This window comes from Prosthecobacter fusiformis, from assembly GCF_004364345.1.
Lineage (GTDB): Bacteria > Verrucomicrobiota > Verrucomicrobiia > Verrucomicrobiales > Verrucomicrobiaceae > Prosthecobacter > Prosthecobacter fusiformis.
In genome coordinates, this window is the sequence record NZ_SOCA01000003.1 from 692,060 (window position 1) to 749,730 (window position 57,671).

Annotated in this window: 54 protein-coding genes (2 of these 54 running past the window's edge); 37 read left to right on the forward strand and 17 right to left on the reverse strand. The window is 51.0% G+C overall.

The window, feature by feature from the left end:
- From EI77_RS12100 to EI77_RS12115, 4 genes are all read right to left on the reverse strand, one after another.
- Positions 1-230: the beginning of an L-threonylcarbamoyladenylate synthase gene (locus EI77_RS12100; protein ID WP_243838820.1), read on the reverse strand. It extends 805 nt beyond the left edge of the window; 230 of the gene's 1,035 nt are visible here — the first part of the coding sequence; the start codon lies at positions 228-230; the stop codon falls past the left edge of the window.
- A 363-nt stretch (positions 231-593) separates the two neighbouring features.
- Positions 594-1,157 carry a transposase gene (locus tag EI77_RS12105; protein ID WP_133795515.1) on the reverse strand — a complete coding sequence of 188 codons (564 nt, stop codon included), beginning with the start codon at positions 1,155-1,157 and terminating at the stop codon, positions 594-596.
- A 211-nt stretch (positions 1,158-1,368) separates the two neighbouring features.
- Complete coding sequence (gene recN, locus EI77_RS12110; RefSeq protein WP_133795516.1) at positions 1,369-3,057, reverse strand: DNA repair protein RecN; 1,689 nt, start codon at positions 3,055-3,057, stop codon at positions 1,369-1,371.
- Between the two features lie 144 nt (positions 3,058-3,201).
- Positions 3,202-4,155: a PstS family phosphate ABC transporter substrate-binding protein gene (locus EI77_RS12115; protein WP_133795517.1), complete on the reverse strand. Its 954-nt coding sequence runs from the start codon at positions 4,153-4,155 to the stop codon at positions 3,202-3,204.
- A 171-nt stretch (positions 4,156-4,326) separates the two neighbouring features.
- On the opposite strand from EI77_RS12115, the gene pstB reads away from it, so the two are divergent.
- Positions 4,327-5,118 carry a phosphate ABC transporter ATP-binding protein PstB gene (gene pstB, locus EI77_RS12120; RefSeq protein WP_243838822.1) on the forward strand — a complete coding sequence of 264 codons (792 nt, stop codon included), beginning with the start codon at positions 4,327-4,329 and terminating at the stop codon, positions 5,116-5,118.
- 78 nt (positions 5,119-5,196) lie between these two features.
- Positions 5,197-9,594: a methionine synthase gene (gene metH / locus EI77_RS12125; RefSeq protein WP_133795519.1), complete on the forward strand. Its 4,398-nt coding sequence runs from the start codon at positions 5,197-5,199 to the stop codon at positions 9,592-9,594.
- A gap of 18 nt (positions 9,595-9,612) precedes the next feature.
- Here the strand turns inward: metH and EI77_RS12130 are convergent, their stop codons facing one another.
- Positions 9,613-10,014, reverse strand: a complete 402-nt coding sequence (locus EI77_RS12130; protein WP_133795520.1) for a type IV pilin protein — start codon at positions 10,012-10,014, stop codon at positions 9,613-9,615.
- 276 nt (positions 10,015-10,290) lie between these two features.
- On the opposite strand from EI77_RS12130, the gene EI77_RS12135 reads away from it, so the two are divergent.
- The gene (locus EI77_RS12135; RefSeq protein WP_133795521.1) at positions 10,291-11,916 is read left to right on the forward strand and encodes a sodium:solute symporter; all 1,626 of its coding nucleotides are present in this window, start codon (positions 10,291-10,293) and stop codon (positions 11,914-11,916) included.
- 5 nt (positions 11,917-11,921) lie between these two features.
- Here the strand turns inward: EI77_RS12135 and EI77_RS12140 are convergent, their stop codons facing one another.
- The 6 genes from EI77_RS12140 to EI77_RS12165 all read right to left on the reverse strand — a co-directional run bounded on the left by EI77_RS12140 (position 11,922) and on the right by EI77_RS12165 (position 17,631).
- Positions 11,922-12,584 carry a bifunctional nuclease family protein gene (locus EI77_RS12140; protein ID WP_133795522.1) on the reverse strand — a complete coding sequence of 221 codons (663 nt, stop codon included), beginning with the start codon at positions 12,582-12,584 and terminating at the stop codon, positions 11,922-11,924.
- Between the two features lie 91 nt (positions 12,585-12,675).
- Positions 12,676-12,981 carry a hypothetical protein gene (locus EI77_RS12145; RefSeq protein WP_133795523.1) on the reverse strand — a complete coding sequence of 102 codons (306 nt, stop codon included), beginning with the start codon at positions 12,979-12,981 and terminating at the stop codon, positions 12,676-12,678.
- 47 nt (positions 12,982-13,028) lie between these two features.
- A complete protein-coding gene (locus EI77_RS12150) occupies positions 13,029-14,468 on the reverse strand; it encodes a DNRLRE domain-containing protein (RefSeq protein ID WP_133795524.1) in 1,440 nt (479 codons plus the stop codon).
- The gene (locus EI77_RS12155; RefSeq protein WP_133795525.1) at positions 14,465-14,983 is read right to left on the reverse strand and encodes a sigma-70 family RNA polymerase sigma factor; all 519 of its coding nucleotides are present in this window, start codon (positions 14,981-14,983) and stop codon (positions 14,465-14,467) included. Before EI77_RS12155 ends, EI77_RS12150 begins: the two co-directional genes overlap by 4 nt.
- A 72-nt stretch (positions 14,984-15,055) precedes the next feature.
- Positions 15,056-17,263 carry a protein kinase family protein gene (locus EI77_RS12160; RefSeq protein ID WP_133795526.1) on the reverse strand — a complete coding sequence of 736 codons (2,208 nt, stop codon included), beginning with the start codon at positions 17,261-17,263 and terminating at the stop codon, positions 15,056-15,058.
- Positions 17,264-17,409: 146 nt separating this feature from the next.
- The gene (locus EI77_RS12165) at positions 17,410-17,631 is read right to left on the reverse strand and encodes a hypothetical protein (RefSeq protein WP_133795527.1); all 222 of its coding nucleotides are present in this window, start codon (positions 17,629-17,631) and stop codon (positions 17,410-17,412) included.
- A gap of 308 nt (positions 17,632-17,939) precedes the next feature.
- Here EI77_RS12165 and EI77_RS12170 point away from each other — a divergent pair, with 308 nt between their 5' ends.
- The 6 genes from EI77_RS12170 (at position 17,940) to ppnP (ending at position 21,578) form a co-directional block, all read left to right on the forward strand.
- Positions 17,940-18,281, forward strand: coding sequence for an ATP dependent DNA ligase (locus EI77_RS12170; RefSeq protein ID WP_166647209.1), 342 nt, complete (start codon positions 17,940-17,942; stop codon positions 18,279-18,281).
- 318 nt (positions 18,282-18,599) lie between these two features.
- Positions 18,600-18,818, forward strand: a complete 219-nt coding sequence (locus EI77_RS12175) for a hypothetical protein (protein ID WP_133795529.1) — start codon at positions 18,600-18,602, stop codon at positions 18,816-18,818.
- A gap of 50 nt (positions 18,819-18,868) precedes the next feature.
- Positions 18,869-19,360, forward strand: a complete 492-nt coding sequence (locus EI77_RS12180; RefSeq protein ID WP_133795530.1) for a YciE/YciF ferroxidase family protein — start codon at positions 18,869-18,871, stop codon at positions 19,358-19,360.
- Between the two features lie 254 nt (positions 19,361-19,614).
- Positions 19,615-20,646, forward strand: coding sequence for a TIM barrel protein (locus EI77_RS12185; RefSeq protein ID WP_133795531.1), 1,032 nt, complete (start codon positions 19,615-19,617; stop codon positions 20,644-20,646).
- A 126-nt stretch (positions 20,647-20,772) separates the two neighbouring features.
- Positions 20,773-21,168: a Minf_1886 family protein gene (locus tag EI77_RS12190; protein WP_133795532.1), complete on the forward strand. Its 396-nt coding sequence runs from the start codon at positions 20,773-20,775 to the stop codon at positions 21,166-21,168.
- A gap of 80 nt (positions 21,169-21,248) precedes the next feature.
- The gene (gene ppnP, locus EI77_RS12195; protein WP_133795533.1) at positions 21,249-21,578 is read left to right on the forward strand and encodes a pyrimidine/purine nucleoside phosphorylase; all 330 of its coding nucleotides are present in this window, start codon (positions 21,249-21,251) and stop codon (positions 21,576-21,578) included.
- 31 nt (positions 21,579-21,609) lie between these two features.
- Here the strand turns inward: ppnP and EI77_RS12200 are convergent, their stop codons facing one another.
- The 6 genes from EI77_RS12200 to EI77_RS12225 form a co-directional block, all read right to left on the reverse strand.
- Complete coding sequence (locus tag EI77_RS12200; protein WP_133795534.1) at positions 21,610-22,332, reverse strand: GDSL-type esterase/lipase family protein; 723 nt, start codon at positions 22,330-22,332, stop codon at positions 21,610-21,612.
- 104 nt (positions 22,333-22,436) lie between these two features.
- The gene (locus EI77_RS12205; RefSeq protein WP_133795535.1) at positions 22,437-24,614 is read right to left on the reverse strand and encodes a GumC family protein; all 2,178 of its coding nucleotides are present in this window, start codon (positions 24,612-24,614) and stop codon (positions 22,437-22,439) included.
- An 18-nt stretch (positions 24,615-24,632) separates the two neighbouring features.
- A complete protein-coding gene (locus EI77_RS12210) occupies positions 24,633-25,289 on the reverse strand; it encodes a polysaccharide biosynthesis/export family protein (protein WP_133795536.1) in 657 nt (218 codons plus the stop codon).
- A gap of 21 nt (positions 25,290-25,310) precedes the next feature.
- Positions 25,311-26,663 (reverse strand): outer membrane beta-barrel protein, encoded by a 1,353-nt coding sequence (locus tag EI77_RS12215; RefSeq protein WP_133795537.1) that lies wholly within the window; start codon positions 26,661-26,663, stop codon positions 25,311-25,313.
- Positions 26,664-26,707: 44 nt separating this feature from the next.
- On the reverse strand, positions 26,708-27,568 hold the full coding sequence (locus EI77_RS12220) for a FecR domain-containing protein (protein ID WP_133795538.1): 861 nt from the start codon (positions 27,566-27,568) through the stop codon (positions 26,708-26,710).
- A gap of 36 nt (positions 27,569-27,604) precedes the next feature.
- Positions 27,605-29,029: an exopolysaccharide biosynthesis polyprenyl glycosylphosphotransferase gene (locus tag EI77_RS12225; protein WP_133795539.1), complete on the reverse strand. Its 1,425-nt coding sequence runs from the start codon at positions 29,027-29,029 to the stop codon at positions 27,605-27,607.
- Positions 29,030-29,225: 196 nt separating this feature from the next.
- On the opposite strand from EI77_RS12225, the gene EI77_RS12230 reads away from it, so the two are divergent.
- The 28 genes from EI77_RS12230 to EI77_RS12360 form a co-directional block, all read left to right on the forward strand.
- Positions 29,226-29,909: a response regulator gene (locus EI77_RS12230; protein WP_133795540.1), complete on the forward strand. Its 684-nt coding sequence runs from the start codon at positions 29,226-29,228 to the stop codon at positions 29,907-29,909.
- Between the two features lie 301 nt (positions 29,910-30,210).
- Complete coding sequence (locus EI77_RS12235; protein WP_133795541.1) at positions 30,211-31,275, forward strand: NAD-dependent epimerase/dehydratase family protein; 1,065 nt, start codon at positions 30,211-30,213, stop codon at positions 31,273-31,275.
- A gap of 38 nt (positions 31,276-31,313) precedes the next feature.
- On the forward strand, positions 31,314-31,499 hold the full coding sequence (locus tag EI77_RS23355) for a hypothetical protein (protein ID WP_166647210.1): 186 nt from the start codon (positions 31,314-31,316) through the stop codon (positions 31,497-31,499).
- Positions 31,500-31,507: 8 nt separating this feature from the next.
- On the forward strand, positions 31,508-32,086 hold the full coding sequence (locus EI77_RS12240; protein WP_166647211.1) for an FkbM family methyltransferase: 579 nt from the start codon (positions 31,508-31,510) through the stop codon (positions 32,084-32,086).
- Between the two features lie 17 nt (positions 32,087-32,103).
- Positions 32,104-33,144 (forward strand): NAD-dependent epimerase/dehydratase family protein, encoded by a 1,041-nt coding sequence (locus tag EI77_RS12245; protein ID WP_133795543.1) that lies wholly within the window; start codon positions 32,104-32,106, stop codon positions 33,142-33,144.
- Between the two features lie 114 nt (positions 33,145-33,258).
- Positions 33,259-34,335, forward strand: coding sequence for a dTDP-glucose 4,6-dehydratase (rfbB, locus tag EI77_RS12250; RefSeq protein WP_133795544.1), 1,077 nt, complete (start codon positions 33,259-33,261; stop codon positions 34,333-34,335).
- A 136-nt stretch (positions 34,336-34,471) separates the two neighbouring features.
- A complete protein-coding gene (gene rfbA / locus EI77_RS12255; protein ID WP_133795545.1) occupies positions 34,472-35,335 on the forward strand; it encodes a glucose-1-phosphate thymidylyltransferase RfbA in 864 nt (287 codons plus the stop codon).
- Positions 35,336-35,374: 39 nt separating this feature from the next.
- The gene (locus tag EI77_RS12260; RefSeq protein ID WP_133795546.1) at positions 35,375-36,253 is read left to right on the forward strand and encodes an ABC transporter permease; all 879 of its coding nucleotides are present in this window, start codon (positions 35,375-35,377) and stop codon (positions 36,251-36,253) included.
- 36 nt (positions 36,254-36,289) lie between these two features.
- Complete coding sequence (locus EI77_RS12265; protein WP_133795547.1) at positions 36,290-37,567, forward strand: ABC transporter ATP-binding protein; 1,278 nt, start codon at positions 36,290-36,292, stop codon at positions 37,565-37,567.
- A gap of 163 nt (positions 37,568-37,730) precedes the next feature.
- The gene (locus EI77_RS12270; RefSeq protein ID WP_133795548.1) at positions 37,731-38,876 is read left to right on the forward strand and encodes a glycosyltransferase family 4 protein; all 1,146 of its coding nucleotides are present in this window, start codon (positions 37,731-37,733) and stop codon (positions 38,874-38,876) included.
- A gap of 50 nt (positions 38,877-38,926) precedes the next feature.
- On the forward strand, positions 38,927-39,898 hold the full coding sequence (locus EI77_RS12275; RefSeq protein WP_133795549.1) for a glycosyltransferase family 2 protein: 972 nt from the start codon (positions 38,927-38,929) through the stop codon (positions 39,896-39,898).
- A 350-nt stretch (positions 39,899-40,248) separates the two neighbouring features.
- A complete protein-coding gene (locus EI77_RS12280) occupies positions 40,249-40,944 on the forward strand; it encodes a class I SAM-dependent methyltransferase (RefSeq protein ID WP_208300341.1) in 696 nt (231 codons plus the stop codon).
- Positions 40,945-41,494: 550 nt separating this feature from the next.
- Positions 41,495-42,436 (forward strand): glycosyltransferase family protein, encoded by a 942-nt coding sequence (locus EI77_RS12285; RefSeq protein ID WP_133795550.1) that lies wholly within the window; start codon positions 41,495-41,497, stop codon positions 42,434-42,436.
- 248 nt (positions 42,437-42,684) lie between these two features.
- The gene (locus EI77_RS12290; protein WP_166647212.1) at positions 42,685-43,617 is read left to right on the forward strand and encodes a glycosyltransferase; all 933 of its coding nucleotides are present in this window, start codon (positions 42,685-42,687) and stop codon (positions 43,615-43,617) included.
- On the forward strand, positions 43,614-44,546 hold the full coding sequence (locus tag EI77_RS12295) for a hypothetical protein (protein WP_208300342.1): 933 nt from the start codon (positions 43,614-43,616) through the stop codon (positions 44,544-44,546). Before EI77_RS12290 ends, EI77_RS12295 begins: the two co-directional genes overlap by 4 nt.
- Before the next feature lie 96 nt (positions 44,547-44,642).
- Positions 44,643-45,749 carry a glycosyltransferase family 61 protein gene (locus EI77_RS12300; RefSeq protein ID WP_133795553.1) on the forward strand — a complete coding sequence of 369 codons (1,107 nt, stop codon included), beginning with the start codon at positions 44,643-44,645 and terminating at the stop codon, positions 45,747-45,749.
- 43 nt (positions 45,750-45,792) lie between these two features.
- Complete coding sequence (locus tag EI77_RS12305; protein WP_133795554.1) at positions 45,793-46,713, forward strand: glycosyltransferase; 921 nt, start codon at positions 45,793-45,795, stop codon at positions 46,711-46,713.
- Entirely contained in the window at positions 46,710-47,474 is a 765-nt protein-coding gene (locus EI77_RS12310) for a class I SAM-dependent methyltransferase (RefSeq protein WP_133795555.1), read from the forward strand. The genes EI77_RS12305 and EI77_RS12310 overlap by 4 nt, the downstream gene beginning before the upstream one ends.
- A 139-nt stretch (positions 47,475-47,613) precedes the next feature.
- Positions 47,614-48,534 carry an NAD-dependent epimerase/dehydratase family protein gene (locus EI77_RS12315; protein ID WP_166647213.1) on the forward strand — a complete coding sequence of 307 codons (921 nt, stop codon included), beginning with the start codon at positions 47,614-47,616 and terminating at the stop codon, positions 48,532-48,534.
- A 4-nt stretch (positions 48,535-48,538) separates the two neighbouring features.
- Complete coding sequence (locus tag EI77_RS12320) at positions 48,539-49,651, forward strand: glycosyltransferase family 4 protein (RefSeq protein ID WP_133795557.1); 1,113 nt, start codon at positions 48,539-48,541, stop codon at positions 49,649-49,651.
- Between the two features lie 144 nt (positions 49,652-49,795).
- On the forward strand, positions 49,796-50,779 hold the full coding sequence (locus tag EI77_RS12325; RefSeq protein WP_166647214.1) for a glycosyltransferase family 2 protein: 984 nt from the start codon (positions 49,796-49,798) through the stop codon (positions 50,777-50,779).
- Positions 50,780-50,805: 26 nt separating this feature from the next.
- Positions 50,806-51,789, forward strand: a complete 984-nt coding sequence (locus tag EI77_RS12330; RefSeq protein ID WP_133795559.1) for a hypothetical protein — start codon at positions 50,806-50,808, stop codon at positions 51,787-51,789.
- A 2-nt stretch (positions 51,790-51,791) separates the two neighbouring features.
- On the forward strand, positions 51,792-52,727 hold the full coding sequence (locus EI77_RS12335; protein WP_133795560.1) for a hypothetical protein: 936 nt from the start codon (positions 51,792-51,794) through the stop codon (positions 52,725-52,727).
- 537 nt (positions 52,728-53,264) lie between these two features.
- Positions 53,265-53,840 (forward strand): hypothetical protein, encoded by a 576-nt coding sequence (locus EI77_RS12340; RefSeq protein ID WP_133795561.1) that lies wholly within the window; start codon positions 53,265-53,267, stop codon positions 53,838-53,840.
- 328 nt (positions 53,841-54,168) lie between these two features.
- Positions 54,169-55,242: an acyltransferase family protein gene (locus EI77_RS12345; RefSeq protein ID WP_133795562.1), complete on the forward strand. Its 1,074-nt coding sequence runs from the start codon at positions 54,169-54,171 to the stop codon at positions 55,240-55,242.
- Positions 55,243-55,244: 2 nt separating this feature from the next.
- Positions 55,245-56,546 (forward strand): glycosyltransferase, encoded by a 1,302-nt coding sequence (locus EI77_RS12350; RefSeq protein ID WP_133795563.1) that lies wholly within the window; start codon positions 55,245-55,247, stop codon positions 56,544-56,546.
- A complete protein-coding gene (locus tag EI77_RS23990; RefSeq protein WP_133795564.1) occupies positions 56,543-57,082 on the forward strand; it encodes an acyltransferase in 540 nt (179 codons plus the stop codon). Before EI77_RS12350 ends, EI77_RS23990 begins: the two co-directional genes overlap by 4 nt.
- Before the next feature lie 32 nt (positions 57,083-57,114).
- On the forward strand, positions 57,115-57,671 hold the 5' portion of the coding sequence (locus EI77_RS12360; RefSeq protein WP_133795565.1) for an FkbM family methyltransferase. It continues 172 nt past the right edge of the window; 557 of the gene's 729 nt are visible here — the first part of the coding sequence; the start codon lies at positions 57,115-57,117; its stop codon lies off the right edge, out of view.

Below are 57,671 nucleotides of genomic sequence, written 5' to 3' on the forward strand. Positions count from 1 at the left end.
TCCAGCATCTTGCGATCCGGCAGGTGGACGATGAGGGGATCAAAAGTGGGGCGTTCCTTGGCCTCAAACACCTTGGCGACAGCGGCCGGGTTGAGGGCATCGGCGGCGAGGCCGTACACGGTTTCCGTGGGCAGGGCGACAATGTCTCCGGCCTGTAGCAGACGCACGGCCTCCTCCACGGCGTGATGCAAAAGCGGCGGCTGATCGGTCGGCAGGATGGTCGTGGACATGAACCGGGATGGTCCGACAAGATTTGGGGGATTGCAAGGGGGGAGGCGGCGGGCTTCGAGTGATGTATCTTGTTTGATGGATTTGTCCGGGCATCTGGGTTGGCCGGGATGGGGTATGCCGTGAAGCCGCAGAGCGTCCTGGAGTGCGGTGGGAAGCGCTCAAGCGCGACCCCGCCTGAGCCGGAGGTGGGGGGACGTAAAGGGGGCTTTTTCACGGGTGCTTATTGATCGCACTATGTGCCATTCACTTTTTTCGCGCGGGCCTAACATCTAGTTTGGGGTGTGATCTCCGCTCGAAAGCGGTGTCGCGCTTTGCGCTTCCCACCGCACTCCAGGACGCTTCGCGCGGTTGGGATGACTCCATTACCATTCTGGGGAGGGTTCATGGTCATCGGGGATCTTCTCGGTCTTGAAACGGTAGATACTTTTAACCAAGGGGCGGCCAGTGTTTTCCTCAAACCAGGCGGCTGAGCACCAGGGATAGTCCGAAGCCACTGCCACGAGGCCGTGTTTCAGTGCATTCCGGTGCGTGTAATTGAGCCGGGCAAAGTAAGACGGTTGGTCGGTGATCTGGGTCTCCCGGTAGTTGTGCCAGACCTTGCGGCCGGGGGCTGCATCGCACCTGTTCACCCATTGAGCAGTTTTCGTGTGCAGCTCGCCTAGCATCGCGGGCAGGGATTCCGCCGTTCCGGGGGATTCCGCTACGAAGTGGTAATGGTTGGAAAAAACGGCCCAAGCCTCCAGCCGCCACCCATACTTTTGGCATTGCTTCAACAGCCCACGCTGCAAGACCTCAAGCCGCTTCGCACCGCGAAAATGATGCGCCTTCAAGTAGGTGCCTGCGGTGACGAAGTAGAGGCCCTTTTCTGTGAGTCGATGAGTGGGAGCATGCGGCCAGGGTAGCGGGGTAGCGGCATCTTCTTTCATGGGTGGGAAGCCTTAACGGAAATCGGACTAGCCTCACAAATGGAAAAATGGAGGGAAAACGGGAACCTTGGGGTTTGTAGGGGCTTTGGCCTACATGCCATCACACTTCCGTCAGAGCGTGGCGACTTCGGTCGTTTGCCCTCCGCTCGAAAGCGGTGTCGCGCTTTGCGCTTCCCACCGCACTCCGGGACGCTTCGCGAGGTTCGGGACGTCAGAGGGCCAGGAAGCCGGGGGCGGTTTGGGGGGCGCCGCTGAGGAGATTTCGGGCGTGTTCGCGGGCGGATTCGAGCTTGCCTCCGAGCATGCGGGCGAGTTCTTCGATGCGTTCCCCATCAGTGACTTCGCGGATGTGGGACTTGGTGCGGTCGCCTTCGATCTCCTTTGTCACGACGAAGTGGCTGGCGGCGAGGGAGGCGACCTGCGGGAAGTGGGTGATGGCGATGACCTGATGGGTGCTGCCCAGAGAGGCCATTTTGTGGCCGACGGCTTCGGCGATGTTGCCACCGACGTTGGCATCGATTTCATCGAAGACGAGGAGGGGCACGGCATCTTGCTTGGCGAGGGCGCTTTTGACAGAGAGCAAGACGCGGGACATTTCGCCGCTGCTGGCTGTGAGGCGGAGGGGTTTCAGGGGTTCGCCGGGGTTGGGGGCGAACTGGAAATCGACTTCCTCCAGACCGTTGCGGGAAGGGGCGCTCAGCGTGGCCAGTTGGGCTTCGAAGATGCTGCGTTTGAAACCGAGGTCGGTGAGGTGGGAGGCGACTTCTTTGGCGAGTTTTGGGGCGGCCTCGGCGCGTTTTTTGGTGAGCTGTTTGCCGAGTTTGTCCACCTCAGATCGGCGGTCTTTGACTAGCTTGGTGAGGCGCTCCAGTTCGTCGCCACGGTTTTCGATTTTGGCGAGTTTTTGTTCGGCATCCTTTTGGAATTCCAAGATGGAGGCGACGGTGGGGCCGTATTTGCGCTTGAGCGTTTGAATGGTGTGGATGCGCTGGTCGAGCTGGGCTAGCTCAGCGGGATCGGTTTCCAGGTCATCGGCGTATTCCTGGACACTGCTTTCCAGCTCGGTGAGTTCGATCTGGGCAGATTTGAAGCCTTCAAACATGGCGGTGGTGCCGGGATCGATTTTCTCCAGTTCATGGATGTGTTTTCCGATCTCGCGGAGGGCGTCTAGGATGCCGCCTTCACCATCGCTAAGGCGGCCGGTGATGGCGGAACATACCTCTGCTAAACGGGCACCGTTGGCGGCAATGCGGTGACGGGCTTCGATCTCCTCTTCCTCGCCAGGTTTGAGATTCGCTGCGGCGATTTCCTGGGCCTGAAAGCGCAGCATGTCCTCCTGCTGGCTGCTGCTGCGCTCGCTATTCTCCAGGTCGTCAAGCTCGGTCAATGCGCTGCGCCATTGCTGCCAGGAGGCCTGATATTTGGCCAGGGTGTCCTCGCTGCCGATGTATTTGTCCAGCATCTCGAGCTGGCGGTCTTGGGAATTGAGAGACTGGTGATCGTGAGGGCCATGGAGGTCCACGAGGTGCTCGCCCAAGGCCTTGAGAACATGGATGGTGACGGGGGAGCAGTTAACGAACTGTTTGTTTGCCCCGCCGGTGCTGATGCTGCGTTTGATCAGCAACTCGCCATCCTGGCAGGGGTCCAGCCCGGCTTCAGCCAGGACGGCATCCACAGCGCGGGTATCGCGGAGATGAAAACTGGCCTCTACAGTGCAGGTATCCTGGCCGTTACGGATGAGGCTGCGGTCTGCACGCTCGCCCAGGATGAGCTTCAGTGCACCGACGATGATGGACTTGCCGGCTCCGGTTTCTCCCGTCACGCCGATTAATCCGGCCCGCAAATCCCAGGTAACATCCTCGACGAGGGCCAAGTGACGGATTTTGATGAAGGAGAGCATGAGCGGAAAAGGAAAGTGGGCCGAGTATGAAAGGTGTACGCTGCATTTCAACTGCAAGTACCATTCATTTGAACATGAAAAGTGCGTCAGAGACGAATCTCTGACGCACCTGAAATGAAGAAGATCAAGAACGAACCGGCAACCTTACTTGGCGAGGGTGGCCTTGGTTTCCTCAAGCACTTCTGCCGGGATGGGATAATAACCGTCTTTTACGACCACCTGCTGGCCGTCCTGGCTCTGGATGAATTTCACGAATTCCGTGGTGAGGGCATCCAGGGGTTCGCCGGGCTTTTTGTTGATGTAGATAAGGAGGAAACGCGCCAGGGGATATTCGCCGCTGAGGCAGTTTTCATAGGTGGCTTCAGCGAAGCTTTCTGGCGTTTCGCCGATGGGCAGGGCGCGGACGCCGGAGGTGATGTAACCGATGCCGGAGTAGCCGAGTGCGAATTCATCGGTACTGATGCCCTGGACCACGGCGGAAGAACCGGGCTGCTCCTTGACGCTGCTTTTGAAGTCGCCTTTGCCGAGGGCGTGTTCCTTGAAGAAGCCGTAGGTGCCGGAGGCGCTGTTACGGCCAAAGAGGGAGATGGCGCGGCCTTTCCAGGCATCCACACCGAGTTGGCCCCAGTCTGTGATGTCTGCCGGAGCGCCGAGTTTACGGGTAGAGGAAAATATACCGTCAATCTGGGCCAGGGTGAGGCCCTTGAGGGTGCTGTCCTTGTGAGCAAATACGGCCAGGGCATCCACGGCCACTTTGATCTCGGTAGGCTTGTAGCCAAATTTCTTTTCGAAGGCGTCGATCTCTTCCTGCTTCATCTCACGGCTCATCGGGCCGAGCTGGCTGGTGCCGCTGATGAGGGCTGGCGGAGCGGTGGCGGAGCCTTTGCCTTCGATCTGAATGTTTACATTCGGATACTTGGCTTTGAAACCCTCAGCCCAAAGGGTCATGAGGTTGTTAAGCGTATCGGAACCGATGGAGATGAGATTTCCAGAGACACCGCTGACCTGTTTGTATTCAGGGATGGCGGGGTCCACTTCAGTACCGTGGGCGAGTGCGGTGAGGCTAAGGGCAATGAAAAGAGAAGGTTGGATCTTCATGCGGTGAATTGGAATCAGATGATGGGATGCCACCCATGGATGAAACTTTGTCACATGGCGCTGAATGACGTGTGACAGTACTGTCACATACGATCTGGGCGGGTGACAGGAATGTGACAACAAGGGCAGTTGCGAAGCGCCCAGGCCCAGTCATGTTCAATGCCCCGCTGCATGGCCTTACGTGAAAAGAATCCTGTCTCACACTTACCCACCTCCATCCAGGTGCGGAATGTGGACTTCTATTATGGAAGCAAACAGACGCTTTTTGACGTCTCGCTCGACATCCCCAAGAATCAGGCGACTGCTTTTATTGGTCCCTCTGGCTGTGGTAAGTCCACGCTGCTGCGCTGCTTTAACCGCATGAATGACCGCGTGGATGGAGCCACGGTGAAAAATGGCTCGATCACTGTGGAAGGACAGGACATTCACAGTCAGGCCCTGGACGTGGTGCAACTCCGCCGTCAGGTGGGGATGGTTTTCCAGAAGTCGAACCCGTTCCCCCGCAGTATCTACGAAAACATCTCCTACGGCCTCGCCCTGCATGGGGAGAAGAGGAAGGACTATCTGGACCATGTGGTGGAGGAAAGCCTGCGTGGTGCCGCCTTGTGGGATGAAGTTAAGGATCGTCTGGATCAAAGTGCCTACGGCCTCTCCGGCGGTCAGCAGCAGCGTCTGTGCATTGCCCGCGCCATTGCTGTGAAACCGCAGGTGTTGCTGATGGATGAGCCCTGCTCAGCCCTGGACCCCATCGCCACTGCGCGGGTGGAGGACCTGTTTCATCAGCTGAAGGAGAAGTACACCCTCGTCATCGTCACGCATAACATGCAGCAGGCTATGCGCACGGCGGACTATACGGCGCTGTTTTACCTGGGGAAACTGGTGGAGTATGACGAGACGATGCATCTCTTCGAGAATCCCAAGGAGAAGCTGACGGATGACTATGTGCGGGGGCGGTTTGGGTGAGGTATAAATTTCATATCCTCAAATCATGATGCGTTGATGGGAGATTGACGCTGAGCAGGGAAGGGGTAATTTCATCTCATGCCTGCCCGTCCCAATGTACGATCCGAACTCGAAGCCGCCATGCGCCAGCGTATCCTGGTCATTGATGGGGCCATGGGAACGACGATTCGTGGATACGGGCTCAAGGAAGCCGATGCGCGGGGAAGTCGCTTTTTAGACAACGAGAAGGACCTGCTGAACAACGGGGACATCCTTTCCATCACGCGGCCGGACATCATTGAGGACATCCACCGCCGCTTCCTGGAGGCTGGGGCGGACATCATTGAGACGAACACTTTCTCCGGTACCAGCATCGCACAGGCGGAATTTTTCCGAGAGGTGCCGCATGGACGGAAGAAGGATCCTGAGTTTTTCCAAGAGATGCTGGAGGACAAGTTCCTCAACGACATCGCTTGGGAGATCAATTTTAACTCCGCCCAGCAGTGCCGGAAGTGGGCGGACTTGATCGGTGAAAAGACGGGCCGCAAGCGTTACGTGGCCGGGGCCATCGGGCCTCTGACGGTGTCCCTATCGCAGTTCCCGGACCTGAATGACCTGAGTTTCCGCTACGTCACCTTTGACCAGGTGAAGGCGGCTTATGCGCACCAGATCCGCGCTTTGATCGCTGGTGGTGTGGATACCTTGATGGTGGAGACCATCTTTGATTCCCTGAATGCGAAGGCCGCGTTGGTGGCTATCCGTGATGTCTTTGACCAGGATGGAGTGGAACTGCCCATTCAGATTTCCGCCGCTGTCGGTCCTGGTGGGGAGACGATGATCTCTGGCCAGATCACGGAGGCTTATCTGAATGCGATGCGTCATGTGAAGCCGCTGTCCATCGGTCTAAACTGTTCGTTAGGCCCGGACAAGATGCGCCCGTTCCTGGAAGAACTGGCGACGAAGGCCGATTGCTTCGTTTCCGCCTATCCGAATGCTGGCATGCCCAACCCGCTGGCACCGACGGGATTCGACCTGCTGCCGCCGGACATGGCTGGCTATGCGACCGACTTTGCCAAAAGCGGCTTTGTAAACATCATGGGCGGCTGCTGCGGCAACACGCCGGAGCACATCGCCGCCATTGCAAAAGCGGTGGAAAATCTGCCGCCACGTGAAGTCGCGCATCCTGCGCCTGATATGCGCCTTAGTGGATCGCAACCCTTTGTGCTCAGGCCGGGGTCCAATTACCTCATGATCGGCGAGCGCACGAACGTGGCAGGGTCGCCAAAGTTTGCTAAGTTGATCAAAGAAGGCCGCCTTGAGGAGGCCGTCACCATTGCCCGTCAGCAGGTGGAAAACGGGGCCAATGTCATCGATGTGTGCATGGACGAAGGCCTCATTGATGGGGTGCCGATGATGACCAAATTTCTCGTGCTCTTACAGACGGAGCCGGAGGTGAACAAGGTGCCTATCATGGTGGACTCCTCCAAATGGGAGATCATCGAGGCGGGTCTGAAGTGCCTGCAAGGGAAGGGGATTGTGAACTCGATCTCGCTCAAGGAGGGTGAAGAAAAGTTCAAGGAATACGCCCGCAAGATCAAGCAATACGGGGCAGCAACGGTGGTGATGGCCTTTGACGAAAATGGCCAGGCCGCGACTTATGAGGAGAAGATCCGCATCTGCGAACGCGCCTACCGCATCCTGGTGGATGAGGTGCAGTTCCCGCCGGAGGACATCATCTTTGACCCCAACATCCTCACCGTTGCCACCGGCCTGGAAGAGCATAACAATTACGCACTGGATTTCATCAATGCCACCCGCTGGATCAAGGAGAACCTGCCCTTGGCGAAGGTGAGCGGTGGCGTCAGCAACATCAGCTTCAGCTTCCGTGGTAACAATAAGGTGCGCGAGGCGATGCACAGCGTGTTCCTGTATTATGCCATCAAAGCGGGCATGGACATGGGCATCGTGAATGCCGGCATGCTGGAAGTTTACGAGGAGATCCCCAAGGAGTTGTTGGACAAGGTAGAGGACGTCATCCTCAATCGCCGTCCGGATGCCACGGAGATCCTGGTGGACTATGCCGAGCAGTTCAAAGGCCAGGCGGGAGCCGCCAAGAAGAGCGAGGTGGACATGTCCTGGCGTGAAGCCCCGGTGGCCAAGCGCCTTGAGCATTCCCTGCTCCGAGGCATCACCGATTTCATCAACGAAGACACGGCGGAAGCTCTGGAAAAACTGGGCAAGCCTCTGTCAGTCATCGAAGGGCCTCTCATGGACGGCATGAGCGTGGTGGGAGACCTCTTTGGTGCCGGGAAAATGTTTCTTCCGCAGGTGGTGAAAAGCGCCCGCGTGATGAAGCAGAGCGTGGCCTATTTGCAGCCCTTCATGGAGGCTGAAAAAGCCCGCAAAGCGCGTGAGCGTGAGCTGCTGGTGGAGATCGCAGGCAAGACGGCCGAGGCCCTCCAGAGTGGAGATGAAGTTCACGTCGTGGAAGGTTTCAGCTACCTGCCTTACCCCGGTCTCAGCCTGGAAGAACGGCGTGTCGAAGTGAAATTTGCCGCCGAACTAGCGGCGGATTTGGAGACGGCCGAGACCGAATACAAACGCCGCTTTGGCATCATCCTGGACCGCAACAACGTGCAGGAAATGAGTCCCGACTACGCCGCCACCCGCGAAAGCCGCCAGCGCTGGAGCGTCGCGACGCTGGAGCCTGCAGGAGCATTTGTGGATTGGATGTTTCATCGATATTCCGTTGAAGAACTCGCCCAAATCGAGCAGACTCCTCATGAAGATGAAACTAGCCCCAGCAGCGACGATCCCGCCCGAACTGACCGGCTCCTGGCGCAATTTTTCTCCCAAGCTGAGCTCGGAAACAGCGACTCTGTTCAAGCAGATCGAGGAGGACAGCCTGGAGAATCTTCGTCGGGCGGGGCAGGCCGTGCTGATGGAAGCGCCGACGGAATATCAGATGGCTCCCAAGAAGCCCTGACCGCCGCCGATCTTATTCCGGCCGAGGCTGCGAAGCAGGGCGGGGGGAAGATTGTTCTTGCGACGGTGAAGGGGGATGTGCATGACATCGGCAAGAACATCGTCGGCATTGTGCTGGCATGTAACGGCTTTGAAGTCACGGATATGGGAGTGATGGTGCCCTGTGCCAAGATCCTGGACAAGGCGGTGGAAGTGGGCGCGGATGTTATTGGCCTTAGCGGTCTGATCACGCCCTCTTTGGATGAAATGGTCCATGTCGCTTCCGAGATGGAGCGCCTGGGCATGAAGCAGCCGCTGCTCATCGGCGGTGCCACCACCAGTGCCGCTCACACGGCCATCAAGATCGCTCCCCACTATAGTGGCTCCATCGTCCATGTTCTGGATGCCAGCCGGAGTGTGCCTGTGACCACCTCTCTTATCAGCGAGGAGCAGCGGGAAGATTTTGTCCTCAAAAACGAGGCGCGTCATGTGCGCCTACGTGAGGAATACGGCAAGAAAAAGGATCGGCAGCTACTCAGCATCGCCGAGTCTCGCGAGAAAGGTTACAAGTGCGACTGGACCACGCAGGACATCGCCAAGCCAAGTTTCCTCGGAACGAAGACGTATGAAGGCGCAGATCTGGTGCCGACGCTGCGGCCCTACATTGACTGGTCCCCGTTCTTCCATTCCTGGGAGTTGCGTGGTCGCTGGTTGTCTGCTGAAGGACGTTTCAATTCGGCGCATGAAGATCCCGATCTGAAAATCCAGGCGGATGAGCAGGCTTTGAAGCTTTATCATGACGCGAACGCACTTTTGGACCAGATTGAAAAAGAACATCGGTTCACCCCGCGTGGAGTTTTTGGTTTCTTCCCTGCGAACGCCACGGGTGATGACATCGAGGTCTATCGTGATGAATCACGCAAGGATGTGCGCACCGTATTCCATTCGCTCCGGCAGCAGGTTATCAAAAAGGACAAGCCTAACTTTGCGCTCAGCGATTACGTCGCGCCCAAGGACAGGGGGCTGGCCGATTACATCGGGGGTTTTGCTGTGGGCATTCATGGTGCCGATGAGTTCGCCAAGGAGTTTGATGCCATCAACGATCCTTACAGCGCTATCATTGTGAAAGCGGTGGCGGACCGTTTGGCCGAGGCCTTTGCTGAATACATGCACCAGCAGGCACGCTTTGCCTGGGGCTATGAAAAGCCTGGCGACCTCACTCATGAGGAAATGGTAAAGGAAAAGTATCGGGGGATCCGCCCGGCACCGGGTTATCCTGCACAGCCCGACCACACGGAAAAGCCGATCTTGTTTGACCTACTCAATGCCACAGAACTGACGGGTGTGGATCTCACGGAAAGTATGGCCATGCATCCTGGGAGCGCGGTCAGCGGCCTCTACTTTAGTCATCCAGAGGCGCATTACTTCGGCATCAGCGTCGTGGGCAAGGACCAAGTAGAGGACTACGCTGCCCGCAAAGGCATGACGGTTCCCCAGATGGAGAAGTGGCTCGGCCCTTGGCTGGGTTACTAACTGTCAGAGAGTGACAGCTCAGTTTCCCTGAAAAACATAGACGGGCTGGTCCTCCTGCCAGCTTAGATACCGCATGGCTCCGGTGATTTCCTCCTCGTCCAATTGGCTGAGGCGGAAAGTGCGGCCGGAGAAAGCTCCGGTGGTGGCTTTCCGACCTTCGATGAGGTTCCCTATCGTCGTCCTCATGTCACCTGGTTGGACTACAGGTGCACCGCTGGCAATGGCCCCCATGGAGAGTCCCACAACTTCTTGAGCATTCCTTTGGTCACGAATTTGGAGCATGGTTTCACGATGCACACCGCCGAGATAAGTGATGGCGATGGAAGACAAAATTCCAATGACGGCGATGACGATCAGCATCTCTGTCAAACTGAAGGCCTGGCGTGGTGCAGGATGGAGATGTTTTAAATTGGTGTTCATGAGACAAAAAATTTACAATAGAAGTTATATTCTTTGCTGTTATTCGCAATCTCTAAGGGTTAGAAAATGTCTGACAAGCCGTTCTCTGGTTTTCCGTCTTTTCTTATGAGGACAGATATTAGGATTGTATGGTATCGAAATATTTTCGGGCCACCGTGGGTTCAATAGGATGCATGGAAAGTGAACAGAGGGTGTCCCTTCGGCTTTGTGATCTATCCACACTGAAGAATTCACAAATTTCTTGGCGGCCTGGGTAAACCCCTGCGAGATTGCGCGATGCCCTACATTATCGACGCGCTCGTCATCCTCGCTTATTTTGGGATCATCATTAGCATCGGCCTGTCCCAGCGCAGCAAGAGTGGCAGCATGGAAGGCTTTACGCTGGGGGATCGACAAATCGCCTGGTGGGCAGTGCTGGCCTCGATTCTGGCGGCGGAAATCAGTGCAGGGACTTTTTTCGGTGCGCCCGGGGAAGGGTATGCGCTACGCAACTATACGTATATTCAGCTCATGGCCGGATACCTCCTGGCAAGACTGGTGGTGAGCGCGGTCTTTATTCCAGCCTATTACCGGTATGGAGTGGTGAGTGTGTATGAATTTCTCGGTATTCGTTTTGGTCCGCTGACCCGTCGTTGGGCTTCGGGTATCTTTTTGGTCACCCGGCTGCTGGCAAGTGGATCCCGCCTGTGGGTGCCGACGGTGATCCTGGTGCTGGGCTGGAAGCTATACGTGAATCCGAATACCACGCCGATGCAGGAGTTCTGGCTGTATGCGGGTGCGTTGGTGGGCATCACGGTCCTGACAGCCATTTATACTACTCTGGGGGGCATTCGGGCGGTGATCTGGACGGATGTGATCCAGATTGGCGTACTGTTTTCCGCTCTGGGTTTCGCCCTTTGGTATCTGCTGGGGCATACGGGTGGCTGGGCTGCACTTCAGGGAGCCATCCAGGAACCGGCGATGATTGACTGGGGCAGTCCTGATCCCGCTCATCCAGGTGCATGGGGCTGGGTAAAAGGAATTTTGGAGACAGAATACACCATCTGGGCAGCCTTCATCGGCAGCACGTTTGTCACGCTTGCTACACACGGAACAGACCAGGACATGGTCCAGCGCATGCTGACGGCAAAAAATAAACGCCAGAGCGGCATGGCGACCATTCTATCAGGGGTCTGTGACATCCCGGTCAACTTCATGGTGCTGAGCATCGGCATCCTGCTGTATGTTTACTTCCAGGCCAATCCGTCTGAACTGCTGCCGAAGAATGTCAAAGGCACCGTGGACAGCAGCCAGGTGTTCCCCTATTTCATCCTCAACGTGATGCCACAGGGGCTGCGCGGTCTGGTGGTGGCGGGGGTTCTCGCGACCGCGATGGGATCGCTGAGCACCGCGCTGAATTCGCTGGCGACCAGCTATGCACGCGACTTTCACTTTCGCTGGTTTGGCGAGCCCTCAACCGATGCTGGCCAGGTGAGGGTGCTGCGTTTTAGCACGGTCTTGTTTGCCGTTCTGCTCATTGGGGTGGCTCTGGCCACAGCCTGGGTGAAGGCGCACAACCCTAGCCTGCGCATCATCCCGATCATTCTCGGTGTTTTTGGTTATACCTATGGCTCGCTACTGGGAGTTTTCATGGTCGGCCTCTTCACCAAGACTCGGGGCAATGATCTGGGTAACGGTATCGGCATGCTGGCCGGATTTATAGTGGTGGCCTACCTCAGCGGCCTCGACCAAGGGCTGGCTGCCACGCTGGGTATGGGGGAGGGAATTTCCCGGCCTGATTGGATGCCTATCGTGGAGTTTCCCTGGCGCATCTTTTTTGGCACGGTCGTGACCTTTGCCGTGGCAGTGCTGTTTCCCACCTCCTTGGTTATGCAGCGCCACCGCTACCTGGCGGAAAAATAAGCAGCTTACTTGGGCTTCTTCCACTCTTCGCCTTCGTCGTCGTCGTCATCCATGCCGGTGTATCCGTCATCGTAGCCATCGTCGTCTTCGTCCTCATCCTCGTCATCTTCGAGGTTGAGGCCTTCCAGAGCTTCCAGGTCGAGGTCATCTGGATCGATTTCATCCGGATCTTCTTCGTCCTCATCCTCGTCGGAGGATTCTTGATCACTGGCGGCGGATTCCTCCAGCCCGCGTTTTTCGATTTGGGCAAGGGTGTCCGTCACGTCTTCCACAGTGTCCCAGACTTTCCGGGCGACAAACAGAGGTGCGCCCTGCTGGACTGCCATGGCGATGCTGTCACTTGGGCGTGCATCCAGCTCAATGAGCTTGCGCTGGTGGAGTTCGTTGGCCGCGGAAAGAATCATGCGTGCGTGAAAGACGCTGCCTTCCACGTGATTGATGATGATGCGCTCCACCTTGGCTCCAAAGGCAAGCAGTACGCTGCCTAACAAATCGTGTGTCAATGGTCGGTCCTTGGCCACGCCACGCATAAACATGGAAATGGCTGTGCCGACGGATTCATCGACATAGATGACAAAGGTCTTTTCGCTATTGCCCAGAAAAACGGCAAAACTGCCGTCCAGAGGCAGGACAGCACGTACTTGGGCTTCGACGACTTCGCGGTTCATGCTGCGAATTTAAGCCCGGCGGGGCTTGGATGGCAACACCGCCGGGCGATTTATTACAGATAAGACGACAGCCGTGGGCCAGGCGCTGCCGCTACCAAGTCTGACGGCTGATTTGGCGGTCAAGCTGCTGGCCGTAATTGCGCATCTTTTGGTCCTGAGATTCGACACTGGAATAAGGAGCCGGACCTGCAGAATAATTGGGCGTGTAAGCAGGAGCGCCGCTGCTGTAAGTGGCACCACCATAGCTGGAGCCGCTGCTGTAGCTGGGCGTGGTGGAGCGGGGCTTATTGGGAACGCCGAGGAAATTCACGTCATTAGAGCCGTAGAGAAACTGCTTGCAGCTAGTGAGACCAAGGCTGTAAACGGCAAGGCCAAGGCAGAGGAAGTTGAATTTCATCCCAAGGATATGCCATTTGAGGGTTCAATTGGCATATCCTTTATGGATTATTCCTCGACCCGGACTTTGAGCATGGGCGGTGTATTCCGGGTGTTTTCCTTGCTGGCAAAGGCATGGGCCAAACCGTTACGAGCCGTTTCATCCGTTTCACGAATGATGATGAAAGTCGCCATGCCGTTGCTGTCCATGCACAGAAAGTTTGCCAGCGCCTCGCCTTTCATAGTGAAGGCTCCGCGCGTGGTGCCCTGCGGGACGATGAACTGCCCCAGCTTCGTTGCCTGCCCTTCGACAGGACTAATCCGGTGCTCCGTAGCCAGGCTATGGGCAGGGGCATTGGACCAGGAAATCTCGTTTTCGCTCCATGCATCCTGGGTTTCATCCGTGAGGCCGTAAACAGTGAAGACTGCATCTGGCACGAGGGAGGCAAAGCCCAGATCGCTAGGCTCCACATGAAGGGTGAACTCGGCTTCTGCGATCTGTTTTCCTGTGAAACGACTCAGGTCAAAGGCGACGTAGGCTTTCCGATCCAGGCTTTCATCGTGGGTGGTGTGCTTGATGCGGAGATACGATTCGCGGCCAGTCACCCGCTGACGCAGGTTGGACTGGATCCAGGAGTCCTTGCCACGGCCAAAGGCGGTCGTCAGGATTTGCCACCCGTCTCCCAGATTATTGATTGGCCCAGGAAGCCAGCGTCCAGGTTCAGGCTGATCATCCTGGCTGACTGCATCCGGGTAGGAGGCGCTTTTGATGAAGCCGCCATAGTCCACACGCTGGCCTGCCCGCAGTTCTTTGCGGCCTTTTTCGCCTTTCCTCTCCACTTCCACCAAACCTTCGATGACATGGACGAGGCATTTTCCATCCTCCCCGGCGCTGATGCCGAAGCGGGTGCCGTAGTCCACGACTTTGGTCTCTGCGGTGTGGATGGTGAAGCCTTTTGCCTGCTGGGGCACCTCAGCAACGACGGTGCCTTTTTTGACGCGGCATTCCATGGCGGAGATCACCTCCAGGGTCACGGGGGCCTCCAGAGCCACTTCCGCTCCGCTGGCAAATTTCAAGGTGGCGATGCCGTCGAGCAATTCCAGCATGCCTGGTTGCAGGCTGGATCCTTCCAGTGTGGGGAGGGCACTATTCCCCCATTTACAGTCGTTGGCCTTGGTGAGGGTGGCGACAGGCGTGGGTTCACGCCCGATCAACCAGACTGCGCCGGCGGAAACAATAGCCGCTGCGATGGGCAGGACGAAGCGAGAAACCTTCGATGAAAGACTGAATGCTTTTCGGGGAAGGGGAGGCGTGGCTTTACCCAAAAGAGCGTCTGCAGGAGTCACCCGCATTTCAGCATCCATCAGTGCGGCCTGGGCCAGCAGCGTGCGGACCTCTGGATTTTGGCGCAGGGCATCGTTGAGGCGGGTCTGTTCCTCCGCCGTCAGCGCGTGGTCGCGTGCGCGCTCCCACAGTTCCAGCCAGTGCCAGGTTTCGTCAGGTTTCATGAATGTGTCTCCAGTTGTTTTTGCACGCACTGCATGAGGCTCAGGCGTACACGGCTAAGGGCGCGATAGATGGCAGCTTCGGTGCGGTTGACCCGCTCGGCGATTTGATCAATCTCGAGGTCGTCAAAGTAACGCAGGTGCACCAGTTGCCGGTGTTCCGTGGGCAGGCGTGTCAGGCAGGCGCGCAGGGCATCCTGGCGTGCTGAGCCATCTTCCGAAAGCTCTGACACAGCATGCCCCAGGGCTTCCAGCGCATCTTCGTCCAGGGGCAGATGCTCTCGCTTTTTTTGGCGACGGTGGGTGAGGATCTGGTGGAATGCCGTTTTGCGTGCCCAAGCAATAAAATTGGTACCCAGGGTGAAGTCATCGAAATGTTTCCAAAGCAGCAGCTTGGTTTGCTGAAGGATGTCCTCAGCCTCGCTATCACGCGGCACCAGGCCATGGACATAGAGGGAAAGTGACCGCTCGTGAGCGGTCAGCAGTTCCAAAAAGACGGTAGTCCGGTCATCAGCCATGCAAAGGATACAGGCAGGAAGTGTCCAGGATTGGACAGAAAAATGCGATTCCGGGCGAAATCAGCCACGGATTTATAAGTTGTCCTTCAATGTGGATGCGGGGGGCTGTAGCAATCCCCCTGATGGTGGTGGGGCCGTTTCTGGAGGTAATGCTGGCTCAGTGACCTGTGGTGCAGCAGGCCCGCGAGGTGGTTCCGGGGTCAGTGGAGCCGAAGCTGAAGGGACACTGGAAACGGGTGTGCCTGACTGCACGGGAATCGCTTTGATGACGGGCGATTTTAACCAAAAGGCGTCTCCTGAAAGATGCGCCAATACTGCGCCAGCGACAATGGACCCACCGATGAAAACCGCAGCCCGTAGCCAGAATGGAACAAACTCTTCGGGTGCCAGCAAAACCTCATTGGGGTGGATCGTGGGTGGCGCATCTGCTGCTGTTTTAGCCCAATCGTGGGTCGTTCCGCGCTCCATGACTGAGGTGTCGCGAAACAGCAATTCGGCGAAACCGATGGTTGGCTTCTCGGATATGGGAGCACCGCCGCTTGTCAGCGCCATCGGCGGATTCGTGAAGGGTGCGTTTTTGTCAGCCGCCGATTCGGCCGAAATCGTCCGCATGCGTGAGGGGGCTTTAGCGGCAGCAGGGACGAGAGGCTCCGAAGCAGGGGCTGGTGAAGGCTTCACCAGTTCGTGGTGTTGCAGAATGCGGGCATACCGAGCGAGGAAATCGGCACGGGGACAAGCTTTTTCCTCTTTGTATCTCTGAATTTCTTCATCAAAAAGCCGGGCGATGGACTCACGGTCTCGGGTTCCGCCGGGAGTCTCGGTATGCTGTCCCGGAACGGCCTCCAGGCCTACCAGGAAACGTCCGACGGCAGACAGCCATGCGCCATTCCAGACAGTCGGTTTTGCCGAATTGATCTGCGGCAGCAGCACTGCGGGGTTGAGCCCCCGGCCAGCCATAGCGGCAAGGGTGGGATGGCCGCGAAGCAGGAGGGAAAAGGCTGGCCATTCATTGAGCTTGGTCAGCATCAGCCTGGCTGTGCGTGCATCTTCACGCGGAAATCCTGTGAGCAGAAAGATATCCTCAAGACGCAGTCTTTGGGCCTCAAGACCTGATTTTTCCAGGGAATCCAATGCGCCATCCAGTCCGGCGAGTACCAAGTATGCTTCATGAACATTCAGCGAACGCCGCTCACGCAGTAAATCGGCCAGGCTAACTCCTTCAGCCATTTCTTCCGCGATGCAGGTGATCTCCTCTCCCTCATGCAGAAGAACCAGAGGGATGACATCAGGAAACTCGCGCTTTTTAGACAAGCTCATTCCCTTTTCCGCCAAAGTTCGTACACTCGGTCCTGCAAGGCGCTCGGGCAGCATCTGCTCCACCAGGACCGTCCGGCCTGTCTTCGTCAGCGTGCCGCGCATCGAGTAGGGATTGGACATATCCAGTCGCTGGCTCTGAATGCGGATCAGATTCACCACTCCCCGTGCGACTTCTTGATAACTGGCCAAGAGGGGCGCTAAGAGGGCGCGAGGCTTGTGTGCCGTGGGGATTTCGCCCGTTAATTGCTCTGGAGCCAGTTTTTGCAGTGCCGTCTTGAGTTCCCGGAGTGAGGTCACTGAGCTACGGTCTGCCGCCAAAAGGCAGGCGGCTAGCAATTCCATAAAATCTGTCCCGGGCAGCAATTGGTCTGGCAGGGTAGGGCCGCCGCCTGATTGATCCTGAAAAAATGCACGCAGCATTTTGGCCGGTTTATCGAAGGTTTGTTTCAGGCCCTGATTACGGGTCTCCCCGGCGGCGAGTAATCGGTAATCCGACAGTTGGATTTGTAACTGCTGGGAGCCTGTTTGTACCACACGCAGGCCATTTAAGATGTTGTCTGGAAGAAGGTCTGACCGCTCCATGAGAGCGATGACCGTTTCCAGGGCACGGCACGCCACCATCACGGCCAGCCAGCCAGGGATTTCTTGTTGCCGGGCCAGGTAAGCTCCCAGCGTTTCTCCGTCCACATTTCCCGTGATGTAAAACGGATTTCCCTCATCTTCACCCGCCTCCTTCAGCGGTGCCAGGAGAGGATGCCCCCGCGCTTGCAGCCGACGACAGGCTTCCTCAAATGCAGCACGGTCCGCCAGGGGCTCCAGTAGCACATGGCAGTGTACGAATTCTTGCGTCAGAGTATCAAAAGCCAATACAGCGACTTGATTCGCGTCACGAATCAACTCGACGTTACTCCCGTCCGCGTCCTGGACGATTTGATATTGCCTGAAAAGACTGGGTTCCGGCATGGGACTGCGTGGGGAAGAAAGGATAGTGCCAAGTCTGCGCCTTGAGACGCTCTTTTCAACAACAGACTCTCCAGGATGTCAATTCATTGCCTGGGGCTCCTCAATCGCAGCTCGTTCTCAAAATCTGTCTGCAAGCGCGGATTTTTTCACGCTAACAGGATTTCCCGAGCCCGGGCCTCCAGTTTTTCACGGCAACGGTCATCACACAATTCCTCGTATGCCTGCAGGCATGCCGCCTCTAGCTCCCACGGCTGCCGATCTGGGAACTCGTAATCAAAGCTTTTGATGTAAAATGCCACCCGATGTTCCTGCTCAGGTGTGCTTAGACCTGGATCTTCTGCACCAATGGTTGGGTACTCAGTTTTCATGGTAAATGGGCATCGCCAACCAGAAAGCGGCTGGATGTATGTGAGTGCACACGTCCAAAATTAATCTTCTGAACGATATCATTACCCACCTTGGCACACTTCGTCGGTCCTTTGCTCTCTTTAGGTCGCCCGCTGCCTCTTTCTTTAGCCAGCCCATGTCACTCTCTGTCCCCTGCTTACCCATCCATAGTCAGTTGCAGCCTCGCTTACAGTGGCTCTCTGGTCGCCAGGGTCACCAGCTCAAGAGATCTCTGCGACCACGGCCCGTTGCCGGGCAGCCGCATCTTCGAGCACGGGGTCAGAAAAAAATGCAACAGATGTTTTTCGTCGGTGCCTACTGCTTGCAGGCGGAGCGGCTGAAGGAGGTGCTCATTGGGCAGCGGTCCAAAAAAGGGCTGCATTATGTTTCCATGGTGAGCGTCTCTGTCATCCCCGGCCTGCGTAAAAAGCTCTTCAACCAATTGCGCATGCTTCACGTTTATGATTGTCCCTTTGCAGGTATGCCTGACCACACGCCTAAGGCCCTCACGGATGAAAAATTGGAGCACTGTGTTTGGGTTGAGCCTACGACTAAAGTCTTGGTCGAATTTGAAGAGTGGTCAAAATCTGGCCATCTCCTCCACCCTTCTGTAGTCCGGATCGTGGATTAGTGCCTGCTTTAGCGACAAAGCTGACGCAGCCTTTAGTGACACCTTTTGGGCAGGCAAACCTGAGGGGCAATATCATCTGAAACCCCTGCTTTGAGTCATCGGAGAATTTCCGTTCTGAATCAGTGGAATTTTCAGGGGGCCACCCTCGCTCACGCTTGCGATGCATTGGGAAGGGAGCTGCTGCCCATGGCCCTGCCGGGTCCGGGTTTCCTTCACTGCTTCATTGCGCCCTTCGGGTGCTGCCTAACCAAATAGATGCCTGTCAATGAGCTTGGTCGCCAAGCCCAGGCGCAGGCTTCAATCCAATTTTCTGTTCCTATGTCCGCTGCACCGTCCAATTCTGAAACTGTCATAGATGCCCCACCTGTCTGGGATGAAGAGACAATCCGCACCCTCAATAGGCACATGCGCATCCGTTTTCGTTATCTTTCATCGGCTGTGCGGCAGATGACCCTTCTCCAGTGCATGGATGAAGTCAGCCCTTCAAGAGGTGTGAATGCACTCATTGAGCAGGTGGAGAAAAAGCTGAGCCTCTAAAAGAGACCTGACACATCCGGTTTCTGGCAACGTGTCGAATCATCACCGCTATGAAACTTCAAACACTTGCAGACCTCTATATTCACGAACTCAAAGATCTCTACAGCGCTGAAAAGCAGTTGATCAAAGCCTTGCCAAAAATGGCCAAGGCCGCCACCAGCGAAAAGCTTGCCCAAGGCTTCAAAAAGCATCTGGAGGAGACCAAAGAACACGCGGCACGCCTTGAAAAGCTGCTGGCTGCTCACAGTCAGACCACTCGCGGCCCTCGTTGCAAAGGCATGGAGGGCCTTCTTAAGGAGGGCGAAGAGCTTATCGAGGAAGAACCCGATGCAGAAGTCCTCGATGCGGGGCTCATCTCCGCAGCTCAGCGAGTTGAGCATTACGAAATCGCCGGTTACGGCTGCGCTCGCACCTATGCCGAGCTTTTGGGGGACAAAGAAGGAGCCAAAATTCTTCAGACTACCCTGGATGAAGAAGGTGCTACGGACAAGATACTCACCGAGCTGGCCCTCTCCGAAATCAATATTGCGGCAGATAAATAACACTCTGGGACTCGAAATGAATTTTGGTATCCAGGGCTAAAGGCCTGAGCCCAAAAGTTGCAGATTTTGCAATTTTTGGGTGCAGGCAGGAATGAAACCGCCGAGAAGGGCAGGGTTTAACGGCGTGAAACACTCCGCATCCGTTTTAGCGGTGCAGTTTGCTGATGAAAATGAGCAACAAGGAGGGCGGTATCACGTTTTTCCTTTTCCAGGTCTCAAATCATTCCTATTTATTGGCCTCGATCTAAATTCATATGAGTCTCTCTAAACCAAAACTTCATAATGCAATGTGGCCCGGCCTTGTAGGCAAGGGCGATGGCGACGGCCAAGAACCGCCAATCAGCCTGGAGCGCATGCTTGACCTGACTGCCGCAGCCGAAGTGGGCGGTCAAAAATTCGAAGGCATTGATTATTTCCTTTTCCATCCTCACACTGATCCGCAGGCGAGTGATGACGAACTGAAAAAAATTGCCGACCTTATTGTTAGCAAAGGCTTTGATGTCGGCTCCCTGGTCGCTCCAGTGTGGCCAGGCACAGTGGGTGATTCAGCCATGGGCGATGACGCCGCACAGGCCAAGTTCTTGGAGGCTGTCAAAGTGGCTTGCCGTATCGCTAAAGTTTTCAACGAACATGGTGTGCGCAAGTATGGTGTCATCCGTGTGGATTCGGCCGAATTTGGTGTGGCCAAATGGCGTGAAAATCCCGTGGCTAACACGGCCCGGATTGTCGATACCTTTAAAAAAGCTGCCAAAATCGCAGCTGATCATGGTGAACGTCTTGCCGCAGAAGGTGAGATTTGCTGGGCGGGGATGCACTCATGGAAAGACATGCTGGACGTGCTGGAAGGTGTTGGAATGCCTGAATCCTTTGGTTTCCAGGCAGATCTGGCGCACACTTACCTCTACACATTGGGGTATAACGCCCCAGAGCATGCCTTGGTCAAAGAAGGTTATTCCGATGCCGAATTTTGGGCTGCCTATGAAAAGATGACTGACAAACTCCGTCCTTGGACCATCGATTTCCACGTTGCTCAAAATGATGGCCAGGTGCATGGAGCTGGTTCCCATGATAAAACGGGCAAGCATTGCCCTGCTGACGATCCGAATGGCAAGCTGGACATCACCAAAGCTGCTGGCTACTGGCTAAAAGACGCCGCGAGCCGTGGCATCCAGCACATTTGCTGGGATGGCTGCATGTTTCCAAATGCGATGCTGGAGACTCCTTCGACCTGGAATAACATCCTGGATGCCATGATCAAGGTGCGGAATGCACATGGCTGGGCTTAATGCTGCACATGGAATTTCAATCTGGCAGTCTGGTCGCGTCATTGACCGGCTAGGCTGCCTGATTTTATTTTGGCAGTTGTCCGTAAACCTTTCAGCGTTTACTCACACCGCCCGTATTCCTTTGGTATGTCAGATCTCCCCTTCAACTATGCCATTCTGCAGGCAGTGGAAAAAGATTCCCGTTATCACCCTCATGCCTATGAGTTTGTGCGGGACGCCCTGCATGTGGCGGTGAAGCATTTCCGTGAAGGACAGGAAGACCAGCATGTTACCGGTCAAGAAGTGCTGGAAGGGGTGCGTCTCCATGCTCTTGCCGAGTATGGGCCGATGGCTTTCACCATTCTCAGCGAATGGGGGATTCACCAAGGCGAGGACATCGGTAATATTGTCTATAACTTGATCGAAACGAGTTACTTTGGAAAAAACGAAGGAGACAGTTTAGAGGATTTTGGAGGTGGATACCATTTTGAAACGGCTTTCTCTGAGCCTTTCAAGCCGCGTCTGAACCGGCAGGAGGCCTGATTACAGGCCTTTTAGCGTAGTGAGATTTGCTCAAAGCTGCGCTTGAGATGGACCCAAGTCTGCGCATTCTGCTGGGCTCTATGCCCGCCATTCCTGCCGAATTTTCCCAAGTCACCGCGATCACCAAAGCCAATGTTTATTTTGACGGCAAGGTGGTCAGTCACACGATTGTCTTCCCCGATAGCCGTAAAAAGACCTTGGGACTCATCTATCCTGGTAGCTATCATTTTGGCACAGAGAAAGCGGAGCTCATGGAAATCGTCGCCGGCACCTGTGAAGTGAAACTTGACGGTAGCGAGGACAAATCCTCTTACTCCGCAGGACAGGTCTTCGAAGTGCCTGCGAAGTCGGGCTTCGATATTTCTGTCAAAGAAGGCATTTGTGAGTACATCTGCTCTTTTATTGGCTAAGAACTCCTGGGAGCCGGAAGGATCAACGGGTTTAACACTTCTTTGTCACTCTTGCCCATTCTTCGCGTAGGATGGGATCAAGAATTTTGGTCCATTCAACATAGCCTTCAGGGCTTAAGTGGAGAAGATCTTTGGCATAATAGATCCTGATTGGATGGCCTTTCTCATCGGCCAAGTAGCTCGTGCAGTCCACATAGCGGGCCCAATCATGATCCTCCGCCCACATTTTAAGCTGGCGGTTGACCTCGTGCACTTGAGGTATTTGAGTGATGCGCTTTTCACCAATTTTTACCGAGGTGATAATGACCCTGGCCTCGGGCAGTTGCTCATGCACCTTATTCAGAAACCGGGTATAGTCGCTCAAAGTCTCCTCGACGGTCAGTCCTGCATTGATATCGTTGCTACCTGTGTAAGTGACGATCAGTTTGGGTTCATGCCTTGCGACCAGGGTATCAAAATGAACGACCAAGTCATTTGCTACACTGCCTCCAAAGCCGCGATTTAGCACCGGCAGATTAGCGAAGTCTTTCTCCAACGTTTTCCACAATCGGATGCTGGAACTGCCTGTAAAGACAATGCCTCCACTTTGCGCAGGCTGAGCCGAAAAGGCTGCAATTTCTTTAGAGAAGCGCTCTGGATTTGGCCGGGGCGTAGGCTCCAGTGCTAACAGGCTGGAACCGACAAGGAATGCTGTAAGACAAAGACTTTTCATTGAAGAGGAATGAACGTGTCCAGTGCGCCTTGGCTTACGCATGAATTGTTGTGAATGACGCGTGGTTACCCGTTCGGGTACCCTTCTTCTAGGGTAGTCTGACCCATTTATAGCGCCACTGGTTGATTTAGGTTGATAATTCAGTCCTAAGCGGAAGCACCATAAACTCCCTTGCTGCCATAATAGCCTGGGCTGTAATGGTAATAGTAACCACGAGACCCTTCAGGAACATTGTTCAGAATGAGACCGGACGGCGATTTACCACTTTCTCCAAGCAAGTTTAACGCTCGCTGAATGACAGTGCTGGGGGTCTTTTTCCAATGAATCACTAAAAGCACAGTTTGAACATGTGGTACAATGACCAATGTGTCACTAACGGCAACGATTGGGGCTGTATCGATCACCACTCGATCAAAGTGCTTGAGAGCTAATTCAAGGAGTTGAGGGAATGCATTACTGGCGAGGAGCTCAGCAGGGTTGGGGGACCTGAAACCTGCCGGAATCACCCGGAAAGTGCCGGAATGGGCCGGAATCGGGGAGCTGTGGATCACGTCAGTGAATGTAGCCTGACCAAGCAGATATTCAGTCAAGCCAGGTTTACGATCTTCACCGTAAACCGATGCCGAAACTTTGGGTCGGCGTAAATCTGCATCAATCAACAAAGTTTTTAATCCCTGCTGAGCCAGGCTCAAAGCATAGTTACAAGAACAGAACGTCTTTCCTTCCGAAGGCAGTGCACTTGTCACCACAAAAACCCGGCGGTCTTCTTCCTTGCCTAACAGATTGGCCATGACCCTCAGAGACCGGAATGATTCAGCCACAGGGCTATGCTCGGCATGTTTCAAAATCGCCCCTGCCTCGTCCGAGTATTTAGCCTTATTGATGGTTGCAAGAACGGGTAATCGCAGGATTTTTTCGGCCTGATCGACGGATTTGATCGTCCGATCCATAAAGAACAGGAGGAAAATAACCCCAGCCGCCAATGCGAAACCACCGCCAACTCCGCTACTAATGATGCGTGATGGTTGAGGCCAGATTTGATAACCTGGAGCCGATGGCAACTGATGCAGCTTGAGCTTGCTCTGATCCATTCCCTTCGTGAGATCGACCTCCTTCAGGCGGCTGATCACAGATTCATAGACCGCCTTGTCAGACTCCATTTCACGTTTACGGACGTTGTATTCGATCGAGAGAGCATCTAGTTCAAATGACTTCTTCTCTTGCTCAGCCAGAGCCTCCTGAAGTTTTTTCTCGTTTACCTTGGCGCTTTCTAAAGAGGCAAGAAGAGACGCTTCCAATGACACGGAAACCTGGGGCAAAGCCTCTCGGAAGCGTGCTTCCAAATTGGCAATATCGCTCTGTGCGGCGGTGTATTTTGGATGCTTGGACTTGTAACGGCTCTGCAAGGCCGCAAATTCAGATCGGCGCGCAGCAAGTGCCGTGCTTATGCCATTCAAAGTGGGATGGTTGGCGACGATTTGTAGATTCACGGCCTCGTCAGGACGCGATTTCATCTGTAACAGTGCCGCGTAATCTGTTTCCAAGCGAACTCTATCATTGGTCTGCTGGCTAAGTTTGCTGCTGATGTCTTGTAGCTGGCTGACAACGAGGTTTTGATTTTCCTCCAAAGAAACAGCGTTGTTTTCTACACGGTATTTTTGGAGGGCCTGCTCTGAAAGTTCGACTTTTTTCCTTAGCCTCTCAGCTTCCTGCATCAAGAACTCGTTAGCCACGCCCACTGACTGAGACCGTTGTTCAAGGTCCCATTTCATCACACCTTTGGCGGTGGCAACGGCAAGGTCCCGAGCAACGATTGGATCTCCATGTGTAGCCGTAATATCTAGCAAGCGCGTACCAACTCGGGGGGCAGCTTTCAGCGCCCCGGATAAAATACCTACCGCCTGAGGAAGAGCGTCCTCTGCGGAAGGAAGTTTGCCTCCAAACAGGTCTGGCCGTGTCTGAAGTTTTTCACGGTCGATCAGTCTCTCCAAAAAGGTGGAAGATCGCATCGTGGCGGCGAGGGTATTCATCGCCTCTGTATTTGCCCAATCCTTATCGGTGACTTCCTTTACATCAACGACCCTTTGTTTTTCTTCCACCTCTAAAGTTGCATTGGAAGAAAAAACCGGTTTGGCTTGCTTGAGATACCCATAGGAAACGGCAGCCCCAATCAAAGGCAAAAGAATCAGCAACCAAAGTTTCTCTCGGGCAGTGATGAGCAATCCACGCCAGTCGAAATCTGCTTCAGACTCGAGATCCTGTGAAAATGTTTTGGGAAGATTCAGCCGAGTTGGACCTTGAGGTGGTAGGGAAGAAAGAGACATGAATTGCCAAGGATCCTATTAAAAAAAACTTTCTGGAACAGTGATCACATCGCCTGCACGGACTTCAAATCTCACCACTTGTTCGCTTTTTGCCTGGCTTTTGCCGTCCACTTTATAGACCATTTCCTTGCCGTTTTCTTGGCGTTTGACCGTTATCCTTCCAGGACTGGCCAAGCGGGTAAAACCGCCTGCACTCCCAATTGCTTGGAGCAATGAAATCCTCCCTCCCGCCGGAAGTGGGTAGGCACCCGGCGAAGCAACCTGTCCCAGGACTGTGAAGGTTTCCTGAACGGCTTCGGTAATTGATACAGAAACCTGAGGATTGACCAGATAATCTGCTGCCAATGCACGTCTGATTGATTCAGCTGCCTGGACCGAGGTTTGGCCCGCAACCTTGATCCGGCCGATCAAAGGCATCATGATCGTCCCATCAGAAACCAAACGGTCTTGCCGATTAAGTTCGGGTTCCCCGAAGACTGTTACTGAAATGACGTCATTGGCACGCAACACGTAATCGCCACCCACCACCGTCAACGGTGGTTGCCCTGGATCCGCCCCTGATTCTGAAGGATTTTGTGCCTCTACGGATGAGACAACCCAAACAAAAAAGCAAACTTTCAATAATCTACGCAATACGCTGTAGCTAGACCAAGAAGGCGATGAAGTGAACGTCATGCTGTGAAGGGTGCCGAATCCTCAATAAGCCAGGGTGAGAGAAACGCCAACCTGATTTCTTGAAAAGGAATTGCCAGCAGTGGTATCGTTATTCGTGAACTGATAGAAGAGATTCATGCTCAGATGCGACGAGAGGAAGAATGTGAAAGCGGGACGGACGAAGAAGTAGTCGTCTTCACGTCCGGTGAATTCGTCGCCACCGGTGGATTCATATTGAGCATTTTCAAATCCAATGGAGAGACTTGCGCTCACGCGGCTAGTAAGCTGCAAATTGCTGGTGAATGCCAGACCCGTGCTGTAAAACATTCCATCGGCTGCTCCAATAGAAGGTGATGCATTGCGATAAGCGCTAAGCTGAAGTCCCAATTTCTCCGTGGGATTGTAATAGACACCAATGCGACCAATTGCGGCTATCATTGATTCGCCGCCGTCATATTCCCTTTGCTCAACACCCAGGCTGCCTGCAATTCCTGTCTTTGCTGTAGCAGACCAATTGAAACGTAAATTCACATTATAGGCATTCGCATTGCGGTTGTTGTCTTGCTGGAGATGATCGTAGCCAACACCCAGTCCAAGACGTGTTTTGGGTGTTACGGCATAATCCACAAACAAGCCTAACGCAAAATTGCTAAAGCTATTGAATGCTTCGTATTCAGAAATGTTGGTATTTAGAGTTGCTCCAATGGTTGTCTTGGGGGATACGTCATAAGAACCACCAAGCCCAATGGTGTAGGTGTCTGATGAGACAAGATTGCCAACCTCAACGTTACCGTTCTCATTTCTTGAGTAGCCAACGTTTGCATACATTCTGCTGCGAGCACCATTGATTCCCAGGGACATTGACAGGTTATGATTGATGACATTATCAATATTCTCTTCAGAAAACCATCGGAACTCAGGAGAATAACGAAGCTGAAAATCCAATCCATGCCCAGGCTGACCAAAAGTCAGAACGCCATATGGACTGACGCTGAAAATCTGGGTGTCGCCACTTTGTCCGCCGCCAATGGCGGCATTGCCCGCATCAAGGTTGAAATTGCTATCGTATTCCCACGCTGTGGTTAGTCCGTAATGAAGAGCCCAAGGACCCGAGCGAACGGATTCTTCCGCCACACTCGTCATGCCATCCCACCATGCGCTCATGTCTCCCGTGGTTTCTGCAGAAGTAGCGATTGTATCGTTGGTCAGTTCGCGCTGCTGAGGTCGAGTCGAACCTTCTGGAGTGATTTCGTAGCGATTGGTCGCCGAGGCTTGGCCAAGTTGCCTCGCAGGAGTGAACTCTTGCGCAAGCATCAAATTCTGAGAGAACCCAACTAAAATGACTGCTATCGGAAAGCAGCTTTTTCTAGATAGCAGAGAGGTTAAAGGTCTCATGGGAGTTATGGGAGGGAGTTAGGAGCTGATTGACCTTAGCTTGATTAAGGCTGTTCGGGGGAGACGATGCTGTCCCGCTCTGCGGAATTCGATATGCCAGCAGGAGGTGTCAAAGTTGGTAGTCCTGCGGCGCTCAATACCCCATTGATTTGTCCGATCACAACATTTAGAGCCGCTGATTGGGCATTCAAAATCATATCTGTTAATTGTCCTAGGGCTGTTTGAAATGCATCCCTGGCTTGTCCAAGTTCAGTTATTGAAGATACTGAAACAGCGCTGGTATAACCGCCAGCACCGTCTGGGCTATAAGTTGTGGTTTGCCCTGTTGCCAAGTTGATAACTTTCGAACCTGTCCACACACCGTTTGCGTAGGTGGAGATGAGAACCGAACCTGCAGGGACATCAATCATTAGATTTCCCTTGATTGTCACCGTCACCGTTGAAACAAGGCATACGGTGGTGGTTGTGCCGTCAGCGGCCTTGCTAGTCTGCCAAACGGTACCTTTAGACTGTATAGACTCTTTGCCTGCCATAATGGTAAAAGCTGGTCCTGAGCCACTACGCTCGGGATCAACTGAGCAGCGTAATGTGCCATACAAAAGATCAACCACGGCTCCGCCTGAATCATTTTGCACAGATCGTATGGATAATTGTGTGTTGCTATCGAGGACCACTAATTGTCCTTCCCCTAGTGCCACTGCTACGCGACCATTACTGCCAGTTGTAATAACGGAACCAGCGGGGACTGTTTGTTTGATAGTCACTGGGACAGTTGCAGACTGTCCCACCATTAAGATGGATGGTTCGCCTTTACTAGCTAATATGACAGGTTGCAGAAGTGCAGCGGAAGCTTGAACTGCAATGGCAAGCATTGTCAGCAGCAGTGTTGGGAGCTTAATTTTCATTTAATTTACGCTTTTAAGTAGATGATACTTGTGATTTCAGTAAGCAGTCTCGGGTGCGCGCCATAATTGCAACGCGGTTTTTGAAATAATTTCGAAATCTAGCGGCAGGGACCAATGTTCAATATAGAACACGTCAGAGCGTAACCGATCAGCGATCTGACCCACATGGGTGATTTCGCCGCGAAATCCTTTAACCTGTGCCAAACCAGTGATGCCGGGCTTTACAAAATGGCGCAAAGGATAATCCTCAATCACCTTGGCAAATTCTGCATCGTGCTGAGGAAGATGTGGGCGAGGGCCTACGACACTCATGTCACCCACCATCACATTGATAAACTGGGGCATTTCATCAAGACTTGTGCGCCTGAGCCATCGGCCAAAAGGGAAAATTCGTGAGTCACTGCGGCTTGCCTGTTGGCTCTCAGTACCATGACCAACATGCATGCTGCGATATTTGTATAGCGTAAAGCGTTCATTCTGAAGGCCTGATCTCATTTGACGATGAAAAATCGGCCCTGGCGATTGCTTTCTTTGCACCAACCACACTAAAAGTGTCAGGGGAGGAAGCACAAACAAGCACACCGGCAGTGCAATAGCCATGTCCAGCAAGCGTTTCAATATGCGGTTTGTGGGGCATTCTAATGGTTCTTCACGAATGCTGATCAGCTGCAAGTCACCGTCGCGGTGAATTGAGATCATTTTGGCGAACTCAGGATCCAGATCCAGCGCGACAATCATGCGGCATCCGAGTCGGTCGCACAATTGTTTCAATTTCACCAATGAGGCAGAATCGAGTTGGAAATGATGCACAATAACCATGGCTGGTCGCCTTTTACGCAATTCAGGTTCAAGTGCTTCCAGTTCTGTTTTAAAACCATCGCCATTCTCCTCTAGCAGATCTTGAAGGTTGATGGTCTCCTGGAGGTTCACTCCATACCATTGGTGACGGGCGAGCCAATTATGAATACGGTCGTTGCCTGTGTTACCATTGCAAACCACGACGGCGTCATATCGGTAACGCCCTTTAAAAAGATGTTTGGAGAGCCACTGGGGCAGCAAACGATGAATGAGAGTAAGAACAGGTAACAAGCCTACGACAAACCATAATAAAAAAAGTCTTGACACACCCTGATCCTTGCTCGCAAGCATATATAGCCCCAGCATAATTAGTACGGCCAGGGTTTGTTGAGAAGCCGCGCCGAGTGAAAAAATCCAACGATTCGCGCTATTTAGCTGATATGTTCTGTTCCCTGTGCTTCTCAAATGATCCACCAGGAACCCGAGGACAATCAAGAACAGAGACATGCCATAGACCTGCATCGTGGCAGGAGACCGAAGCGCCACGCCCCCCAGCCCATTGAAGACGACCGAATAGGATATGCCAAACCAAACAAGGCAGGCAATCAGCGAGCCTATAGCGATGAGGGTGGCAATCCCTCGTGACCTGTTTTCCAGCACCATAACGCAATGTTCAAATTTTGGTAAGCGGTTTTGATACCAAAGTCTCTGTTTATGATTCCTGAAGAAATGTAAAGGTTTTCGTGACTGTGTTCACTTTGTCCTACATACTGAAATGGTGAATGAGAAAATAAATATGGAAACGAAACGGAAACAAATGTAACCACAGCGGTAAAGTCGCGTAAAAGTATGAAAACCTATGCCTTCTCCAATTTCTAGCAAGCATTTATTAATTATTGATGCTCATGAGATCACAAGGCAAGGATACATCACAGTGCTTCGGAACTGGCGGGGAGGTTTGCAATTTGGCGAGGCTGGCACATTTCCCGAAGCTCTTCAGCACATTACAGACCGAACGTGGGATCTCATTATTTTGGAGGTTTGCATGCCAGGGCGCAGCGGCCTTGAACTTCTTGACCAGCTTGCGTCCATCGAATGTGACTCCCCTGTCCTCATCTCAACTCTTTACGATGAGGAAACTTACGGAATCCGGGCCATTAGACGAGGGGTGAGCGGATATTTAAGCAAAACGGCCGGTAAGAAAGAATTTATCAATGCCGTTGAGATCATGTTGGACGGTAAAAAGTATCTCAGTGCGAATTTGATGCAGAGCCTCATGGACGCCATGCATCCTTCCGTTGTGAAAAGCCCGCATGACGACCTGTCCGACCGCGAATTTCAAGTTTTGCAGAGGCTGGCAGCTGGAGTCGCAATCAAACATCTTGCTTTAGAGATGTGCTTAAGCCCTAAAACGGTAAGTACTTATAAAACTCGCATAATGAAAAAATTAGGGGTATCATCTTTGGTGGGTCTGATTGAATATTGTTTGGAACATCGTCTTACGAGCAAACAAGAGGCATCTCGCATTGTTAATCAACGGTGATGTAGTCCCAAGGGATGGAGGTGTAGTCCTACGGCAGGCTTGAGCAATATCGTCTTCAATGCTAACAATATAATGATTCGGGGAAACCCATCTATTAATTTTAAAGTGTTGCTTCCGAGGGGAATGCACCGTGAATGGAACCAAAATGAGATTGACTTGGCTTACGTTGTGCTGAGCTTCATGAGGAGTGATTTCTTGTTATAGATATTCAAGGCCGAGCGTTAAAGCGGCACCAAGGGCGGTAGCATGCCGCATTAAGGCTGCCACCAATAATTCTAAAATTTTTAGGTAATTTTATTCGATGCGAATCCTCATAACAGGTATCTGCGGCTTCGTAGGTTCTGAGTTAGCTTGCACCTTAGCAGATCATGGTTCGACGACACATATTGTCGGTATCGACAATCTTTCCCGACCAGGGAGTTGGAATAACCGTGAACGCCTTACTGAACGAGGCATCAAAGTCATTCATGGCGATATTCGCTGTTCCGCAGATCTTGATTCTATCGGAGGCTGTGACTGGGTCATTGATGCTGCCGCAAATGCAAGTGTGCTCGCAGGCGTGCAGGGTTCCACCAGTTCTCGTCAGTTGGTAGACAATAATCTGAGTGGAACAATCAACCTTCTGGAATTCTGTAAAGTCCATAAGGCGGGTTTCATTTTACTTAGCACCAGCCGCGTCTATTCTATTGCGGCCCTATCGCAAATTCCCGTTGAAGTTAGATTAGGTGCTTTTATCCCCCAATCCTCAGCCTATGGAGAAAACCTTTCAGAAGCCGGCATCACGGAAACGTTCTCCACCGCTGCTCCTGTGAGCTTGTATGGTGCCACCAAACTCGCTTCAGAGGTGTTGGCACTTGAATACGGGGCTGCCTTTGATTTCCCGGTCTGGATCAACCGCTGCGGTGTCATGGCAGGTGCGGGCCAGTTTGGCCGTCCCGATCAGGGAATCTTTGCCTTCTGGCTGCACTCCTGGCGAGAAAAACGTCCCTTAAAATACATCGGTTTCGACGGTCAGGGGCATCAGGTGCGAGACTGTCTGCATCCGCGTGATCTTGTGCCTCTTTTGATGAAGCAAATCGCGGAGCCTGCCCGTAGCAACAAACCCCGCATCGTAAACGTCTCAGGAGGCCTGGACTCCGCGCGTTCACTTGCTCACTTAAGTCAGTGGTGTTCTTCCCGTTGGGGGCATCACCCCGTCAAGTCTGACCCTGAACCCAGACCCTACGACTTGCCTTGGGTGGTGTTAGACTCCAGCCTTGTTGCTCACACCTGGAATTGGCATCCCAAGACCTGTATTGAAATTATATTGAGTGAAACCGCGGATTTTGCAGAGGCACATCCAGATTGGATTACTTCATCACTATAAAATTAGTCCAATTTAGTAATCCACCAATGATTTGGAGCATGAAAAATAAAGTCAAAACAGCGCTTTTGTGTGTAGCAAGAATGGCAGAAAAAGGATTCAGACCAATCGTTTCACGCATCTATGGAAGACGTTCACCTTCAGGAATTGAGGAATGGAAGCATGTGGCGTTTTCATGGGGACAGTTTGGCGAAGACTTAATAGCTTGGGGTATATTAAAGAATTAAACACACCCATGGTCTACGTCGATGTAGGTGCTTTTCACCTCATTAAATACTCTAATACCTTGCTGTTTCACAAAAACGGCTGGCATGGCATTAACGTGGATGCTAATCCAGACACCATCCAACTTTTTAATTCTTACATGCCAAATGACATCAATTTACATTGTGCAGTCGGGCGTGATGAAAAAGAGGCAAACTTTTCTGTGTATAATTCAACCGGTGTTTGTGCAACAGGCAGATTAACTGAGAAATCATATTCCACATGTTCCATTTTGGGTGAAAGCGAAATTCGCAATATTGCGGTGAAAGTAAGAACACTCAGCAACATGCTGGAAGGAGCAAATTTTCGAGGAAAGAAAATTAGACTCTTGAACATTGACGTCGAGGGCCATGAATTGGAAGTGTTGATGTCAAATTGCTGGGATCGGTTTCGTCTTGTTCTCATTGCAGTTGAGCAGCATCCAGGCGACACCACCTCGATTAGCGGCTTTCTTGCCGAAAAAAAATTACACTTTAGTTGGAAGGTGCTCGATCACGTCCATCTTTATGGACAAAGCATTCATGCGATGATGGTATGTTTAGTTAGATAATAAAAGACTGCTAATCTATGAAACTGCTTGTTACAGGTTCCTCCGGTCTCATCGGTTCTGAAGTCTGCGTCCATTTCGCCTCCCTCGGATGGGAAATTCATGGGGTGGACAACAATCAGCGGGCTGTTTTCTTCGGCCCTCAGGGCGATACTCGCTGGAATCAGAGCCGCCTAGTTGAAAGCCTCGGCAAAGCCTTCCATCATCATGAACTCGACATCCGAGACCGTTCTGGCGTCCTCACCTTGCTGAAAGAAGTAAAACCTGACGCCATCGTCCACACGGCCGCCCAACCTTCGCATGACCGGGCTGCCGCTATTCCCTTTGATGATTTTGATACCAATGCCGTTGGCACCTTAAACCTTCTCGAAGCCACCCGGCAGGCCTGTCCAGAGTCCCCCTTTGTGCACATGTCCACCAACAAGGTCTATGGTGACCGGCCCAATAAAATCGCTCTTAAGGAAATGGAAACCCGCTGGGACTATTCTGATCCAGCCTATACTGATGGCATTTCCGAGGACTTTCCTATCGACCAGTCGAAGCATTCTCTTTTTGGCGCTTCCAAGGTCGCCGCCGATGTGATGGTTCAGGAATATGGCCGCTACTTTGGTCTGCCCACCTGCTGCCTGCGGGGTGGCTGTCTTACGGGTCCGAATCACACAGGTGTGGAGCTTCACGGCTTCCTCAGTTATCTCGTGAAGTGCAACCTTGAGGGTCGGGAATATAAGGTTTTTGGTTACAACGGAAAACAGGTTCGCGACAACATCCACTCCCACGATGTCGCGCGGTTTATTGGGGAATTTTTGAAAGCTCCCCGCCTGGCGGAGGTTTACAATATTGGTGGTGGTCGCGCCAACTCCTGCTCGATTTGGGAGGCGTTTAAGATCGCCGAAACTTTTTCAGGAAGGGTTCAGGTTTATCAATACGTGGACGAGAACCGCATTGGCGACCACATCTGCTACATTTCGAACCTCGCCAAAATGCGCGCCCACTACCCCGAATGGAACATCAGTATCAGCCTTGAAGAAACTATCCGGCAGATTGTAGAAGCGCACTCATAATGCCGAGCCACCATCTTGGCAGACAGAGCCAATATGCAACAGCCTTCAAAATGGCGACGGGATCATCGCAGCACCTCGTAGCCCGCTTAATTTTTCAAAACTGGAATCCTTTTTATGCGCATTTTAGTCACTGGTGGAGCTGGGTTTATCGGCTCGAACCTAGTCCGCATGCTGGTTGCTCGTGGTCATCAGGTTCTCAACATTGACAAACTAACTTACGCAGGGAACCTTGCGTCGCTTGGTGAGGTGGGCTATGCACCCAATTACCGTTTTGCCCAAGTCGACATCTGCAACCCTGACGCTATGCGCGTGGCATTTGCGAACCTGCGTCCCGAAGCCGTCATGCACCTCGCCGCAGAGTCGCACGTGGATCGCTCAATCGAAGGGCCCATGGAGTTCGTGCGCTCCAACGTTGTCGGCACCGTTTGTCTGCTTGAGGCGTCTCGGGAATATCTTTCCTCTTTTAAGGTTCCGCCGTCCGCGTTTCGTTTCCTGCACGTCTCGACGGACGAAGTCTATGGCAGCCTCGGTGAGTCGGGTTCCTTCACCGAAACGACACCCTACGACCCTCACAGCCCATATTCCGCGAGCAAGGCATCGGCTGACCACTTCGCACGTGCTTGGTATAGCACCTTTGGGCTCCCCGTCATTGTCACCAATTGTTCGAACAACTACGGACCATACCAATTCCCGGAAAAGCTGATCCCTGTCGTTATTCTCAAAGCACTCTCTGGCGAGCCGATCCCCGTCTACGGTGAAGGGAAAAACGTTCGCGACTGGCTTTATGTTGAGGACCACGCAGAGGCCCTGCTAGCCGTTCTGGAGCGGGGGAAGGTGGGTGAGACCTACAACATTGGCGGCGGCAACGAGATGCGGAACATCGACTTGGTTCGTTTCCTGTGCTCCCTTCTCGACGAGGAGGTCAAAGGCGAAAAAGTGAAAGCTGAAGGTAAAGAGGGGCGAAGTTTCGCTGACCAAATCATGTTTGTGAAAGATCGGCCTGGCCACGACATCCGATACGCCATCGACAGCGCAAAGATACGCAACCAACTCGGCTGGAATCCGAAGCATGATAGTGAGTCCGGCTTCCGCAACACCATTCAATGGTACCTAAAAAACAAAGCGTGGTGGCAGGCAATCCTTGACGGCACCTACCGACTCGAACGCCTGGGTCTATCTGAAGCTGTTTAAGGCTTTTCTGAGGGAAATGGCTCTATCGACCATTGCATCCGGCATCGCCAATTAAGTCAAGCGCTTCACGCCCACACATCCTTTTAAACCTTTAAACCATGGTCCATTCAAGACATAGAGCAGTGAAGACGAAAACATGAAGGCTATTGTTCTTGCGGGCGGCTCTGGCACCCGGCTTTATCCCTGCACCCTAGCGGTTAGCAAGCAGTTGCTGCCGATCTACGACAAACCCATGGTGTATTACCCGATCTCTGTTCTGATGCTCGCTGGGATTCGTGAGATCCTCATCATCTCGACACCGGTTGACCTGCCGTTATACCAGCAACTCTTCGGAGACGGCTCGCGCTTTGGTGTGAATTTCCACTACGCTGAGCAACCCACTCCCGATGGTCTTGCTCAGGCGTTTCTAATCGGCGAGCGCTTCATCAACGGTGATCGCTGCGCCCTGGTGCTGGGCGACAACATCTTTTATGGTGGTGGATTCTCTCCTAAACTTCAGGCTGCTGTCGCTCGTGAGACTGGCGCCACGGTCTTTGGGTATGAGGTAAGGGACCCCCAGCGTTTCGGGGTCGTCGAGTTCGATGCCAATGGTCAGGCACTGTCTATTGTCGAGAAACCCTCTCAACCGAAATCAAACTTCGCCGTCACTGGCCTCTACTTCTACGATGCCGAGGTCGTCGAAATAGCCAAGCAGGTTAAACCTTCAGAAAGAGGCGAACTAGAAATTAGCTCTGTAAATCAGGCATATCTGGAGAGGGGCAGTCTTCACGTTGAAGTTCTCGGTCGAGGGCACACGTGGCTCGACACCGGCACTCATGAATCCCTGCTGGAGGCCTCTCAGTTCGTGCACACCATCCAAAAACATCAGGGTTTCAAGATCGCCTGCCTTGAGGAGATCGCGTTCCGACAGGGATGGATTGACGCTGCCGGCCTTGACTTCGCAGCGCAAGCCCTCGGCAACTCTGCTTACGCCAATTACCTTCGGACTTTTCGCCCTTAGTATCCGATCTCGCAAGGTCCAGGAGCCCTTAACTGTCTCATGATCCCTTCCCCCCGCCCTCTTGAGGCTCTTCCAGACTCCCACTGGGATCTGCGAATCAAGCCGCACACCAAATGGCTGGACCTTCACCTCTCCGATGTCTGGCGTTACCGGGATCTGCTCTGGCTCTTCGTCCACCGAGATTTCGTGTCGGTTTACAAGCAGACCATCCTCGGCCCATTGTGGTTCTTCGTCCAGCCGCTCTTTACGACCCTCGTCTTCACCGTCATTTTCACCGGTGTGGCGAAGGTGTCCACAGATGGAATGCCGCCCATGCTCTTCTACCTTGCCGGGTTGACGCCTTGGAACTATTTTGCCAGCTGCCTGAACAAAACCTCAAATACCTTCGTCGCCAATGCTGGCATTTTCGGAAAAGTCTATTTTCCGAGGCTCATTGTCCCGCTGTCCATCGTGGTTTCCAACATTATCCAGTTTGCCATCCAGTTCCTGCTATTCCTCGGCTTCTTCATCTACTTCCTCACCACGGACTCTGCCCTGAACCCGCATTGGGCGCTCATCCTGGTGCTTGTCCCGGCTCTCATCCTGCTGATGGCCGGACTCGGACTCGGCACAGGTATCGTTGTCTCCTCACTAACCACGAAATACCGGGACTTTACCTTCCTCATCGCATTTGGCGTCCAGCTCATGATGTATGGTACACCCATCATTTACCCGATGAGCGCAATCCCGGAAAAATACAGGTGGCTCATCCTCGCCAATCCTATGACAGCTCCCGTTGAAACCTTCCGCGCCCTTTTCCTGGGCGGCCCCATCCCCTGGAGCGGATTAGTCATTTCTGTCGCCATTGGCGCCGCGTTGCTTTTGTTCGGCTTGTTAATCTTCAACAAGGTTGAGAAGAGGTTTATGGACACCGTCTGAGACTTAACAGGCCAAATAAAACCAATTGCCCCATCCATGTCAGCCGTCATTTCAGTAGAAAATGTTTCCAAACAGTACCGCCTCGGTGAGGTAGGAGGCGGCACATTGGCCCACGACTTAAACCGCTGGTGGCACAAGGTTCGAGGCATGGAAGATCCGTATCTCAGGATCGGGGAAAGCAATGACCGGTCCAAGAAGGGAGGCTCGGAGTACTCATGGGCACTGCGCGATGTCTCCTTTGAGGTTAAACAGGGAGAGGTCCTCGGTATCATCGGTCGCAATGGGGCTGGAAAATCAACCTTGCTCAAGATCCTCTCCCGCGTCACTACGCCGACCACCGGCGAGATCAAGATCAAGGGCCGGATTGCTTCGTTGCTCGAGGTGGGGACCGGCTTCCATCCAGAACTGAGCGGCCGCGAAAACATCTTCCTCAATGGTGCCATCTTGGGTATGCGCAAGGCGGAGATTGCAGCGAAGTTCGATGGAATAGTCGATTTTTCAGGCTGCGAACGTTACATCGACACCCCGGTCAAGCGCTACAGTTCGGGCATGTATGTGCGGCTCGCCTTTGCCGTCGCAGCGCATTTAGAGCCGGAGATCCTCATCGTGGATGAAGTACTTGCAGTTGGTGATGCAGAGTTCCAGAAAAAGTGCCTGGGGAAGATGAAGGACGTCGCGGGTGAGGGTAGAACTGTGCTTTTTGTAAGCCATAATATGGCTGCCGTGCAAAGTCTTTGCGGTCGGGCGATCATGTTGAAAAATGGATTGAACGAAGATCAAGGGGCCTCGAATGAAGTCGTGGAGCGATACCTCAACAGTTATGAGGCGCAATCCGCTGTTTGGGAGGCTCCACCTAAACCGGATGCCAAAATTCCGCAAGTGGTGAAGATCGCCTTGGTGGACGATAAGGGGCTGCTGGTCTCCTCAATAAGTACATATTCGAACCTATGTTTAAGAATTGACATCTTTTCTCCTGATGCATTGAGCGGTATCGACATTGGTATAGGTTTGGACGAAAAAAAGTCAAAACTGAAAGTATTCGGTGTGGGCACAGATGATTCGAAATCAACATTTACGATCGATCGGGGGAAATCTCAGATTCTATTCACCATGCCTAAGGTTCTGCTAAATCCAAAACCCTATCTCATTACTATTGCTCTGTTTTATAACCGAACTTTAATTCAGGAAATTGAGTCTGCCATTACGTTCAATGTGATTCCATGTGAAGGTCAGATTGGTTCGCACTTTGGAGCGCGTAACTACGGGGTGCTCGCAGCAGAACATCATTGGACGCTGGAATCTAAAGATAAATAATCTCCGAGGGTCGTTCGCCTGGCTTGAATTCCCATTAATAGGGCTTGGAGATGTTATAGTGAGTAGCTCAACGGGAGATTCTCGATATTTCTAATTCAAGTTTCCCAATCGTAGTACAACGAATTCTGAAAGACAGTCCCCTAAAGGTGGAGATTTATCGACAATGACGAGCAAGAAAATTTTCTTTTTTCAACCATATTTTCAAGTGGTTTCCGAAGTTTGGATTGAGCGGATGCTCGAGATATTTGCTGATCGATTGGCATTGATCGTTGGGCGTGGTGTTCCCGACCAATGGAATGGGACCCGGTGTTTTGATCTGGATCATCCGCCCTATAGCATATTAACACGCATTAAGCATCGGATCCTCGGCCGGGCGCATCGCACAAAGGAACTCCGAAACACAATTGCGGAATACCCCGGCGCGATAATCCTCGTCAATTATGCTAACTTTGCTTTAGAACTCGAGCCGTGCTGGCGGGGTTTGGAAGTAACAGTGTTAATTCATTGCCACGGGTTTGACGTTCATTTTGACGGTCGAGGAAATGAATGGCCTCACTCAAAACTTCATGACGAATTCTACATTAAACGGTTAATATCGCTGCCTTTAAATCACCACTTCGTCGCAAACTCTAAATTTACTCGGGATTCAATGGTGGCTCACGGGATGCCCGCTGCCCGGATTGCATTAAAAAACTACGGCGTCGAATTGCCAAGTTGTCCAGACTGGGATCAACGTAAAAAAAAGCAAAATCTGCGCTTGCTCTATCTAGGTCGTTTGATCGACTTCAAAGGTCCGGATAAGGTGATTCGTGGCTTTGAAATCGCATGCGAGCAGGGTTTTCAAGGAACCCTTACCATGGCTGGAAACGGACAGCTTCTCGCGATGTGTGAAATGATGGCGGCAACATCAAAGTACAAAGAACAAATTGAATTTTGTGGAGCCGTGGGTCGAAGAGGGGCGCAACTTCTTTATGCTGATAGCGATATCTTTGTGGGTCTTCACTGCCTGGGCGAATTAACCAATCGTGAGGAAGCGTTTGGTGTAACAATGGTCGAGGCCATGGCGCACGGACTTCCTGTGGTGACAGGGCGCAGCGGCGGTATTGTTGAGAGTGTCGTTGACGGAGAAACTGGCTTCCTTATTGAACCGGGGGACATAAACGCGTTTGCGGAAAAACTATTAGCACTTCAAAACAATCCTAAGCTGAGAATACAGATGGGGCAGAAAGGTCGGGAGCGAGTAGAGTCAAACTTCACACTTGAACATGAGCGGTTACAATGGGAATCGATCATGCAAAAATTCGCCTGAAACAGCTGCAATAATGCGTGTTTGGAATGCCCATTATCAATTTGTAAACCATGAATCCTAAGATCGACCAAAGCCTCCCCCATAATGTAGGGCGGGTTTCGGTGATAATGCCGGCGCGCAACCGGATCGAATTCCTGCAGGAAGCGGTGTCGTCAGTTGCGAGCCAAAGCTATCAAAATATCGAGTTGATTGTCATTGACGATGGATCCGATCCTCCGATAGAGCAGGTAGCTCTTGATACTTGGTGCACCAGACGATCCCCCGATGACCTCATCATAAAGCGAATTTCAGAAGGGAACGGCAACCGGGCACGCAATGCCGGCATCGCACTCGCAACGGGACAGTTCATTCAGTTTATGGACTCTGACGACTTGCTGGACAGTAAAAAGATTGAGTGTCAAGCTGAGCGCCTCCATGAGGATCTCGAACTCGATGGTGTCATCTGTCAAGTTCAGTTATTTGACGGAAACGGCCGGTCTGGCTTGTGGAGGTCTCAGCTCCAAGGTGGTATTCCCACCCTGAAGGACTTCATCGGAGCTTCCTGTGATTGGCAGACGATGGCACCACTGTGGCGGCGGCGACTTTTTGATGCTGGACTACGCTGGGATCCCGAAATCTCATGCCATCAAGACTGGGTGTTTCATCTGCATGCACTTTCGAGCGGTGCCAGATTATTGTTGGACTTCAAAGTCCTTGCGTTTTATCGTATGCCCGAGGAGGGCCATGTGTCGTGGAACATGAGTGATCCGGTTAAACTCCAACAGCGAATAGTCGTTCATCGACGTTCATTGGATTTGCTACGCAGAGCCGGTATCATTGAAGCGGAAATATATCGGCACCAATGGTGGAGAATTGAACAAACCAAGAGTGATGCCATTAATCGTCAGGATTTCGAAGCTTACTTTGATGCTCTTTGGGTGCAATTCCACTGTGACAAAACATTGCGAGGACAGACCAAAACGGTGGCATCTTTTTTAAAGGTTAATTGGCTCCTTATGAAAATTTGCTTTCGACGGTTTTAGCCTGCAGAGGGCGAAATAGGAGGTCCAAGATCCGATGCACTGCTAAAGTAGGCCCCGCACTTTTCTATCTGTCAGAGATGCGGAATCGATGCTTTAGTGGCAGGTGGGCAGGTGATTTTGGTGAGTTCTGCGAAGCGGAATTGAGGCCCATGAGTGCTAAGTCAACTCGCCCCTACGGCATCGCCAAAGAACTTGCGTTCTATGGTCATATCTATTCATTACCAGGGATAATTCATTATCGCGTTTACTGGAATCTGCGTAATTTTACTAAATAGCTAAATCATGCTTTCCCCACTTCCTGAAAATCAAATAAACCACGCTGCTGAGACATTCGGCCACGACACAATTCAATGAAACCAATACTGGAAAAGATACGCGATAAAGTGCTGCACAGGTTAGTGAGGATACAATTTCCTCATGAGATCCGGATGGCCGATCAAAAACATAGGGAAGACGTTGTATCTCAACTTCCAAGAGTCGCGCTGGAAACAAGGCATATTGAAAACTGCCAGATACTTCTAAACCGAAAAATAATGCTCCAGAAGATAGGACAGCGGGATATGGTGGCGGAACTTGGTGTAAATCAGGGGGATTTCAGTCAAGAAATTTTGAATATATCACGTCCTGCCGTTTTGCATTTAGTCGACATATGGGGTTCAGAGCGATTTCACGAAGGGCTGTTTAATGAAGTGCAAGATAAGTTCAAGACCGAAATTGAAAGACAAGCGGTTCGAATTCATCGAAAGCTATCGACTGAAGCCGCCTCGGATTTTGAAGATGAATACTTCGATATGATATATATCGATACGGATCACTCTTATAATACCACAAGAGATGAGTTAACGGCCTATTCAACGAAAGTGAAGTCGGATGGAATCATCGCCGGGCATGACTACTCGATGGGCAATTGGATAAAAGCTTATCGTTATGGGGTAATCGAGGCCGTGCATGAATTCTGCATAAAATATAATTGGGAGATACTATACCTGACCGCTGATACTTTGGAGAGCCAGAGTTTCGCAATTAGACGGATAGTAAAAGACTGAAAAGACAAATTCTTGCGCTATACCCTCCTATTGTTTTTTCAATGGCTGAATTTCACGATGTAGGATCGTAAACTTGGCTTAGATGCGGATGAACTACAGCGACCTGAGGAAACCCCGTAAATATAATTTCAATTTCCAGAAGGCAAGATTCTATGTCCGAAAATGCCCAGGAATTATAACAAATTTACCAGCAGCGATTCGGAGCGACATCGGCTATTGTAACCGGGTTTGGCGGGTGCTGACTGCCAACTATTTTTGTCCGGCAACTGAGTTTTGCCGAGAGGGACCGACTCACGGCGTCCGCCCTTCAGAAGGTGAATGAGCGATTGGACCCACAAGCTTTGGCATCAGAGCGGATTTGGTTTTACAAGGGGCTGATCGTCCGTCATGTGCCGCACGCGGCGGATGCTTGGCTCGCCTCGATGCTCTCGCATCACAATTCGATGGGTAAGCACCATGTTGTGCTCAATTGAACAATTGTGAAATTTTCAGAAGTAACCGCAAGCAAAATGACAAATTGGATTCGCAGACGGATAGAGAGGGTGAAATTATGATCGAGGAACTTGGATTCAGCATTGCCTGCTATCACGGAGACCTCCCCCTGCTGCGGGGCTGTCTCGCTAGTATTAAATATTTCGCACCGGATGCCCCCATCTGCCTCATCACGGATGGCAATTTTTCCACACGATCTTTGGAAAGGGATTACAGTGCGGTCACCCTCCGACGCGCTGATGTCAGAAACAAGGACCTTCAGAAGTGGAGTTATGGATATGGCCTGACGAAAATGGTGGGATTATGGGAATCACCCTTCGAAAGATTTGTACATATTGACGCCGATGCGGTGCTCTGGGGCGATATCCGGAAAAACATTCCACCAGGGAACTTCGATTTTGTATTCAATGAACCTCATGAGATCATTACGGAAAAAATTCAGTGCGCACAATACTTCGATCCGACGCTGGTGTTCCCAATATTCCCGTATTTTCCATGGCGTGATTGTCCATTTTTCAATTCCGGCGTCTTTGTGACTAGGCGTGATCTTTTTGATATGGATGAGTATATGCGCCTTCTGGAGTTTCAGAGGGTAACGCCTGGCTCCTTGCTTGCTGGCGAGCAAGGCATTCTAAACTTCATGGTATTTAATGCCCTACATACAGGCAGGCTCACTGCTGCTTCAACACATCTACAATCTGCCGTTCCGGTGCTTGCAAAGCCCGAACTGGAGTCTAGATTTAGGTTTGAAAATGGCCACCCCGTGCCTTGGTTCCAACCCACCGTCATCCACTGGGCAGGTCCAAAGCCTTGGGCGGATAATTTGGAGATCTTCAGGGATCCGATGGACCATTTCCGGGACATTGCAACCAAAGGTTCGTTACTCCACGCACTTCTGCCTGGAACGCGGTATGCGGAGTTCGATGAATGGATGTGCAGAGATGTCCTGAAGTCCCTAGCAAACCTAAAGAAGCAGGTCAAAAATTTTATTCGAAATTGAATCCATTTGGGTCATTTCCATAGGTTCCTTCCCTCCTGGCCATTAAAACTGTCCTCGCGGCATGATGTAACTGAGAAGTTGTGAGCCTTCGTTCTCATAAATCTTGAAGACTCCGGTTCCTTGTTTGCACCTATTCATTAAGAGGAGAGAAAGTGTGCAATTGGGTTACTTCACTTAATGCCACCTTTCACCGCCTGTTGACCTTCCGGATGAATTCTAGATCCTTATTCTCTGATGGCAGGCAGTTATTGAAGACTCTAGTCGCCCGTATGTTTGATCGGAGGCCGTCAATCCTGGTACTGCACGACATTGACGGATGGGCATTGGATCATGTTTTCCAGCTCTGGTTCGGAGATAGCTGCAACTTTCGAGTTGCTCGCCTCAATTGGGATAAGGTCTCCACCCCTCGAGCTTTCCAAGGTCATAACCTTGTCGTTTACGGGTATTTAGATATTTATTTGCGGTTTAAATCTTGTCCAAGAAAAGCCGTGGTTATCATCCATGATCCCTGCGAACTTTTTCCACAAGTCGTCAATTGGCACGAGGTAGAGCCTAAACCGGAGCTGATTGTTCTCCTCCGTTCCTTGCGTGCCGTTGTTGTGATTTCCATAGAACTACAGACACGTCTTTCGAGTTATGGCATCAAAACCTATCGGATTCCCACCATGAGCCGCCTCCCCGTTCAGGAGGATTGTGAATTAACTCCCTTGCCACCGGTTGCAATCTCGATTTTCAAGAACTACCCAAGAAAAAATGCTGAGATGCTTAATAGGTTAGCTGAAAAGGGGAGAGCCTCAGGTTTATGGAATTTGAGTCTGCATGAAAATCCGAGCTTCAACGAGACAGCTTACCTGGATTTAATTGATCAAAGTCCAATTTACGTATGCTCATCTTGGCAAGAAGGTGGTCCTTTGCCCGCTATGGATGTAATGAGCCGGGGGGGGGTGGTTGTGACTACAAGGGTGGGGCAAATGGAGGAGATTATTACTGATGGAGAATCGGGTTTCTTTTGCAGCAGCCAGGAGGAGTTCGAGGAGACTTTGGCCCGGCTTTTTGGGAACAGGAATGTGCTAGAACAAGCGCGAGGAAAATCTTTGGCCGCTTACAGACAACGCCGAGATAAGGCCATTATTCGAGAAACGGTGCAACAGGTGTTCACAAATATTTTAAGACATCCATGATTCAATTTTGTATAAACTGTCTTCGCAAGATTTGCGGAACTTTAGGCAGTAGTGATAAAATCGATCAAATGTTGATCGAAACGCGCATTGCCGCAGGTTTTTCCCGAGGAGCTGCTACTGCGGCCGTGCGCCGGCTTGACCCGGCAAATCCCAGGACTTGGGAGTTCGGAGCTTTCAGCCAGCATGGTGAGGACGGTATTTTAGACTATTTAATCTGCGGACTGGTCAGATCGAATCGTTTTTTTGTGGAGATTGCCGCGGCAGATGGTCTCGAGAACTGCACAGCCTGGCTGGCTCTGGCCGGAAAGTGGTCTGGCGTCATGGTTGAAGGTGACGAACATTTGGCTGCTCTTAGTCGCAGAACTTACCAAAACCGCGTTTGGAACGTAAATGTTGTCAACGATTTTGTCACTGTCGAAAATATATCCGAGATCCTTGGCCGATCACCATACAAGGATTTTGATGTCCTTTCCCTCGATATTGACAGTGTGGATTTCCATATTCTGAAAGCCACTTTGAATCTGGGTTATAAACCCAAGATTATTGCAGTGGAATATAACAGTGTTTTCGGACCTGAAGTTGCCGTTACAGTGCCCTACAAGGATGTTTTTAACCGATGGACCGAGCATGAAACTGGAATCTATTACGGAGCCTCCTTGGGCGCGTGGAAACTGCTGTTAGGACGTCACGGATATCGCTTCATCACCGTAGATTCATCTGGAACAAATGCATTCTTTGTTGATGAAAGTTGTTTCAAACCAGGTTATCTTGAAGCAGTCCAGGGCACAGAGTTCCTCAACAATGCGACCGATATCAATCCAACCGTTGCCATCCGAGATGGAGATGGTCATATCGTGCGGATGCTTGAACCTGAATGGAGGCGACAAATTAATATCATAAGTCATCTGCCGCTTGAAACAATCAATTGAATGAGCGCATGATGAAGCGGGTGGTATTTATAATGACAGTTATACTCGATGAGCACATAATGTGCCGCCTTGATCTGAATTAAATACATTATCGTCATGATCTCGGCATTCAAAGCCAAATTATTGCGTCGACCACCGCCCGCTGCTTTATGGGAGCCTGGTGATAAATTGGACTCTACCTTGGGCAGAATAGTGGTTAAAGGAATACGCAAACACCATATTCCTATGCCCGAGCCACCGATCATCTTCAGCGCAGATTGTGACACTGTGCGCTTCCCAAATCCTGTGGGGGTTTTCGATGGTTATCTCGTTGTTTTGGATTCAGCAACAGTTTCAGGACAGGATGGGTTTGTGCAGCTTAATGATGGTTCATTTTTAATACAGCCTGCCTGGCATGCTAACAATCTTGTGCCAAATCCTGTTTATTGGCGTCGCCGATTTACCTCTCCAGTCAGGCAACGAGGTAAATGGTTCAGTTGCCTACTGTTTTTTAGTTATGGTTATTACCACTGGATTTGTGATGTGTTGGCGAGATTTCATCGGGTGTTGGAATCGCTTCCTTTAGATACTAAGTTTCTGGTGCCTTGGAAGATGGAGACATGGAAGTGGGCGTCCTTGGAAGCGCTAGGCATTCAACGCGAACGCTGTGTTCAATTTCCACCGGACAGCCATTGGATTTTTGATGAGTTGTATTACGCGCCGCCATCGGCGATGACGGGCGACCATGACCCAGAAGCCATTCAATGGGTGCGGGATACTGTAGTGAATCACTATAATCTAACCAGCAGCTACGGTAAGAATACCCGTTTGTATCTGACCCGGCGTCACGCTGCTTCACGCCGGGTTCAGAATGAGGATCAACTTTGGCCTGTTTTGAAAGACGCCGGTTTTAAGCTAGTAGAAGCGGAGTATCTGACTTTCCGCGAACAAGTAGAGATCTTTTATCATGCCAGCATGGTATTGGCTCCTCACGGAGCGGGATTAACCAACATCACTTGGTGCCAGCCCGGAGCGACTGTTTTGGAAATCTTCACTCCTTCATCATCAGATCGGCGCTGCTACTGGACACTGGCTTCCGCTCTTGGACATTCATATGGGGCCATCGTTGGCCAAGAAGATGGAGAAAGGATGCAGTCCATGGATATCGTATGTCCACGTGACGTATTAGACCAAGCTCTCCTGTGGCGCGCGCCACATGTCTAACTGGTTACTATTTAAGTTTAGGAACATTTGATTAATTTAAGGTATGCCTAAGATTTCTGTCGTATTGCCTGTTCTGAATGGCTTACCCTATCTTATTGATGCCCTGGCCTCTTTGGAGAGCCAAACTTGCCAGGACTTTGAACTGCTACTATGGGACAATGGATCGAATGATGGAACAGTCATGGAGGCAAGGAAATGGATACCATCGCGGTTACCGGGACGGGTGATATCCGGAAATCCATTGCCACTTCATGAATGTCTGGCGCGATTGGTTGTTCTTTCTACCACAGAATTCTGCGCTCGCATGGACGCGGATGATGTGGCGCTTCCTGATCGTTTTTCCAAACAATTGTCTGCCCTTATAAATAATCCAAAGCTCGCCATGGTAGGCGGACAATGCATTAATATTGACGCTGAAGGTCAGATTCTTGAACTTCAGGAAAGTCTTCCTCTCACGCATGACGATATTGTGACACAAATGCTTGTTCGCAGCGCCCTGACCCATCCAGCTTTAATGTTCCGTCGCAGCGCCGTACTTCAGGCAGGGAACTACAGTTTCCCAAAGCCTGTAGAAGATCTTGACCTTTATTTGCGCATTGTAAATTTGTTTGAGGTTTGCAATCTTTCCTCTCCAGTCCTATATTATAGACTGCATGATTCCAGTGTCTGCCACCAGAACAGAGAGTTACAGTCAAAGCAGGCGTCAGAAAGAATTTGTAAACATGTTCGCCAAACTTATGGATTTTCGGAAAGTTCTTATCATAAACTCCAAGCCAACCGCTGCTTCTGCACACTGGCGCTCTTGCTTTGGAGTGCCTTCTACCGTGCGGGATGGCGGCCGCTCAGCTTTTTCCGTATTGTTTTTTCACATACTTTTGTGGAAAGCGGCCGTTGTTTAACAAGAAGATCTGACTGGCTCTCACGCGCGGGATTCAGGTTTCTAAAGTCACTTACATCTTCATGAATAACGACGATCAGACGACATTCCGACGTAATGATTATCAATCGATCTCAGGGGAACAGGAATTCTTTGTCACCCCTTTGCTTCGGCAAGCCATCGCGGATGTGATTGATCGATATCCGGCGCATTTGCGTGAAGCCGTCTGTCTAGACGTTGGGGCAGGGGAAGAGCCATTGCGCAGAGATATTGAAAAGAACGGCTACAACTACCAAAGTTTAGATATAGCACAAAACCAACTGAATTCAATTCAATATGTAACTCGAATTGATGTCCCGTTACCTGTGGGACTTGTCCCGGCGAATTATTTTGACTTGATTCTCTGTACGGAAGTCTTGGAGCATGTTCCGGATTGGAACACAGCATTCGCCAACCTATTTTCGCTTCTCAAACCCGGAGGGATTGTCCTCGTTACCACACCGTTTTTTTACATGCTACACGAGGAGCCACATGATTACTGGAGGCCAACTGACCACGCTCTGCGCCATCATGCGCTAATGGCTGGCTTTGAAGTTCTAGAATCCAAGCGACTAGGCTGTGGTTGGGAAGTTTTGGGCACGCTTATTTGTTCGACTTCAGTTTGCCGAAAGAAGAAAACTATTTTTTCTTATATCATGGCGATGCCTTTATATATCATCCATTTTTCACTAAAATTCTTATTGAAGCGTCGGCTTCTTCAGCAGTTTGCTGAGCTGCAGAGTATGTTTTACCTTGAAAATATATTTGTCTTTCAAAAACGACAAATTATGTCATTCAAAACTACGTAACTAAACTTAAGCGGCGTTAATGTGATCAAGCAGAACATTTATTGGACTTGATAGCTGGATTACTTTATTTTACATGGTGTCAAACTAATGTGGCATGTTATTTTCAATAAATTTACGGCACCGTCTGCTATTTAGAGGTATGTCCAGAAAAATATTTGTAATTGGTGGAGCGGGCTTTATCGGGAGCGTGGTTTCTAAAACTTTGTTGAACTCGCATGACGTTGTCGTTTGTGATTCAGCGGGCCGCTTAAGAAACCTGGGAGTTAAAGTTCCTGACAGTGTTAATTATGATTTTGGAGCGGATTCTCCGAAGAGAATTTCGTGTGAAAGGGGTGATGTGGCAGTGATCTTTTCCTGGAGGGGTTATCCAGCAGCACATGAGAATGACCCACTCGGGAAATTAATGATCAACTTAGACCATACACTGAAATTGGTTACCTGGTTAGTTGAACAAGGTGTTTCTGACTTGATTTATGCATCAAGTGGTGGAGCCGTTTATGGCGATTGTGGGTGCGAGCCGGTAAATGAAGCCACTCCATTGAAACCAGTTGGCTTTTATGGTATCGGCAAGGCTACTGCCGAAATGTACATTCGTAAAGTGTTGTGTGAAGCCAAAGTACGCTATATCATTCTGCGCATCGGAAACGCTTACGGACCGGGACAAATCGCTGACAATCTATCGGTCGGATTGATTGCCAAGGCTGTGGTCGCAGCGTGCACAGGAAGACCGCTTGAGCTGTGGGGGACGGGAGAAAAACGCCGCGATTATATACATGTCGAAGACATTGCAACAGCAGTCAGAACTGTGATAGACACACCATTGCTTCCAGCGGGAATCTATAATATTGGGTCGGGTAAAGCATTTTCAAATAAGGAGGTGATTGCAATGGTTAGAGCCACGCTTGAAATGGCGGTTCCGATCATCGATCGATCCGAACGGGGATTTGATGTCGGAAGCATTTGTCTGAGTACTCATGCCATACACGACAGAACTGGATGGAGGCCCACATGGACGATTGAGAAAGGGATTAAACAAATGGGTCTAATGTTGACTTCTTAAAAGAATGAAAATAGCTGTTATTTCAAATGTGTGTGGTTGCTCGTGGGCAGGCAGCGAAGAGGTTTGGTATCGGATGGCGCTAGCTGCACTGGCTGGGGGAGATGAAGTGACTGCTTGCCTGCATCGGGATTTGCACTCCGGAAATCCACTGGAATTATTCCGCGCAAGGGAGGGCCGCGTTTTGGCATGGCGAAGGGGACGCGTCGCGAGGATGGAGATGATATTCCAGACATTTCGGCCTAACTTCAGTGACGAGAAATTAGGAATGCCGGATTTAGTATTGCTATCCTGCGGCTCACTGCCCGCCATCACGCATGTGCCTGGTCTCATGGGCTATTTGCGTGGAACTGCAACCCGGTTTGCGGTGCTTTGCCTGTTTAATGCGGAAGCGCTCCATATTTCACCTTCAGAAAGGAACGACGTGGCATGGCTGCTGGAAAATGCCAAAAGCAGTATTTTCGTTGCAGCGCAGAACCGGTCTCTCGCGGTTCGTCAATTTGGTGTGAATTTGGACAATGCGGCGGTTCTCCACGGTCCGCTTCGCGAGTTATTTGACCAACCCGTGCCAATGCCTGGAGAGGCGGATGAGATTGTTTTTTCTTGTGTAGCCCGGCTAGACATACTCTGGAAGGCACAAGATATCCTCCTTGAGGTGCTAGGATCGGAATTGTGGAAAAACAGGACTTGGAAACTAAGGATTTATGGAGCCGGTGCAGATGAAAGCCATGTACGACACCTGGTGAAAATGTATGGGTTGCAGGAGCGTGTCTCTTTCGAAGGGTACGCCAATAATATGCGCGAAATCTGGAAGACCAGCCATGTCATGGTGTTGCCGTCACGAGGGGAAGGTACTCCCCTCGCCACCCTTGAAGCAATGATGTGTGGCCGTCCGGTCGTGACAACGGACGTTGGCGGCAACCGTGAGGTTCTGGAAGAGGGCATATCCGGATGGATAGCAGAGGCGGCTACACCGTATTCGTTTGGAAAGGCAATGGACCGGGCTTGGCAGGATAGAGCCCGGTGGGTTGAAATGGGTCGGCGCGCACATGATAAAGCTTTGGAAATTGCAAAACTTGAGCCTTCCCTGAAGCTGCTCGGCATATTGAAGTCTATTTAAGTGGTGGACTGGCTTTCGCGATTTTAAGCACAGCAAAAAAGGTATATATGAGACGAATGACAGAAAAAAATTGCGCGAATAGCATCGCTGATTGCTGCCTGCCGCTCAGTTATTTTTGGTTATGAATCATCCATTTTTCAGACATTGAGCGAAATTTCAGTTATCATTCCAGCTTATAATCGTGACTCGCTCATTCGAGACACGCTACTCAGTATTCTGGGTCAATCCGTTCCTGCATTTGAAATCATCGTGGTGGATGATGGTTCTACGGATCGCACCGCCGAGGTGGCGGAGGCATGTGGAAAAACGGTGCGAGTGATCCGTCAGACGAACGCTGGGCCAGCGGCCGCACGCAATCGCGGGTTCCGTGAGTCAACTGGTGATTATATCCATTTTTTCGATAGTGACGACATCGCGCTGCCCAACAAACACGAAGTGCAGTTAAGGGCATTGGAGCAAAGCGGTGCCGACATCGCCTATGGTCCCTGGATCAAAGGACGGATTAGCCAACGTGGTTTTGAACCCGAGAATGCAGTCCTGCAACAGCTCGGTCTTCCCAAAGGTGATTTGGTGCAAGCGTTGCTGACAAATTGGTCAATTGTCCCGCATGCCTGTCTGTTCCGACGTTCTATTGTTGAAAAGTCAGGTGGATTTCCCGAGCATCTGTATGTGGCAGAAGACCAGCTCATGTTCCTCCGGTGTCTTTTGGCCGGGGCAAGGGTCGTCCATTCTCCTGGAACGCTTGAGCTTTATCGGGTGGATAACAGCGATAAGCTCAGCACAGCGGATTCTAATCGCACGAGACACCTGACCCATTGGGCCCAGTTTCTGATAGATGCGGAGCATGAATGTGCAAAAAATGGAATCCGGGCGATAGATTGGTTTGGCTATCGCCGCCGACTGTGGGAAGCTCGGGAGTATCTTGTGAAAGATGAAGTAAAAGAAACAGATATAGTGTCTGAACTAAGCGATTTACTTGGTGGACCCGGGGGCGATTCGGTTTACTACTTCGAAAAAGTCTTTCAAAAAATCCGCAGGAGCCTCGGCCTAGGGCGTCAACACCCTAGCTTCGGGTGCGGTCCAATTGATGCCGATCAGGCAAGGATACTAGATGGTTTCACATGGTAGACGCTACCAAATGAAGATAATTAGAAATGGAACGCGACTTCACCGAAATACCTCTTAGGGATGAGATTCCTGGGCCTTTGCAACGGCGACTTGCCGCCTTATTTGAGAAGATCTGTTCAAGGCTCAACGGCTATAGTGGGGGGGGGGGGGAGAAGGTTTGGGAAAGGCATGAAATATGCGAAATGGATGTAGCGCATCAGGAGATTTGCCGTGCGATCAGCGAAGGCAGACCGTATGCCGTGGGGAGACTGGGCGGGGTCGAGGCAAGTGTCCTGATGTGGGCCTTGGGTATCAAAGCGGAAACTGGACTCTTGTCACAGCCCTTGGGATTCCTGGCAACCAGATTCGCTGCCACCAACGCCGGGATTCGGCCGAGAAACAAGCCTTCATACCGAACCTTCGCAAAGCTCTGTGAGGAAAGTCTGGAGATCCTAGATTGCCAAGGCGTTTGGAAAAACCCATACGAGGCATCATGCCTTGCGCTGTTACCCGAAAGGCGGCTTGTGGATGTTGAGACCCTCGCACCCAGTGACGTTCAGGGTGACCATTGGATGAATGCACTTGAGGGAAAAAGAGTATTAGTGGTGAGCCCGTTTGCTTCCACCATTCAAAGCCAGATCCCGAAGTTGGGCAGAGTTTGGGAAAAAAGAGGCTGGGTTCCAGGTGTCGAATTTACGGTCGTGTCTTTTCCATATCTTATTGATGAAAATTGCGATGAACCCTGGTGGCAGGTCTATACGCGCATCGCATCTGTCATTGCAAGTGCGGATTACGATGTGGGATTGTTCGGCTGCGGGGGCTTAGGTTTGCTTTTCGCTGCTGAAGCCAAGCGTTCAGGAAAGGTCGGGCTTCACCTCGGCGGGCATTTGCAGCTCCTTTTCGGCATCTATGGTAAAAGGCACCTGGAGCAGGAATGGTTTCGCAAAATGATCAATCAGGACTGGGTCCGGCCGATTTCGAGCGAAATCCCAAAAACCTCCCAAAGAGTCGAAAATGGTTGTTATTGGTGATAATGAAATCCATTCATAACAGGATAGTGTATTTGGCACTCGGAAATAGCTACGTCTCACAAGCGATTTTTTCCCTCCTTACGTTAGCACAGGTGTATCGTGGACAGAGGCCTGATATGGAAGTGGTCGTGTATTCGGATTCTTCGGCAAGCTTCCACGGTCTGCGGCGGTTCTTCGACCTAATGACGGTGGACGTCAACGGTGAGCGCCTGGTCAAGATGAAGGGACTTCACCGCGATGTCCTCAGAGCAAAAATCATGACGTTGCAGGAAACGATGGAGAGGGGGGACGCCAATCTCATCTATGTGGATACAGATACTATCTTTTTATGTAAAATCGACAGACTTTTTACTGAAATCGGATCAGGGCGACTATTTTTGCACAAACCTGAGTGGCCTTTGCGCAGGGGCCGCATGATTCATCCAGAACTTTGTCCTTCGGACATTTCCTTTGATTTGAAATCCGGCACAAAGATAAAAATCAGTGAAAGCTCAGTGATGTGGAACTCGGGTGTTGTGGGCATCAATGCGGGACGTAAGACACTCGTTGATGATGTTCTTTCACTGCATCACCAGTTTTACGCGATCTATCCGACCTGGCACGTCGAACAATTCTGTTACAGCCTGATTTTGGCTAACGCGGGTAATTTGAAGGGATGCCGAAAGTTCATCTTTCATTATTGGCATTCCAAGCAGATCACGTCACTGTATACCAATGTCGTTGAGAGTCATGCTAGCATAGACGAACGGACTTTGTTGAAAGCGGTAAACCGATGTAAAATCCGCATGATCTGGACGGGCCGAGCACTTTATTATGGTTACAGAATTAGGCTGTGGATTCGTAATCTGCCTGGTGTTTATATTTTATTTGTATCCGTGAGAGACCTGATTAAATACTTGTTCACTATAGCTTCTCAACAGACCCAATTTAAAAAATGATACCACTAAGCATAATTATCCTTAACTGGACGCATTTTCCTTTATTAGAAACATGAATGGATTCAAGCGCGCCGTGGTATAGTATAGTTAATTTAGCGAAGACCGATGAAGCAAGATGCCCATGGCTAAAATTTGATTATCGCCGTAGAATAGCGACAATTATCATCTTCAATGATTAAAGCCCCTAGTCCCGTTATGATTGGTGATGCAAATACCGCTAAAAAAAACCTTATTATTGGAGTAATTAAGGGATATGAGTACGGCGCCCTTAATAAATTTGTTAATTCCATCAAGAATACAAAATTTACAGGTGACGTTGTTTTACTTACTTCGAGTGTTAGTGACGAGACCATTTCTGAACTCGAGAGGCGGGGTATCAAGACTTGCGCATTTCAATATAGAGTTAATAGCGGGTCGATGAACTCCTGGAGCAGGTTTTGGCCAAAGATTAGGCCCTTGAAATCTATGATTCCATTTAAGATCATGAGATTCATCATGATGAGAATATTTCACCTAATGGATGTGAGACATTTTCACATGAGAGACTTCCTTGAACGAAATAAGGATAAATATGGATTAGTTCTGATGACAGATGTGCGGGACGTTGTTTTTCAGACTGACCCATTCGAAATTCCTCTTGGTGGAGACGTGGAGTTTTTTGAAGAAAGTTCTATTGTGAAAATTAAAGATTGCAGCTTCAACTCTGGAGCTATTCGAGAGAGATTTGGATCAGAAATCTTGCAGGAATGTCAGGATCAGCCTATCCATTGTTTTGGAACAGTGCGTGGATCAATTGGGGGTATTCTTTCATTCTTAAAGATGTATGAGGTTTATTGTATGGAAGCGATTCAGTATGCCACAGGAACGGCTGACCAGGGAATTCTAAACGTCATGATTAACAAGTTTTCCAGTTCATTTGATTTTGTGACAGTTCCAAACTTAACGGGTGCGGTTGCCACCTTGGGCTGGATGAAATACAAAGACATTCCAATCAATGCGGTGGGTGGTATTATAAATCCTATTAATGGAAAGTCTATTCCGATCATTCATCAATACGACCGTTTTCCACAGTTGGAGGACCTGGTAGAGCGTCAAACTTCGAATAAATATTAGAATGGCTTACTTTCACTTTCGGCATACTATTTAAGCATTTCCCAATGTACATCCGAATACGGCTAAAGCCAAAGAAATGGTTCGTTTCCAGATGCAGAGCGTGGTGAGGTCTGAACGAGGGGGCCAATGACCAAGTTAGAGAAGAATTAAGGGGCGCTAGAAGGTCTTAAAACATTAGCCAAGCACGCTATATAGAGATTGGCTCTTCAAAAATCTCGCTGTTCCGTAGCAAACTCAGAGCAGGTTGTGCCCATTCGATCTTTCGAACCGGATCCCTTTCCCAACAACTGTTTCGGCGAACACCAACAAGTCTAAATGGCTTAGATTAATGTTCGAACAACAAGCCAATATGGCGGTCCGTCAGATTGTGTCTCTGACTGGAGTTCGTTTTGTTGCAGCCTTCTGGGTTGTGATGTTTCACATTCAGGGCGAGCTGACGAAATTAATCCCTGGCATTACTCCGCTGAAACCTCTGTTTGATCAGGGACATTTTGCCGTACCTTTTTTCTTTATTCTCAGCGGCTATATTCTCAGTCACACATACTTTGGCCAGTATAAATTCAGAGATCATCCCCGCTTTATCTTAAATCGAGTCGCCCGTATCTGGCCTGTTCATTTTGCAACCTTGATGCTACTCATTGTTTATGTGATAGCTGCCAAGCAAATGGACATCCACATTGACATGGGAAATTATGATTTTTCCATGATTATTGCAGAACTATTCATGCTCCGTGGGTGGACCAGCGATCTGCTTTTGTGGAACTATCCAGCCTGGTCGATCCACGCAGAATTTTTTGCTTATTTATTTATTTTCCCATTATGTCATATTTTGTTCGGCCTGAGATGGAACATTTCTATGTTAATCTCCATTCCCTTCCTGCTTTTAGCAGTTCATGGCTTGGATTGGCATAATGGTTTACAGGGCTGTATTTTCGACATTATGCTTCCTTTTATTGCAGGCTCAGGGATTTACGCTCTCAAGCGCACAAAATCCACCAGTCATGCAAGCTTTGCTACATATATCGCGGTTGGTGGCATCTTTTTCGCCTTGAGTAACAATCATTTTTATTCAAAATCCTTGCTGTTCGTCTGTTTTGGATTGCTGATTTACGGTCTTTCTCACGAACAAGGGAAAATACACAATATGCTTCGTAATAAATATATCTGCTACGGCGGTAAAGTTTCTTACTCTTTGTATATGACGCATGGGCTGGTTCATATCTTGTATTTCTTCATTTATCCCCAATTGCCGCTTACAAACATGTACATTAAATACCTTGCGGCAATATTATTCGTGGCGGCAATTGCCGTGATTGCTATTGGTTTTTATCATCTGGTGGAGGAACCCAGCCACAGGCAATTGAAACCAAGCAGGCGGCATTTAAATGGAAAATCACCATAAACTTGCCCGGTAATGATAAGGTCGATTTTGAAGCTGAGCGCGTGATATCATTGCAAACAAAAACCTTAACCTGCTTCATCGTTGAAGATGCTTTGCGAGATAACAAGGGGCACTGGGGCGAGTACATAGCGACGTTCCGGCATGGACTCATCGAAACGGATGATTACGTGGAGATCCTTTGTGATTGCCATGCGGAAGAGTGGCTTGTGACTCAACTTTCTGCAAAGCCCGTTTTGCCGGATTCCATCTGGCATCGAATGGGTGATGGAGCAGGAAAAGTTATCCGGCTTGCACGCGTTCCACTTCATGCATGGCAAACTTTCCGGGTAATGCGGCGCTGGCTACGCGAAAACTCAAATGCTGACATTATATTTGTTCCCACCGTTCTTGTTCACCATCTTTTGGGTTGGTGGCTGCTGGCCCAAGGAACACTGAAAGAATCCCAGACCACGATTCTGCTTTTTTTCCCCAATACCCCAGTCAAATTGGGACCGACGGGGAAGGGGTTCCTTCCCACAGACCCGACGTCACGGTTGTTCGGGTGGCTTATCAAGAAACTGGCTACCGCTGTGAAAGAGAAGCGGGTCATTCTCGGAGCGGAGACGCGATCGATGCAGCAAGCGCTCGAAGAGGCCACCGGTGTGGCGTTTGTTTATCTGCCCCATCCTGTGCCGAATTTTGCCACCCTTGATTCTTCGGAGCGTCCTCTGACGATGGCCGTTTATGGGCCTGCGCGGCATGAGAAGGGGAGTGATATTCTTCAGGAAGCGATTGAGAAGCATTTGATAACCTTCCCGGAAAGCAAGACACGATTCGTGATTCAGTGGCTGGGCGATTTTCATGATGATGAGGGGCGTTTGGTGCAGAAGAGCCAGACTTTAGAAGCAGATGTTCGAGTGGAGTATGTAACGTCTTACTTCGAGCCAGGTGAGTATGCACGGCGTCTCGGGCAGACGGATCTACTTCTCCTGCCATATCGTTGCTCATCATACGATCTGCGCGTCTCCCGAGTGGTGATAGAAGCCATGGTTCATGGAATCCCTGTGATTGCCACCCGAGGAACGACGCTTGAAGAACAGGCTCAAATACACGGTGCCTGCATTCCTTGCGAAGATGGCTGTGCTGAGAGTCTGCAGAAGGCTATTGCACAAGCTGAGCAAAACATCTGCGCATTGAGATCATTGGCTCAAGAGCGAGCCCCAATGGCAAGGGAGCATTTTTCAGTAAAACATTTCAGGGATTTGTTGTTGCACAAAATTCCAGACGGTACAGGCGTTCACCCTCTCAGTCTTGAAACTCAATGACTAAAAGACTTTTAGCTGGTACTATCCTCGCATACATTTACAACGATTGGATTGGTAAGATGCCATCACGGATCGTTCGTCATGCCTTCCTGAACAAATATCTTGGGAAAATGGGTAGTGAAACGGGTGTGCAAATGGACTGCCGGTTTCTTAATGGGCGCAAAGTGTATATAGGAGATAGAAATGTCATTAACTTTGGATGCTTGCTGGATGGCAGGAAGTATGAGATTCATACGGGCAAAGATGTCTCCATCGGGCCTGAGGCGACTATCCTCACACTTGGACATGAACCCCAATCTTCAACTTTCGAGGATAAAGGCGGGGATGTGATTATTGGAGATCGGGTGTGGATTGCTTATCGCGCAATTATTCTTCCCGGTGTCACCATTGGTGATGGTGCTGTCATTGCAGCTGGTGCCGTTGTGACACGCGATGTCGAAGCCTATACGATTGTTGCGGGATCTCCCGCGAAAAAGGTCGGAAACCGAAATCGCGATCTTGAGTATCAATTATCATACGCTCCATGGCTCCAATGAATGCTTTACAAAAATTAATTATTCAATAAGTTATGAATATCAGGACTCTATTTCATCAAACAGTTCGGATTCCGCTCAAGAAATTTGGAATTCATGTTTGTGCCTCCCATAAATATCCAGTTTGCAGCGGAAGCCTGCTCGATTTAGCAGTTGCGGCGTTCCTGCCAACAATCGATGATTTTGTCGTTTGCCAGGTCGGGGCGAGTGACGGAAAAAGTTCCGATCCTCTTGAGCATCTGATTGACAAATATGAACTGAAAGGAATTTTAATTGAACCTCTACCCGGATCTTTTGAATTGCTGGCTAAAAAATACCATCGGTACGAAAGGATTACGTGCGTTAATTGTGCAATCTCAGACATCGAGGGTTTGGTGACATTTTACTGTCCGAAAAATAATGGTCGGACAGGTATCTCAGAATTTCAAAAATCGGGAATGACCAAAGTCTCACTGGTTAAAGCAGGAATACCTGAAAGCGACATTGAGGAGATTTCCGTCAATTCCAAAACTTTACCGCAAGTCATGCAAGACCAGGGACTCGCCAAGATAGACCTTCTTCAAATTGATACCGAGGGATATGATTACGAGAT

What these genes read in the sequence shown, in the direction of transcription:
- EI77_RS12130 (WP_133795520.1), bottom strand. Translation starts at nt 10,014, where the DNA reads ATGAACACCAATTTAAAACATCTCCATCCTGCACCACGCCAGGCCTTC.
- EI77_RS12315 (WP_166647213.1), top strand. Translation starts at nt 47,614, where the DNA reads ATGTCCAGAAAAATATTTGTAATTGGTGGAGCGGGCTTTATCGGGAGC.
- ppnP (WP_133795533.1), top strand. Translation starts at nt 21,249, where the DNA reads ATGCCCGCCATTCCTGCCGAATTTTCCCAAGTCACCGCGATCACCAAA.
- EI77_RS12235 (WP_133795541.1), top strand. Translation starts at nt 30,211, where the DNA reads ATGCGAATCCTCATAACAGGTATCTGCGGCTTCGTAGGTTCTGAGTTA.
- EI77_RS12185 (WP_133795531.1), top strand. Translation starts at nt 19,615, where the DNA reads ATGAGTCTCTCTAAACCAAAACTTCATAATGCAATGTGGCCCGGCCTT.
- EI77_RS12205 (WP_133795535.1), bottom strand. Translation starts at nt 24,614, where the DNA reads ATGTCTCTTTCTTCCCTACCACCTCAAGGTCCAACTCGGCTGAATCTT.
- EI77_RS12175 (WP_133795529.1), top strand. Translation starts at nt 18,600, where the DNA reads ATGTCCGCTGCACCGTCCAATTCTGAAACTGTCATAGATGCCCCACCT.
- EI77_RS12265 (WP_133795547.1), top strand. Translation starts at nt 36,290, where the DNA reads ATGTCAGCCGTCATTTCAGTAGAAAATGTTTCCAAACAGTACCGCCTC.
- metH (WP_133795519.1), top strand. Translation starts at nt 5,197, where the DNA reads ATGCCTGCCCGTCCCAATGTACGATCCGAACTCGAAGCCGCCATGCGC.
- rfbB (WP_133795544.1), top strand. Translation starts at nt 33,259, where the DNA reads ATGCGCATTTTAGTCACTGGTGGAGCTGGGTTTATCGGCTCGAACCTA.
- EI77_RS12295 (WP_208300342.1), top strand. Translation starts at nt 43,614, where the DNA reads ATGATTCAATTTTGTATAAACTGTCTTCGCAAGATTTGCGGAACTTTA.
- EI77_RS12220 (WP_133795538.1), bottom strand. Translation starts at nt 27,568, where the DNA reads ATGAAAATTAAGCTCCCAACACTGCTGCTGACAATGCTTGCCATTGCA.
- EI77_RS12135 (WP_133795521.1), top strand. Translation starts at nt 10,291, where the DNA reads ATGCCCTACATTATCGACGCGCTCGTCATCCTCGCTTATTTTGGGATC.
- EI77_RS12335 (WP_133795560.1), top strand. Translation starts at nt 51,792, where the DNA reads ATGAAATCCATTCATAACAGGATAGTGTATTTGGCACTCGGAAATAGC.
- EI77_RS12115 (WP_133795517.1), bottom strand. Translation starts at nt 4,155, where the DNA reads ATGAAGATCCAACCTTCTCTTTTCATTGCCCTTAGCCTCACCGCACTC.
- EI77_RS23355 (WP_166647210.1), top strand. Translation starts at nt 31,314, where the DNA reads ATGAAAAATAAAGTCAAAACAGCGCTTTTGTGTGTAGCAAGAATGGCA.
- EI77_RS12310 (WP_133795555.1), top strand. Translation starts at nt 46,710, where the DNA reads ATGAATAACGACGATCAGACGACATTCCGACGTAATGATTATCAATCG.
- EI77_RS12260 (WP_133795546.1), top strand. Translation starts at nt 35,375, where the DNA reads ATGATCCCTTCCCCCCGCCCTCTTGAGGCTCTTCCAGACTCCCACTGG.
- EI77_RS12170 (WP_166647209.1), top strand. Translation starts at nt 17,940, where the DNA reads ATGCAACAGATGTTTTTCGTCGGTGCCTACTGCTTGCAGGCGGAGCGG.
- EI77_RS12150 (WP_133795524.1), bottom strand. Translation starts at nt 14,468, where the DNA reads ATGAAACCTGACGAAACCTGGCACTGGCTGGAACTGTGGGAGCGCGCA.
- EI77_RS12330 (WP_133795559.1), top strand. Translation starts at nt 50,806, where the DNA reads ATGGAACGCGACTTCACCGAAATACCTCTTAGGGATGAGATTCCTGGG.
- EI77_RS12320 (WP_133795557.1), top strand. Translation starts at nt 48,539, where the DNA reads ATGAAAATAGCTGTTATTTCAAATGTGTGTGGTTGCTCGTGGGCAGGC.
- EI77_RS12285 (WP_133795550.1), top strand. Translation starts at nt 41,495, where the DNA reads ATGATCGAGGAACTTGGATTCAGCATTGCCTGCTATCACGGAGACCTC.
- EI77_RS12240 (WP_166647211.1), top strand. Translation starts at nt 31,508, where the DNA reads ATGGTCTACGTCGATGTAGGTGCTTTTCACCTCATTAAATACTCTAAT.
- EI77_RS12280 (WP_208300341.1), top strand. Translation starts at nt 40,249, where the DNA reads ATGAAACCAATACTGGAAAAGATACGCGATAAAGTGCTGCACAGGTTA.
- EI77_RS12275 (WP_133795549.1), top strand. Translation starts at nt 38,927, where the DNA reads ATGAATCCTAAGATCGACCAAAGCCTCCCCCATAATGTAGGGCGGGTT.
- EI77_RS12340 (WP_133795561.1), top strand. Translation starts at nt 53,265, where the DNA reads ATGAGAGACTTCCTTGAACGAAATAAGGATAAATATGGATTAGTTCTG.
- rfbA (WP_133795545.1), top strand. Translation starts at nt 34,472, where the DNA reads ATGAAGGCTATTGTTCTTGCGGGCGGCTCTGGCACCCGGCTTTATCCC.
- EI77_RS12305 (WP_133795554.1), top strand. Translation starts at nt 45,793, where the DNA reads ATGCCTAAGATTTCTGTCGTATTGCCTGTTCTGAATGGCTTACCCTAT.
- EI77_RS12200 (WP_133795534.1), bottom strand. Translation starts at nt 22,332, where the DNA reads ATGCGTAAGCCAAGGCGCACTGGACACGTTCATTCCTCTTCAATGAAA.
- EI77_RS12165 (WP_133795527.1), bottom strand. Translation starts at nt 17,631, where the DNA reads ATGAAAACTGAGTACCCAACCATTGGTGCAGAAGATCCAGGTCTAAGC.
- EI77_RS12155 (WP_133795525.1), bottom strand. Translation starts at nt 14,983, where the DNA reads ATGGCTGATGACCGGACTACCGTCTTTTTGGAACTGCTGACCGCTCAC.
- EI77_RS12180 (WP_133795530.1), top strand. Translation starts at nt 18,869, where the DNA reads ATGAAACTTCAAACACTTGCAGACCTCTATATTCACGAACTCAAAGAT.
- EI77_RS12225 (WP_133795539.1), bottom strand. Translation starts at nt 29,029, where the DNA reads ATGGTGCTGGAAAACAGGTCACGAGGGATTGCCACCCTCATCGCTATA.
- EI77_RS12270 (WP_133795548.1), top strand. Translation starts at nt 37,731, where the DNA reads ATGACGAGCAAGAAAATTTTCTTTTTTCAACCATATTTTCAAGTGGTT.
- EI77_RS12140 (WP_133795522.1), bottom strand. Translation starts at nt 12,584, where the DNA reads ATGAACCGCGAAGTCGTCGAAGCCCAAGTACGTGCTGTCCTGCCTCTG.
- EI77_RS12215 (WP_133795537.1), bottom strand. Translation starts at nt 26,663, where the DNA reads ATGAGACCTTTAACCTCTCTGCTATCTAGAAAAAGCTGCTTTCCGATA.
- pstB (WP_243838822.1), top strand. Translation starts at nt 4,327, where the DNA reads ATGGCCTTACGTGAAAAGAATCCTGTCTCACACTTACCCACCTCCATC.
- EI77_RS12160 (WP_133795526.1), bottom strand. Translation starts at nt 17,263, where the DNA reads ATGCCGGAACCCAGTCTTTTCAGGCAATATCAAATCGTCCAGGACGCG.
- EI77_RS12245 (WP_133795543.1), top strand. Translation starts at nt 32,104, where the DNA reads ATGAAACTGCTTGTTACAGGTTCCTCCGGTCTCATCGGTTCTGAAGTC.
- recN (WP_133795516.1), bottom strand. Translation starts at nt 3,057, where the DNA reads ATGCTCTCCTTCATCAAAATCCGTCACTTGGCCCTCGTCGAGGATGTT.
- EI77_RS12105 (WP_133795515.1), bottom strand. Translation starts at nt 1,157, where the DNA reads ATGAAAGAAGATGCCGCTACCCCGCTACCCTGGCCGCATGCTCCCACT.
- EI77_RS12345 (WP_133795562.1), top strand. Translation starts at nt 54,169, where the DNA reads ATGTTCGAACAACAAGCCAATATGGCGGTCCGTCAGATTGTGTCTCTG.
- EI77_RS12300 (WP_133795553.1), top strand. Translation starts at nt 44,643, where the DNA reads ATGATCTCGGCATTCAAAGCCAAATTATTGCGTCGACCACCGCCCGCT.
- EI77_RS12230 (WP_133795540.1), top strand. Translation starts at nt 29,226, where the DNA reads ATGCCTTCTCCAATTTCTAGCAAGCATTTATTAATTATTGATGCTCAT.
- EI77_RS12210 (WP_133795536.1), bottom strand. Translation starts at nt 25,289, where the DNA reads ATGACGTTCACTTCATCGCCTTCTTGGTCTAGCTACAGCGTATTGCGT.
- EI77_RS23990 (WP_133795564.1), top strand. Translation starts at nt 56,543, where the DNA reads ATGACTAAAAGACTTTTAGCTGGTACTATCCTCGCATACATTTACAAC.
- EI77_RS12145 (WP_133795523.1), bottom strand. Translation starts at nt 12,981, where the DNA reads ATGAAATTCAACTTCCTCTGCCTTGGCCTTGCCGTTTACAGCCTTGGT.
- EI77_RS12190 (WP_133795532.1), top strand. Translation starts at nt 20,773, where the DNA reads ATGTCAGATCTCCCCTTCAACTATGCCATTCTGCAGGCAGTGGAAAAA.